This window comes from Bacteroides sp. OF04-15BH (assembly GCF_003477995.1).
In the GTDB taxonomy this organism is placed as follows: domain Bacteria; phylum Bacteroidota; class Bacteroidia; order Bacteroidales; family Bacteroidaceae; genus Paraprevotella.
In genome coordinates, this window is sequence record NZ_QUEM01000018.1 from 1 (window position 1) to 57,671 (window position 57,671).

The following is a 57,671-nucleotide window of genomic DNA, read 5'->3' on the forward strand; positions in this document are numbered from 1 at the left end:
TTTGAGGAGGCCAGACAGGAAATCCGGGACCGCTATCCGGAGCCGTTTTATTGGGCCGGTTTCGTGATGATAGACTGATGTCCGGAACAGGCTTGAAAAATCATCAGGATGAATTTTGAAATTGATGGTAATCTTTTTTCAAGATCATCCTGATGATTTTTTGTGTGTAGCCTGAAGTAGGAATATGCTGTTCCCACAGGCCTGCTTTTTATCCCGGAATCTTTGGAATATTCGTTGAATAACGGCCATTGGCCGAGTGTAGAATATAATTAGACGTTAGTGTTTTTTTTAATAAATTCTTTCCTTGATTTTGTAAAAATATTTATATTTGTCCAACACTTATGTATATAAAAACATCATCAAAAAATGCAAGAAGTCGTAACCAGATAATAACCATATATGGAAATTTGTTTCCAGACGAATGTTCAGTAAGTCTGCAAGTTTTCAAGTATTTGTGTTGAAAGCTTGCAGACTTTTGTTTCAATAATAAAGATTTTTGTAGTATGAAAAAATTAATGTTTTGTGTGGTTATATGCGCCACTGTATTCACTGCCTGCAGTAAACCGGCAGACAAAGGCTATCAGGAATATTTTGAGGAGGAAGAACCTGTCGATTTTTCAGACCTGCTGACTCTGCATCGCGAAGCGGAGGAAGCCGGGAAGGCAGGACAGGATTTTGATTTGACGGAAAAGCTGCTCGGTAATCAGAGAGAAGAGAATGATAGGATATTGCTGGTCAACGACACTTCCTTTGCCGTTTATTTGCCACAGTATAAAAATAGCGCGCATCCGTTTCTGGCTCAGGCCGAAGAGTTCTACAACGCCTGCCAGTTTGCGGTCAATGTCTGGAGTAATTTCGAAATCTGTTTCAGATTATCCAGCGGAATCACTGACTTGAACGAAGAAGATATCTGCGACTCGATAAAAAGCATCAGTACTGCCTGTATCCGGAATCCGGAGATGCGTCAGGCGGCCCAGGTCTTTCAGGACAGCATCCTGCTGGCGATACAATCCTCTGAAGAAGATGGTATGTCGTATGATATCTTTCAGGTTTTTAGCCGTAAGATAGAATCCCACGTCTATCGGTTTTATACCAACCACGAAGCGTTTGTCGATTCATTGCGCACCATGACGCAGGAGCTGACTTCGGTGACGAAAGACGATTTTCTGGAATATCAGAAAACGGATGAAGAGAAAAGAACCGAGTTTATGTTGGAGCGGCTCAACGGTTGTTCTTCTTTCGACGAGCAATGCTCTTTGCTGCTGAACTGGGCAAATTGTCCGGAGTCCATGAGCGAAGACGAGTGGATTGTGGCTGTGGCCGGACGCCTTCTGAGTGCCGGAAAATACAATCCCTGTCTGGACCGTATCTGGATGATCTGGCGATGCCTCTTCCAATGCCAGTATTTCGGTCTGTCGCGCGACTCTTCCATTCCGAACAATCTCTATAATGAAAAACGTAAGGACTGCTATCTGGTATGTCTGAAAAGACTGGAGACACATCCAGAAGATGTGTTTGCCATGAACAGTGCTGCCTTTCTGGGCGGAACGGTCAACCTGAACCGTTTTGGCATGAGCGAGTTCGGCAATGAAGCCATTGCGGAGCAGAGTTATTTCCTGCCGGAAAGATTCAGCACGGATGAGGCCGACGGTGATGAAGATGCAGCGGTTTATTAGACCCGAGAAATATTTTGAAGAAAATAAAACGGAGAATGATAGAAAAGTCCGTTCCGGAAGCTCACTTATTATCAGAAAGACAAAGTAAAAGATTATGTTCCGTAACTTAATCATAAAATATCAGGAATGGCGGGGACGAGCACTGGACATCTGGTCGGCCAAATCCTATCCGGCCAATGTCTTGAGCAACCTTTGCAGCAACGGTTTCCGGTTTGAAGGAGTGGTCTGTGGCAGTATGGAAGGCTTTTTGCAGGCTCTCAAACAGAAAGACCCCGACAAGCAGCGCCGGATTTGCAGTATGAAGGGGCATAAGGCCCGGAAAATGTCTGTCTCAGGATGGCAGACCGACCAGATTGTCTGGTGGAAGGGGCAGCCGTTTGACCGCCAGAGCCGCGCCTATCAGCACCTGTTGCAAAGAGCCTATCAGGCCATGTTCGAACAGAATGAGCGTTTCCGTCAGGCTCTGATGGCTACACGCGGAAAGACACTCTGCCACTCGCGGGGATGTCGGGATCCGTATCGCACGATTCTTACAGAACAGGAATTCTGCGGCATTTTGATGCAGATGCGGCAGCAATATGACCAGAGGGAAAGGGTCGGCACGTTTGGTCGCAAACGGATTCTGGTGGATATGGATTGCCTGTGGGCTGATGCTTCGGAGGTGGGACACACACCGCCTTTGGCCGATGCCGTCCGGGCGCTGCGTTTGCTGGAGCAGAGTTTTGAGGTTTTTCTGGTTGCCAGAGTACCCTGTGCGGAGTCTCCGCCCTGGGCCGAAAGGGCAGAATGGGTGTGCGCATACGATGGGGGAGTGTTCCGGGAGCGTCTGCTGCTTACCACCATGCCTTCTCTTTGTCGGGGAGATTATTTCATAGGCAATCGGGAATCGGCATTTTGTGCGGATACAACCGGAGAGTGGATCGGAATCGGCGATGCTTTGTTCCCGGATTGGGAGCATGTTCTCCGTTACTTGTGGGAGCAGAACGGATGTGCTGCTGATGAAAAAAATAAATAAAACCGGTGTAGGGTGGGTTACTTTTTCCGGTTTGCTGTATTAAGAGATAAATGAGATAGAATTAAAGAAAATGTTGTTTGTAGTGAATTAACTGAGTGGGTCATGAAAAATATTTTTGCATATTTCAAGCGCGGTTCCCGGAAAGGCAAGGGGGCGCTGAGCCCTTCGTTCGAGGTAAAAGGATGCGTTCCGATGTCATTTGGGGTGCTGTTTCGCTGCGTGACGCTGCAGGATGCGTCGTTGCATGCGGGTATGCAGCTGGAACTGAGAAGCGGGACGCGCACGGCATTGGTGCAGTGCCTGAACATCGAAAAGAAGTTTACGGTGACGGTTCAGGAAACTGAATGTAAAATGGGAGACGAGATTTGTATTACGGTTGCCTATACCGAGGCCATCATGCATTTTCCTTTGGAAGGAATGACAATTAGTATTGTGGAATAGCTGGAGTGAGGGACTTTTAATAGTGAGTAGAAGTAAATACGATGAAAAAGATTATTGAGATTTTGAAGCAACAGGGGATAGAGCCGGTTGACGAAGGGGATTTCCTGACTTTCTGCTACCGGAATATCAATTTCCTGTATATGGAAGATGAACGCGACAAGGAGTTCTTCAGCATTTATATTCCGGGAATCATGCAAGTGGAGCGGATGGAAAAGTGTGAGGTGCTTGAGGTGATTAATGAAATAAACAATCAGTTGAAGTCGGTGAAACTGGTGCTCAACGGGGAATATGTCTGGGCCGGACTGGAACAGAAACTGCTTATGGATGCGGAGATGGAGAAAATGGTCCTGTTCTCGATAGATGTGCTGATTCTGGCCTACCACCTGTTTCGCGACAAATGGTGCAGCCTGAAGGAACTGAACTGATAAAGGAAACTCCGGCCTATCCGATGATTTTTCAGAGGATAGGCCGGAGTTCGTTTTGGGATTATTCCGTAAGGGAATTATGGTTTTGCAACCGCTTTCTCTTGAATGAGCTTGATTTCTGTAGTAGCATTGTTGCTGCTGGTCAGCAACAGGGTAGCGCTGCGTGAAGCGTTGCCGGTGTTCTTTTCCAGATACAGGCGCACGGTGTTGCTTCCTTTCTTACCCGAAGGAGTGGCTACACTGATCCAGCGGTTCTGTTCCTCGTCTTTCACTTTCAGTGTCCAGTCGGTGTGTGCCTTGAAGGCGATACTGTCTACCTCGGCTTCGGCAGTATCGGTGAGCAGGAACTCGTAGTTTCTTCTTGCCGGACGGTCGATGTCGTGGAAGTGTACCTGTTCGTAAACTGCACCGAAGTCGGTGTTGTATGCACTCAGTTTAAAAGCAACCGCTCTGATGGTGTCTGTTGTGTTTGGTGTGAACTGAAAACTGATGCTCTTTCTGACATAGTGGTTTGCTTCTACCGTACCGGACAGGTCTGCCGGGTTCAGGGTCAGCATCAGCTTTTGGTTGTTGGGCATGTTGGAATAGAGGGTGTCCAGTTTCCAGTCATCAAAGGTCACAAAGTTCAGAGAATCCTCGGTCTGGTCTGCATACAGCGTTTTGCGACCGGTAGAAGGATACAGGATTTCGGTGTAGTGGTCACCGGTGTTTTCGAAGCATGAGGTCAGGGTCATGCACAATCCCAATGTACAGAGGGCTATCAGATTACCTTTTTTCTTCATATTTGTTGTTTTGAGTGATTCGCGGGTAAAGATACGTAAAATAGCTGGAATAACCTCGTTAAAAAGGCTAAATGACGCTAAATGCTTCAAATTAATATCATTATGAAAGTAAACCCAAAGACTTTATAAGGCTTTGGATGGTTGCTGTGCTAATGAAAACAGTAAGGGAATAATATCCCGATAAAAAGAAAAGAGTCCGGTGCAATACCGAACTCTTTCTATAACTGGACTCTGTTTGCCCATTCGATCTTTGGGGCACTTCCTGTAAGTGCAAGAGTCTCTTCGTCGTTTATTCCGTTTCTCCAAGTTTTTCCAGAGCTGCCCAATCAATCTGAGGAGGCTGTGTGTTGTCATAGGCAGGTAACGGGATTTGCGTGCCTGATTGGATATTCTCGTTGAAAAAACCACCCATTTTCAGGAACAGAGCCTTTCCGTCGTCTGTTTGTCCACCGATATAATCCAGACGTACACCGGCGTGTGCTGTGCCGTCGTTGGTAAAGATAGCGTTTGAAGGACGTACCCAGCGGCCGTCTGTAGTGCGTGCCCATTGGTTCTTGAACTGCACCTTACGTGTCAGATAGCCTTGCTCCGGATTGAAGTTTTCCAGGAAAGAATGGGCATTGGTGTACCACGTGTTGGTCTGTGGACGCAGGAACTCCGCAACCAGACGCCATTTTCCTTCTTCGGTGGCATAGAAGTAGGCCGTATATATCGTGTTGCCCTTTCCGTCGGGGCGTATATGCATCAGGAATGGATAGGTCGTGCCCGCTTTCCAGGAGTAATTCATAAAACTCTGGCCACCTGAACCCTCATTACCGAATTCTCCAATACGCACTCCCTCGCCGTGACGCAGCATACGTACACGTTGGTCTTCGGGAATATTACGCGGGTCTTGTGTGTCGAATGGACTCCATACGGAGAAGAGAACGCGTCGTTCTTTCTCTGAGTTATATTGCATGCCAAAGTATCCTTCGCCAAAGCCAGCCACCATGTAATAACTATGCATCACTTCGCCCTCTTTTGGAACTGTCACCTCGTTATAGAACCATTCATAATCATTTCCCTCTGGCAGAGTATATCCCATGTGCACTGATGGACCGCGTCGTCCCCAATAATTAGAAAAACCATGTACGCAGGTTACCTTGCCTTCTTCGTATGCAACAATGAGGTTGGAAATATTGGCAAACTTCTCACCATCACGCTTCACACCTTTGAGATCCACCCGAACATAACCGGGCTTACTGATTTTGACTTTCAGATTTCCCGCATTGGCCGGTTCATCACTATCGAACTTGACATCCTGTTTTTTGCCGTTACATGTCATACGCATCGTGGCGTGACCTTTGCCTTGAAGGGATAATGTGATGGTCTGCGGCTTGTCGACATGGAAGTAGGCACTGACCGTGGTCTGCGGACTGGTCCAGTTGTTTACACCCTCATCCGAAATATGTGCTCTGTCAGCACGTTGGGTGATATATCCGTTTCCGGCCAGGGATACGGATTGTACTGCTGATTGCGCCAGAGTTGTGATACTGGACAGCGAAAATAATACGGCCATGATAGGACCGAAAGTTAATTTGTGTAGCTTCATGTTACAGTGTATTTAATTATAGGAATTGTTGTCTGGATGAATCTTTTAAATGCTTGTAGATAAAAAGGTTATAAGTGTCTATCTGTATGCTGATGTGCAAATTTATGGCAAAATTCGTAATAATCTCTGGAATCTGCAAGGATTTTTTCTGGAAATCATGGTATGCATTTGGAAGGTTGTTCTCGGAATGCCGCCGGGGCAGTCTGTTTGCCTCGCGAAAATGATCCTTTCCATCGTCTGCATGAAGCATGCAGGAGCAAAACGAGGTTCTTTTAAATGTTAATAGAAAGTAAAATTACGATTTTACTTTAAACCTTATAATATTTGAACTGTCCGCCTAAAAAAACCAAAATAAAAGTAGAATGAATAAGAGAATCAAATGGATCTTGGTTTCTGTGATTGCTGTGGGAGCTATCGGATGGGGGATTTACACCCAGATGCCCAAAAAGAACTCCGAGCTGGCAGATGCCGATCAAGTCATGAAAGACCAAAAGAAAACAAAAAGTAAGTTGAATGTAAATGCCGTTGTTCTGAAGACCGGAACGCTGACTGATGAAATACAGGTTACCGGATTGCTTTTGCCGGACGAGGAAGTAGACCTTTCTTTTGAGACCTCAGGAAAGGTGGTTGCCATTAATTTCAAGGAAGGAGCCCATGTGGCAAAAGGACAGTTGCTGGCAAAGGTGAACGACCGCCAGCTGCAGGCCGAGCTGAAGCGTCTTAAGGCTCAGGAGAAGTTGGCTATGGACCGTGTGTACCGCCAGCGCGCCTTGCTGCAAAAAGATGCGGTGAGCCAGGAGGCTTACGAACAGGTGAAAACAGAATATGCCACCCTGCAGGCTGAGATTGATGCCGTAAAGGCTCAGATCGAGCAGACCGAACTGGTGGCTCCTTTTGACGGAATCATCGGTTTGCGTCAGATCAGTGTGGGTGCCTATGCCTCTCCTTCGACAGTAGTCAGCAAACTGACCCGTATTTCTCCTTTGAAGGTAGAGTTCTCCGTTCCCGAGCGTTACGCACGCGACATCAAGCCGGGATTGCCTTTGGATTTCAATGTCGACGGTCATCTGACTCCTTTTCAAGCTAAAGTCTATGCCAAGGAGTCTTCGATTGATCCCGAAACACATACTTTGGCCGTGCGTGCCCTGTTCCCGAACTCAAAGGGGCAGCTTACTCCCGGCCGCTATGCCAGCATCCGTCTGACCAAGGAGGAAATCAAGAATACCATAGCCATTCCGGCAGAAGCCATTGTGCCGGAGATGGGTAAGGACAAGGTCTTTTTGTATAAGTCCGGACTGGCACAGCCTGTTGAGATCAAGACCGGCATCCGGAACGAATCGCATGTGCAGGTGCTGAAAGGACTGCATGTGGGAGATACTTTGATTGTTTCCGGTACCTTGCAGTTGCGTATGGACTTGCCGGTTATTCTGGATCATGTTAACTAAAGGTTCTAGCGTATGAATATTTCAGAATTAAGTATCAGGCGACCGGTGCTGGCCACAGTGCTCACGATCATCATTCTGCTGTTCGGATGCATCGGTTATATGTATCTGGGTGTACGCGAATACCCTTCGGTGGACAATCCGATCATTTCCGTAACCTGTTCCTATCCCGGAGCCAATGCGGACGTAATCGAGAACCAGATTACCGAGCCGTTGGAGCAGAATATCAACGGTATTCCGGGTATCCGTTCTCTGTCCAGTGTGAGCCAGCAAGGCCAGAGCCGTATCACTGTAGAGTTTGAATTGTCGGTCGATCTGGAGACGGCAGCCAACGATGTGCGCGACAAGGTGTCGCGTGCGCAGCGTTATCTTCCCGATGATTGCGACCCGCCGACAGTGTCCAAGGCTGATGCCGACGCATCGCCTATCCTGATGGTGGCCTTGCAGAGCGAGAAGCGTTCTCTGCTTGAGTTGAGTGAAATTGCCGATCTTACGGTGAAGGAGCAGTTGCAGACAATTCCCGATGTGAGCAGTGTGTCCATTTGGGGAGAGAAAAAGTATTCCATGCGTCTGTGGCTCGATCCTCTGAAAATGGCCGGTCTGGGAGTTACTCCTATGGATATAAAGAGCGCCATTGACAAGGAAAATGTGGAATTGCCTTCCGGTAGTATCGAAGGAAATACCGTGGAACTTTCTATCCGTACGATGGGTCTGATGGATAATGCCCAGATGTTCAACGATCTTATTGTCAAGAAGAATGGCAACCGCATTATCCGTTTCAGCGATGTGGGACGTGCCGAGGTGGGCGCTGCCGACCTGAAGAGTTACATGAAGATGAACGGAGTGCCGATGGTGGGTATCGTCGTGGTGCCGCAGCCGGGGGCCAACCATATCAATATTGCCGACGAGGTATACAAGCGTATGCAGCAGATGAAGAAGGATCTGCCCGAGGATGTGACCTATTCTTACGGATTTGATACCACCAAGTTTATCCGCGCTTCTATCAATGAGGTGAAGCAGACGGTATATGAAGCCTTTGTGCTGGTGATTATCATCATCTTCCTCTTCCTGCGCGACTGGCGTGTGACCCTGGTGCCTTGTATCGTGATTCCCGTGTCGCTCATCGGTTCCTTCTTCGTGATGTATGTGGCGGGATTCTCCATCAATGTGCTCACGATGCTGGCCGTGGTGCTGGCCGTAGGTCTGGTGGTGGACGATGCCATCGTAATGACGGAAAATATTTATATCCGTATTGAGCGGGGAATGAAACCTAAGGAGGCCGGTATCGAAGGTGCCAAGGAAATCTTCTTTGCCGTAATCTCCACAACCGTAACTCTGGTGGCGGTGTTCTTCCCGATTGTGTTTATGGAAGGAACCACCGGACGACTGTTCCGTGAGTTCAGTATGGTGATTTCCGGTTCTATCATTATTTCGTCCATTGCCGCGCTGACCTTTACGCCGATGCTGGCCACAAAGCTGTTGGTGCACAAGGAACAGAAGGGATGGTTCTATCGCAAGACCGAACCTTTCTTTGAGGGAATGAACAATGTGTATGGCCGTTCTTTGGCCTGGGTGCTCCAGCACAGAGTGTGGACCATTCCTTTTATGGTGCTGATGTTCTTCCTCATCTTCTGGTTGTGGAACAAGATTCCGGCAGAGATGGCACCGCTTGAAGACCGTTCGCAGATTACCATCCGAACGATGGGGCCCGAAGGAGCCACCTATGAGTATCTGCGTGATTATACGGAAGACATCAATCAGCTGGTCGATTCCATCATTCCCGATGCAGAGGCTGTTACAGCCCGTGTGTCCAGCGGTAGCGGTAACATTCAGATTACACTGAAGGATATGGCTGACCGTAATTATTCTCAGATGGATGTGGCTGAGAAACTGTCCAAGGCAGTGAAGAAGAAAACAGCAGCCCGTTCGTTTGTGCAGCAGCAGAGTTCTTTCGGAGGACGCCGTTCCGGTATGCCGGTGCAGTATGTGCTTCAGGCTACCAACATCGAGAAACTGGAAGAGGTGCTTCCGAAATTCATGGCTAAGGTCAATGAGAATCCGACCTTCCAGATGGCGGATGTGGACTTGAAGTTCAGTAAACCCGAAGCGCGCGTGGTGATGAACCGCGACAAGGCGAATGTGATGGGTGTTAGTACCAAGGAACTTTCGCAGACACTGCAATACGGATTGAGCGGACAGCGTATGGGCTATTTTTATATGAATGGAAAGCAGTATGAGATTCTGGGTGAGATTAACCGCCAGCAGCGAAACAAGCCTTCTGATCTGCGTTCTATTTATCTGCGCAGTTCCGACGGTAATATGGTGCAGATGGACAACCTGATTGAAATGGAGAACAGCATTTCGCCTCCGAAACTCTATCGCTACAACCGTTTTGTTTCGGCAACGGTTTCGGCCGGTCTGGCAGAGGGCAAGACTTTGGGACAGGGATTGGACGAAATGGACAAGATTGCCAAAGAGGTTCTTGACGATACCTTCCGTACTTCACTTTCCGGAGATTCCAAGGAATATCGCGAGAGTTCTTCCAGTTTGATGTTTGCCTTTATTCTGGCTTTGGCATTGATCTACCTGATTCTGGCGGCTCAGTTCGAGAGTTTCAAGGATCCGTTCATCATTATGCTCACCGTGCCGTTGGCTATCGCCGGAGCTCTGGTCTTTATGTTCTTCAATGATATCACCATGAATATCTTCAGTCAGATTGGTATCATTATGTTGATCGGACTGGTTGCCAAGAACGGTATTCTGATTGTGGAGTTTGCCAATCAGAAACAGGAGGGCGGCGAAGACAAGATGAAGGCCATTCAGGATGCGGCCTTGCAGCGCTTGCGCCCGATTCTGATGACCAGTGCATCAACCATTCTGGGACTGATTCCGCTGGCTTTTGCCAAGGGCGAAGGTTGTAACCAGCGAATCGCTATGGGAGTTGCGGTAGTTGGAGGTATGTTGGTTTCCACCTTCCTTACGATGTATGTGGTACCAGCTATCTACAGCTATATTTCTACTAACCGATTGAAAAAACAGGAGAAAGCATGAAAAAGATAATCATATATCTGGCTGCCTTTTGGGCCGCTTCTACAGCATGGGCTCAGGAAAAACTTCCGGTTTATTCCCTGCGTCAGTGTCTGGAAGTGGGATTGGAACACAACTATTCGGTGCGGTTGGTCAAGGTTGACGAGAAAATCAGTGCCGAGAATGCGACCAAAGGAAATGCCGGACTGCTGCCGACGGTAGACCTGACCGGAAATTATGGAGGGGACTTCGGCAGCTCACGCACCGAAAGCCGGAGTACCGGTGCGATTACCCGTGAATCGAATGCCTATGACCAAAGCGTCAATCTGGGTGTTGATGCCAGTTGGACGGTGTTCGACGGCTTTAATCTGATTACGAACTACAAGCAGTTGCAGTTGCTCAAACGTCAGGGAGAGCTGAATACGCGCATTGCCATGGAAGACTTCATTGCTTCACTGGTGGCCGAGTATTATAACTTTATCCAACAGAAAATCCGTTTGAAGAATTTCCACTACACGATGCAGCTGTCCAAGGAACGTGTCCGACTGGTTGAGGCCCGCTTCAATATCGGTTCCTTTTCCGGATTGGACTATCAGCAGGCCAAGGTGGATTTCAATGCCGACAGTGCGCAGTATATGAAGCAGCAGGAAGCGTTGATCACTTCGAAAATCCGTTTGAATGAGCTGATGGCCAATCAAAATGTAGACCAGTGGTTTGAACTGGAAGATTCGCTGATCAATCTGGATGCACATTTGAGCTACGAAGATTTGTGGCAGGCTACTCTGGCCTCCAACACATCCTTGCTCAAGGCCGCACAGAACACACAGCTTTCCGAAATGGATCTGAAAAAGGCCATGTCGCGTAATTATCCGTATGTCAAACTGAATGCCGGTTACGGCTATACATTTAATAAATATGGATTGTCATCGACCCGCATGCGTGATAATTGGGGTCTGAATGCCGGAATCACGGTCGGTTTCAACCTGTTTGATGGCAGCAAACGCACGCAGCAGCGCAATGCACGGCTCGAACTGGAAGGTCGTAAACTGGAGAAAGAGCAGCTGGAGCTGGCTTTGAAGTCAGATATGAACACGCTCTGGCAAGCTTATCAGAACAATTTGCAGATGTTGCAGTTGGAACGTGAGAATGTGATTGTGGCAAAAGACAACTATGAGATTGCCCATTATCGTTATATGAAAGGAGAGCTTTCCGGTTTTGAGGTGCGTGAGGCACAGAAGAGCTTGCGCGATGCCGAAGAGCGCCTGCTCACGGTAGAGTATGATACGAAAACCTGTGAAATCTCTCTGTTGCAGTTGAGTGGCAATATCTTGTCTTACTTGGATTAATCTTTAGAGATTTCAGAATTTTACAGTCCCGGTTGGTGTATTTCGAATCGCCAGACCGGGACTTTTTTTGTTTTCCGGCTATCGTTTCCGTTTTTTAAACTTTTTGCGGGATTAATAAAAATAAGCACGACACATTGAAAGGCTTTGTTTTTAAAAAATAACAAGATTTTATGCTGTACAGCTTGTTTTAGGGCAAAATGTAGGAGCAAAAATCAAAAAATACAGCGGTTTGTTATTATTTTTAAAATATAAGTTATACTTTTGCAACTGTTTCTTGCAATCGGAGACAAGGATTTAGTATGTTATCGAATAGAAGATTGCTTAATTTTTTTAATTTAATAGATTTATTTTATGAGGGAGGACAAAAAAATGAGTGACACAGTAAGGCGTCCGTTTTTGTTCGCAAGTTGCTTGCTTGCTTGCAGCTCAATTAGCAGTGGCTTCTCCAATGTGGAATGGAGTTGAAATTTCAACTCCTACAGCGCAGATGGCTGCTGCCGATCAACAAGAGCGAAAGCTTACCGGTGTGGTTTACGGATCGGATGGCGAAACATTGCCAGGAGCCCATGTTTATGTTAAAGGTGATTTGAGCCATGCGGTTGTAACAGACTTGGATGGTAAATTTACTCTGAACGTGCCGACCAGCGCTAAAACTTTGGTGGTATCGTTTGTGGGTTTTGAGCCAAAAGAAGTCACTATTACCAAGAAAGCACATTATACAGTAACCTTGCAAAGCAGTTCTGCCATTGACGAAGTGGAGGTAATTGCTACCGGTTACCAGTTGTTCAAGAAAAATTCATTTACAGGTAATGCGACTGTTGTAACAAAAGACCAGCTTTTAAAGACCAACAACAAGAATGCCATTGCCGCCCTTCAGGCCTTTGATCCTTCTTTCCGTTTAAAGGAAGCCAATCTTTGGGGATCAGACCCGAACAGTTTGCCTGAGTTTACTATCCGTGGTGAGAGTAGTATCGGTATGAACCGTGGTTTGGATGTGGAGGCAGCACGCCGTTCACAGCGTACCAACCTGGCCGATAATCCGAACTTGCCAATCTTTATTCTGGATGGTTTTGAGGTCAGCGTACAGAAAATCTACGATATGGATATCAACCGTATCGAGAGCATGACCATTTTGAAGGATGCTGCCGCTACGGCACTTTATGGTTCTCGTGCGGCTAACGGTGTGATCGTGGTTACTACCGTGCCTCCAAAACCAGGTGAATTGCGTATCAATTATAACTTCACAGCCGGTGCTGAATTCCCGGATTTGTCAGACTATAACCTGTGTAATGCCTGGGAAATGCTTCAGGTAGAAAAGATGGCTGGTCTTTATGATGCACCCGCCGACAACCCGGCAGGACAGATTGACAAGGACATTACTTATAACAATCTGTTGAACGAGGTGCGCCGTGGTGTGAAGACAGACTGGTTGGCACAGCCGGTGCAGAATGTGTTCAATCATACTCACAGTATGAACCTCTCCGGTGGTGTGGAGTCTATCCGCTATAGCGTAGACTTGAACTACAGCACACACAACGGTGCCATGAAGGGTTCTTACCGTGATGTTTACGGAACCGGATTGACTTTGGACTACCGTTACAAGAAATGGTTGCAGGTAATGAACCAGACAACTTATACGGTAACCAAGTCCGAGAACTCTCCTTATGGTGATTTCTCAACCTATGCCAAGCTGAAACCATATTATGCGCCTTATGACGACAACGGTGAATTGCTGGAAACCTTGAAGTCATCCAACAATGTAGCCAACCCGCTTTATCAGGAGCGTTATTTGGGAAGCTATTCCGGTCGTTCTACTCTGTATGACCTGACCAATAACTTGAGCATCAACATTGACTTCAATGCAGACTTCCGTTTCAAGGGACAGTTCTCTGTAACCCGTACCGATGTCAGCACCGAGTCATTCGTTGACCCGAAAGATCCTTCTTTCCGCAATGTGCCAAGCAAGGAGAAAGGAACCTTGCAGACCAACAGCGGAAACAGTATCAACTGGAACATGAACGCCTTGTTCTATTATAACAAGACCTTGGGCAAGCACTTTATCAATGCTACTGCCGGTGCCAACGCACAGCAGAATCAGAACAACTCTACCGATATCCTGTATCGTGGATTCCAGCTGAGCAACCTGCACTCTCCGAGCTATGCTGCCGGACAGCCAGACAAGGCTAATGTATCCTTGACCATGGACCGTTTGATCGGTTTCCTGGGAGCGTTGAACTACTCTTATGATGATATCTATCTGGCCGACTTCTCTTTCCGTACCGACGGTTCATCAAAGTTTGGTAAGGAAGACCGTTTCGCACCATTCTGGTCAACCGGTTTGGGCTTGAATATCCATAACTACAAGGCATTGCGCAATAACGAGATGATCAACACGTTGCGTGTGAGAGCTTCTTACGGTGTTACCGGTAATGTGAGCTTCCCTTCTTATGCTGCTGTTTCTACCTATCAGACTTCAGATGACTGGTACTATTCAACCCCGGCCTATATCCTGATGGCTTTGGGTAATCCGGCTCTGACCTGGGAGAAGACAGGAACCTGGGATGTGGGTGTTGCTTTGGAACTCTTCAAGCGTCGTTTCTCTATCGAGGCCAATTTCTACCGTAAGGAAACAGACGGACAGTTGTCTCAGATGAATATCCGTACTTCTTCCGGTTTTACTTCTTACTACACCAATGCCGGAACAATCCTGAACAAGGGTTATGAGTTGAAGGTAAATGTAGTGCCGTTCCAGAACCGTGACTGGATGGTTGCCGTAAATGCCATGGTCAATGGCAACACCAACCGCATCACCAAGTTGGGACAGGATGCTGAGGCCTACAACAAGAACATTCAGGACTTCCACAACGGAAAGGGTGAAAACTCTTCAGAATATGCCGATTTGATGTATGTGCCATTGACACAGTACTATGTCGGTGCTTCAACCACAGCCATTTACGCTGTCCGTTCTTTGGGTATTGACCCGTCAACCGGTAAGGAAATGTTCCTCAAGAGAGACGGAAGTGTGACCTATACTTGGGATGCTGCCGACCAGGTGGTTTGCGGTGATGCCAGTCCAGACGCACAGGGATCTTTCGGTATCAATATCGGTTGGAAGGGATTCTACATCAATGCCAACTTCCTGTATCAGTGGGGAGCACAGCAGTATAACACTACTTTGCTGAACAAGGTAGAACAGGCGGATATTGCCAACAGCAATGTGGACCGTCGTGTGCTGACCGACCGTTGGTATAAGCCGGGTGATGTAGCTGCATTCTACGACCTGAAATCAACTGCCGAAACCCATCCGACATCACGATTGGTTCAGGATGACAATTATTTGTCATTCAGTAGCTTGTCATTCGGATATGATTTCAATCCGAAACTGATCCAGAGATGGCACCTGACTTCTTTGGGCTTGCGCTTCAATGCCAACGAATTGGCCCGCTGGTCAACCATTAAGGACGAACGCGGTACAAGCTATCCGTATGCAAAGAATTATAGCTTCACATTAACCCTTGGCTTATAATAATTCAGAGATTTATGAAAAAAATATCTTTTAAAATACTTTTGTCGGCCGTAGTTCTTTCTTTTACGTCTTGCGCAGACTGGTTGGATATCGAACCGGATGGACAAGCAACAAACGACAAACTTACGGAAACCGGCGATGGCTACCGTTCTATGTTGAGCGGTGTGTATAAGGCTATGACTTCGGCCAGCCTGTATGGTACAGAGCTTCAGTTCGGTATCATTGACTGTATGTCCCGTCAGTACACCTGGGAGTGGTACACAGGAACTGACGGTACCAAGACCATTTATAACGAAGCCCGCAACTTCAACTATACCGATGTGAACCTCCGCAAGAAGATTGACGAGGTATGGTTGAAAGGCTACAATGTAATTGCCAACACCAACAATCTGATCCAGAGTATCGAGGATGAGAATCCGGACAAGTTTGCCGGTGGTGAGGAAGAGAAGAAGATGATTTTGGGTGAGGCTTACGGTTGCCGTGCCTTGATGCATTTCGACTTGTGTCGTCTCTTCGCTCCGGCTCCTATTGAAAAGGAAAAGGGAGAGTATCTGCCTTATGTATCCGAGTATCCGAACATCCAGCCTCAGGCAATTACTGTAGATGATTTCCTGAAGAAGGTTGTAGCAGACTTGCAGAAAGGCCGTCAGCTGACTGCCGCTTTTGATACTACGGCTTTGGGTATGACCGTGAACGCTACTCCGAATGCCCGTTTCTACGATTCTTATGAGGCCAATATGGAAGGAAGCGCCAGTCCGGAGCTGATTGACGATTTCTACAAAGGCCGTGGCTACCGTCTGAACTATTATGCCATGACCGCTCTGTTGGCCCGTGTGTACCAGTATATGGGTGAGGACGAACTGGCATATCAGTATGCCGATTCTGTCATGAACTTCAAGGCATACGGTCTGACTGGAAATGAGTATTCAATGTTTACCAACGAAGACTGGTGGCCGGTTCAGAGCGCCAACGACGACAATGAGCGTCGTGAGGACATCAAGGTAGTTTCTACTCTGGTATTCGCGCTCTATGCAACCGATGCCTATGAAGACTACGGACTGGAGAACTATTTCCAGAAGAAGTCTGAGAATACATTCGGAAACGCACAGTGGATGACTCTGGACCTGGAAGGACAGGAAATCTTCAAGAATCCGATTACTCAGGAAGACGAGTATGAGAACGACTACCGTTCCCGCTATCTGTTGTTTGCTCCGGACTATTATGCATTCCAGGACAACAAGTACCGTCTGTCCGGAAAATGGTATTGCAGTGACGACAAGACTTTGAGAACCAAGAATCTGCAGACTCTGCCGATGATCCGCAGCACCGAGATGCGTTACATCATCGCCGAGCACAAGGCCAAGACCGGTGACTTTGAGGGTGCTTACCAGATTCTGAATGAAATCAGAAGCAACCGCGGTTTGTGGGATCCGATGCCAACTCAAAACACTATGGCCGACTTCCAGAGAGATCTTATCCGTGACGCACAGCGTGAGTGGATATCAGAAGGACAGCTCTTCTATATGTATAAGCGTTTGGGAGCCAAGATTAAGATTGGCAATGAGGTAAGAAAGCTGAACAAGTCTGAGTATATGTTGCCAATTCCGGATGATCAGAATATGTAAAAAGGTAAAACGAACAGATTATGAACAAAATATTTCTTTTATTAGCTGTAATGGGGGGACTCCTCTTTACATCATGTCAGGAAGACAGCATTATGGTCTTTGGTTCTGATCATTATATCTACTTCGACAAGTTCTGGAAGGATGCTTCTTATCCGGGAACAGAAAAGGCAGACTCTACCGAGGTGACCTTCTTCTTTGTGGGAGAAGATGAGAACAGCACGAATGCAGAACTGATCGTTGTTCTTGCCGGCCGTCAGCTGGAGCATGATCTGGACTTCAAGTTGCGTGTAGTGCCTGAACTGACTACCGCACTACCTGAAGAGTACACTTTGAAGGACAAATACACTTTCCATGCCCGTCCGGTTCAGGAAGGTGACACCCGTTTCCAGGACACCATTCAGATTCAGCTGAATAAGAGTGCGCGTCTGGACACCATGAGTGCCGGTTACCGTCTGGTGCTCGAGGTTGTTCCTGACGAGAACGTCAAGCCCGGACAGTATGAGCGTGCCCGCAGCGTGATTCGCATTGTCAAGGATCCGGTTCGTCCGGAGTGGTGGAACAGTGAGGTGGATATCTATCTGTTGGGAGCTTACTCTGCAACCAAGTACAAACTCTTCCTGGAGAATGTGCCGGGAGCAAGCGAACTCGATAAGGAAATGATCGAGCAGCGTCCGGACGAAGCCCGTAAGCTGGTGCTGGAATTCAAGAAGTGGCTGCAGCAGAATCCGTCAGAAGATGAGTTTGGTCCAATTGAAGTTCCGGTTTAATTAACGCTAAATTACTTATTATAGAGCATTATGAAAAAATTGATATATATGATGCTGGCAAGCATGTTGTTGCTGACATCTTGCTTTAAGGATGAGGGTAATTACGATTATGCGGAGATGAATCCCCCTCATTGGCTGATTAATGCAAACAATCCGGTTTCCATTGTGGCCCGTCAGGGACAGGATGCTGTGTTTGATGCAAGCAAGTTCTTTGTATGGGACAAGGATTCTGCCATCCGCTCACAGGAGGTCCGTTATGAATGGATCGTGAACGACAAGGTCATCGGCGAAGGTCTGGTGCTGAGAATCCCGACCGAAGAGCTGATGGAGATTGCCGGTGTGAAGGATTTTAGTAACGAAGCCAGTACATACGGTACTTTCAATGTCGTAGAGAAATCAACCGGTGTGAAGTACATGGGTAAGATTCAGGTTTGGTTCTACTCAAAATTCTCTTCAGACAACTGGATTATCATGACCGATCAGGGTGGACAGGTTGGTCTGTCAGCCATTCGTCAGAAATATTCTTATGTAGACGGTGTGGAGCAGGTAGACTATGAATTGATTAAGGATGCCTACGGCGAAGCCAATCAGGATGCCAAGTTGCAGGGTACTCCGATTAACATGAACTGGGCTTTCGACAAGCACATCAGTTCTCAGGGTTCTATCACGGTTGTGACTGATCGCGGCGGATACGAGCTCCGTGCCAGCGACCTGAGCTTCTACAGCAAGATCGAAGGAGAGCAGTTCCTGGATGGTACTCCGGCCAACTTCAATCTGGTGGCCCGCGCAGACTGCGACGGTTCCAGCTCTGCACAGCCGGCTACTTTCCTGGCTTCAAAGGACGGACAGGTTTACTCTCGTGTCATGTCTCTGAACTATCTGGGTGGTAAATACCTGAGCGAGCCTTATTATGTAGATGAGAAAGGATACCGCATCACCAAATTCGGAAACACACTGTACGGTAACCCGATGATTCCTTGCTACGACGAAAAGAACCGCAGAATCATGATGGCTTCAGTACTGACCGAGCAGAAGACAGATGAAAACGGAGACAAGTTCTTCGTCTCTGTAACCCGTCTGAATCCTCTGACCGATACCGCTACTTATGTTCCGGTAAACAATATGCCGGAGGGAACCAAGGTGCTGTATCTGGGATTGACCAACCACGTTCCGAACAACACACGTGGATGTCTGCACTTCACCATGGCCTATAACCGTCCGAACGAAACACAGACCCGAATCACAGACTTTGCGGTGTATGTAAATACCTCAAACACCAACAAGGGTGACTACTTCTCAAACTCATTCAAGCTTGAGAATGTACCGCAGCTGGATTCCACTTCATGTTTCCTGTCCAGCGGTGCCACTTACCGCTTCGGCTATCCAAGTACCGATGTGGCAGCCCGCACCACTTACTACACTGTAGGCAACAAGATCTACTACGTGCAGCGTATTGCCTACGATATGTGGGGTAAGGAATTCAAGGAGTTTGAATTGCCGAAGGGCGTGACCATCAATTCACGCATCACCTATCTGGCGCTTTCGTTCCTGACTTGCAACGAGTTCATTGTAGGTTGTGAGAATGGTGACCTCTTCATCTTCGACATCACAGCCCTGAATGCTCCTAAGCTTCTGTTCCAGGATAATCTGGGCGGCAAGGTCATGTCAGCCCGTCAGCTGGGACTGAGACGAGCCACAAGCGATAAATTCAACAATTAATATCCTTTTCAATAAGGCGTGCCGGACAAGCACGCCTTATTGAGTTCCAAGAAAATGATGAAAATGAAAAAATTTGTTTTAGGATTATTCCTGTTATTGGGCGCTCACGCAGCTGTAGCGCAGAACACCTACAAGGTGACTTTTGAGAACAAGAGCGGAAACAAGAATCTCGATGTCAAGACCGTTTATCTGTTCTCTATCGAGGACAAGATGGCGATTGACAGCGCACAGTGTGTCAATGGAGTCTACACGATGGAGGGAAATACTACGCTGCCGAAATTGGCTTCCGTTTGTGCCACTGCCAACGGTTATAATGTGATTGCAGCCTTTGTGCTCGACAACGAGCCGATTCAGGTTACTGTGGACAAAGGCATTCAGGTGACTGGTTCAGAAGTGAATGCCCGCATGCAGGCCATCACCAAAGCCATTGAGGAGGGCGGAAGAGCCCAGCGTGAGTTGCAGATGGAGGCAGCCAAGTACAACGGAAACCTTCCGGAAAGTGTGGCCAAGAAACTCGATGCCGAGTGGATGGCTATTGCCGACCGCCAGATGAAAGCCCTGAAGGACGGTATCACCAACAATAAGGACAATCTGATTCCGGCTTACTTCATCTTCAACTATATGGAAGTGCTGGGCGTTGATTTCATCGACAACTTCCTGAAGGACTACAAGTACAAGGACGATGCTTTGCTGACCAATGTCTACAAGATGCTCGAAGGCGAGAAGCGCAAGGCTCAGGGTGCTACCTTTGTTGATTTCGAACTCCCGGACATGGAGGGCAAGATGCACAAGCTGTCAGACTATGCCGGTAAGGGCAACTATGTGCTGGTTGATTTCTGGGCCAGCTGGTGCGGTCCCTGCCGTCAGGAGATGCCGAACGTGAAAGCCGTTTACGACCGTTTCCACAGCAAGGGTTTCGAGATCGTGGGTGTGTCTTTGGACAACAACAAGAAGGCGTGGACAGATGCCGTGGCCAAGATGCAGATGACCTGGCCCCAGCTGTCTGACCTGAAAGCATGGAAGAGCAGTGCCGCACAGCTCTATTACGTAAAGAGCATCCCGGCCACTCTGCTCATCGGTCCCGACGGTAAGATCGTAGCTTCTAACTTGCGCGGTGAGGAGCTGATCAAGAAGATTGAGGAACTGTATCAGTAATCAGAGAAACTAAAGAAAATTCTCGGGCTTCAGGCCTGAAAGCTACCCCAAAAGTCAGATACAAAACTTTTGGGGTATTTTTTATATGTAAAATGCAACGACAAAACCCAGGATTGAGGAGATTTTGCTCCGTGCCTGCGGCGAATGAAAAATTACAGGCTGCTTTTCATTTTTTATCATCCTGATGATAATTGATTATCTACACGGAGATAATTAATTTTCATCCTGATGATTATTTGGAGCCATACGGATACCTTTTTTTGCTTTGGGCATTTCCTCGGTTTTATCGGACGATATTCTGCTTCTCGGTTTGAGACAGATATGGAGCAGTATTAGATTGCGATTTTGGGTTTTCGGGGAAGATTCTCTTTTTAAATAAGAATAACTATAGATTTGTACTAAATATAAATTTAAAATGTTATCTTTGCGTCGTAAATAAGAATAGCTATGGTAGCTCCTGCAATAGAACAATCTACACGGGAAGAGAGACTGGATTTTGTGCTCAGTTCCTGGAAATGCCTGCATAACTGTGAATTGTGCGGCAAATGTTATGTGTTGAAAGGGAAAGATCCTGAGACCCTGTATGCAGACTATATCGAAGGCAGGCGGAGTTACATAGATATTACGTTGGAAATAAGAAATAGAAACTATTAAAATTAAAGGTTATGGAAGCAAAAGAGAAAGTATTGGCAACAATGAAAGAAGCGGGAACTCCCCTGAATGCCGGTAAGATTGCAGAATTGAGCGGTTTGGACCGTAAGGAAGTAGATAAGGCCATGAAGCAGCTGAAAGAAGAAGGAGCAATTGTTTCTCCGGTTCGTTGTAAGTGGGCTCCGGCAGAATAATCATTTTAAGAGACAATAGGCAAAATAGAAAACGGGGTCGGCATCGCGCCGAACCCGTTTTTTTGTTTTATGAAATCTGATCTTGCTTTTTATTGTTCCGGAATCTCATCAATACGAAATCTTGCATCCGATGAAATAGCGGCGCGGCAATCCCGGGCCATAGATATATCCGGCATCACGTGAGACTCCCTTGTCAAAGTCCTTCTGATAAGCATTGAAGATATTCTGCACACCGGCATTCAGTTGCAGGGAAGTGCTCTTGTAAAGCGGGATGTCATAAGCAACCTTCATGTTAATGTCCCAGAAGTCCGGAGTCGTTTCTTCGCGGTCTTCAGGAATGTATCCGGCCAGATGCTGCACCAGCATGCTTCCGGTATAGGTTCCGGTGAGGGCTACCGACAGGCGTTCGATAGGGTTGAGTGTTGCGGTGAAATAGCCATACACATCCGGAGAGCGGAACATCTTCTTCTGAGGGGCGATATTCGGATTGTCGCTCCAGGTTTCCGCTTCCTTGTAACGGCTCTGCTGGTAAGTAGCACCGGCCTGAAGCTGTGCCCATTTATAAGCCACCTTAGCCTCCAGATTGATACCCATCACGCGGGCACCTTTCTTGTTGGTGCGTACAAAGACCAGATTGCCCTGAGCATCCTCACCACGTTCGTCCAGGAAGAACACATCCTTCAGGTCGTTGTAGAAACCTTCAATCAGGAAGTTGGTCTGCACGTCGCCGAAGCGCTTGTAGTAGTCGGCCGAAAGGCTGAGGCTTTGCGAAGTTTCCTTTTTCAGGTTCGGATCTATTTCGATGAGCATGGCACGTGCTCCCACGGCTGCAATATGCAGATCCTCGTCGAAGGCCTGAGGCGCACGGAAGCCGCTGGCATAGGACAGGCGGAAGTTCAGGTTCTCTGTCGGGTTATAACGGATATTGGCGCGCGGGTTGAACACCACATTCTTCAGCAGATTGTGTTTGTCCATACGTCCGCCAATGAGGAAACCCCAATATTTGTTCTTCCATTCGTTTTGCAGAAAGACACTTCCGTTGTGGATGGTTTGCAGAATGGTGCGGCCATATCCCGGCATTTCGTCCTTCAGATCATTGTACTGATATTCCGAGCCGGCTGTCAGTTCGGCCGGCAGCCACAGCTTGTCTGCCCATTTCAAGGTATATTGCGCACCGCCCACTACCGTGATGTCTCTGGTCTGTCCGTAGGCATCCGCATTCTTTTCGGCTCCGTAGTAACTCTTTCGGCTGGTGTGTTGTGAAGAGGCATAAGTCAGAAAACGATGTTTCAGGTTGCGTGAGGAGAGCTCGTAGCGCAGTCCTCCGCCGTTGATGACATGATTCGTCTGTTCGGCGATGTTGGCCAGATGAGGTTGCAGATCCAGGCTGTCACCACCGCGGCGGTATTCGTTGATGTTATGATACTCAAAGGTCAGTTTGGAAAGGTCGGTAGTTTTGATATATGACCGGAAACCCACGGTGCGCGCGTCCAGAATACCCACCTCGGTGAATCCGTCCCCATTGGCGTCGTAGGGGGCACGGTGACGGTACTGTCCGAACACATAGATACCCGCTTTCTGGTCGTCCGTAACCATAGACGCATTGATATCGGTCACATTCTCCGGTTTTTTACCGGTCAGAGTCAGTTTGTGTGACACATGGGCCGAATTGCGCTGCGGTTCTTTGGTGATGATGTTGAGGGTTCCCGCAATGGCCGACGAACCGAACAGGGCAGAACCTCCGCCTCGGATTACCTCCACGCGCTCTATCATGTTGGCCGGAATCTGTTCCAGACCATATACTCCGGTGAGCGAACTGAAGATGGGGCGGCTGTCTACCATGATCTGTGTGTAGGGACCGTCGAGACCGTTGATACGTATCTGCTGGAAACCGCAGTTCTGGCAGTTGGTTTCCAGGCGCGCTCCCGACTGGAAGCTCAGTCCTTCGGCCAGACACGAGGCATTGGTGGTTTCAAACAGTTTGCTGTCCAGAATGTTTACCAGCGAAGGAGCCATACGTTTGGATGTTTCATTACGATTGGCCGAGACCACCACATTGTCAAAGGCAATAAGATCCTCTTCGGCTGTGAAGTTCACTTCGATGGTTTTTCCTTTTTTCACCTCGATGTTTTTGTGTACGGTCTTGAATCCGGCGCTTTCCATCACCAGCACATACTTTCCCTCAGGAAGATTTTTCAGGAAGTAATGTCCGGTGGCATCACTCAGAGTGCCCTGAGTGGTTCCCTCAATATACACTTTGATATAAGGCAGATGCTCTTTGGTCTTGGCGTCGATGATATGCCCCATCACATTGGCATCTGTTTCCTTGCGGTCGTTCAGGGGCAGGGTGGGGTCGTCCTGCCCTTTTTCGGCCAAAATTTTTGAGTAGAGACTGGTTTCTGCCTGTATGCTTCCGCAGAAGCCGGAAAGCAGAAACATAAGCGAAAGAACTTTTTTCATTATAATTGGTAATTTTGTATATCTGCCCTGCCCTTACGGTGCGGAGGCAAAAGGCAGATGGGTTTGGAATTTGGAATCTGTGCGTTGCACCGTATTTGGTTCTTACGCCCGCAAAGTTCTTTCTTTCAGCTTGTTTCTGCAATACCCAAATGTGATGATTTTTTGAAGTGCCTTGATTGCTCAAAGCAGTGATTGCTCCGGTTTCATCATGAAATGTGCCCGATGTCTCACTATTCCATGTTACTGAGTCGTCTGGTTTCCTGACGGGCCTCTTTCCAGCGCGGGAAAAACTGGTCCATGACGGCATAGAACCGGTCGCTGTGATTGGGCACCAGCAGATGTGTCAGCTCGTGTACGACCACATGCTCGATGCACCAGTCGGGCAACAGCAGCAGATAAACGCTGAATGCCAGTTGGTGTGTGCGCGGATGGCAACATCCCCAACGGGATATGGTGGCCTGATAAGTGATGCGTCCCGGCTTTACTTTCATGAGCGGTGCATATTTCTCGATGAGTGGAGGAATGGTGGCTTTCATGCGGAGCAGGGCTTCTTCACGTTGCTCGGGAGTGTCGAGAGGCAGCTGGTTAAAGAACGAGGCTCTTTTCTCCAGTTGTGCCAGAGTGCGGGTTCGTGCTTTCTGTATCCAGTCTTTGTTCTTTTCGATAAAGTCTGTGACGGTTTCCTGAGAGACGCCAATGGGTGCTGATACATGAACATCGCCGTTTTTGGCAATACGCATACTCAGGCGTGACGTGCGGCGATAGGTAATTTTGATGGCCATATTAAAGTAGAAGTTAAGACATGAATTTTTGATGGAACCGATGGAGCACGGCAAGCAGGTCGTAAGGCATTCGCCGGGTACATTCCTGACGGATGGATTCGGGCACCCCTCCGTAAAAAGCTTCGGCGATACTTCCGGCAATGGCTCCCATCGTGTCGGCGTCTCCACCTAGAGATACGGCCAGTCGGACAGCACTTTCAAAGTCCGTACTCTCCAGAAAGGCGATGATGGATTCGGGCACACTGCCTTGACAGGTTACATCAAAATGGTAAGTGGGACGGATTTCTGCGCAGGTGCGGTGCAGATCATAATAAAAAGTTTGTTCTATGTATGTGCGGATATTTGCTTTGCTTTCTCCTTTCCGAGCCAGAAAAATGCAAGCCGCTACAGCCTGTGCTCCTTTGATTCCCTGAGGATGATTGTGGGTGACGGCTGCGCTCGCTTGGGCATAATCCAACGTTTCCTGCAATGTGTCGAATGCCCAGCCTACAGGACTGACGCGCATGGCCGATCCATTACCGAAACTGTGGTAGGGAACAGGGTTGGACGACATGCCCCATTGGAGGAACATGCCTCCGTATCCCGCTCTGGGATAATGACGGACATAATGTTGCAGGGTGGGCGTCAGGGCTTCGGTCCCCAGCAGCCAGTCTGCTACGGCCACGGTCATCACCGTGTCGTCTGTATATCGTGACAGTCCGCTGAACAGCGGAAAATCCGTTCTTTTTACAGAGTAGCGTTCATATACCGATCCGATGATGTCGCCGGCAACGGCTCCCAACAGGAACCCTTCTTTGGGGATATTCAGTGCTTTCAGGGTCAGCTGGTCTTCCCGATTCTGAAAGTAGCGCTCCAATACCTGACGGAATATTACTCCAGGTGCCACTTTGTTAAAGAGCGTCATGCAGGAGCATACCTTCAGGGCATCAATGCCTCCGAGAATACTTTCGGCCGACAGTCCTTCGGGCAGAAGGAGCAGGGCGCGTGTGATTTCACGCAGACGGGCTCCCAGAATGGGGTGGTTCAGATAACGGCGGGCTTCTTCCAGATCGGCAATGCCATAAAAGTTGGCATTGTAGCTATGTCCCAGACCTCTCAGCTGCGGAAAGATGTACCAGATCCAGTGCGTCTGTTTCCTTCCGTTGCGTATTTCTTCCAAAGCTTGCGGGTAACTGCTTTCCTGAGCTTTAAGAAAGCGCTCCAGAGAATTCTGAGGAGCGCTTTCGGGATTTTGTGTATTTGAAAATGTATCCATAAATCGCTGATTTTGTCTTTATATAGATAGAGAGGGTCCATCTCCCGGAAATCTATATCCAAAAATAGCGATTATTTGATGTTTTATCAAAAATGCTTGTGTTTATTTCCTTACTTTTTTATTTCAGGTTGTTGGTTTTCAGAACTATTTCACGGCAATATCCATCTCACCATCCTTTAATCCTTCGCCTGTAACCTTGATATGGATATTTCCTTTTTTCTTTGAGTCTGCCTGAACGATGGCCAGTGCCAGTCCGTTAAAGCTTTCCCTGCAATTGCTCTGGAAAGGAGTAAAAGAGGTCGGGTCGCCATTATCCGTGGCAACCAGTCGGCCGTTTCCGCTTACCTCAATCTTTAACGGGATGCAGGCGGTGGGCACTACATAGCCCGATTCGTCCGTAAGGGATATTTTGATGAAAGCCAACTCTTTCTTTGCGGCATGAATATTCGTTTTGTCCGAAGAAAGAACTATCTTCTGGGCTTTGCCTGTAGTTTTGATTTCGTCTTCGGCCCACTTTTTGCCGTTCTTGTATGCTATCACTTTTACAACGCCCGGAGTATAGACAACATCGTCCCATACCAGCCGGTAGTCCTTACCGGGAGTTTTGGTCTTTTTTCCGTAGCTCTTCCCGTTTACGAACAATTCAGCCTCTGTTCCCGAGGTATAAACATGCACCGGAATCTTTTTCCCGATTCTGTCCGGCCAGTTCCAGTGCGGCAGGATATGCGTCATCGGGTAGTCCGGTCGCCAGACAGACTGATACAGATAATATCTGTCTTTCGGGAATCCGGCCATATCGACAATTCCAAAATAACTGCTTCGGGAAGGGGGCTGACTTTCTTCCAGTTTCTTGAGTTGTTCCATTAATTCTTTTTTCTTGCCCGGGTCTGTTCTGAAGTTCAGCAGATTGGTCTTGTCCGAATTGAAGGGAGTGGGCTCTCCCAGATAGTCAAAACCGGTCCACACGTATTCGCCCAACAGATGCGGATACTGGTGGTTGGTGGCAAACTGAACATCGGGCTTGCATCCCCAAGGCGGTGAGTCCAGGTCGTAAGAGGTTATCTGAAAATCCTTGCGCAGCGTGTCTCCTCCAAAGTAGACACCTCGTGAACTGATGCAGGATGAGGTTTCCGTTCCGATGGTAGGTTTGTCCTTATAACGCTCGTCCTTGTCCCATTTGGCCTGTTCGCCAAAGAAGTAATTCACTCCCATGATGTCCAGTGCCTGACAGGCGCCGGAAGCACGTCCGCCGTTGGGATCATTATAGCCGTTGGTTACCGGACGCGTACTGTCGAGCTGTTTCACGATGTCCACCAGATGTTGGGTCATCGCGACATTCTGCTGTTCCATTACCTCATTGCCGATAGACCAGAATATCACCGAAGGGTGATTCCAGTCGCGGCGCACCATCGCCTCCAGATCTTTCTGATGCCATTCGGGATAGAGCTTGTTATAGTCCCATTCCCGCTTTCCTCTTTCCCATGCGTCAAAAGCTTCATCCATGATCAGAATGCCTTTTTTGTCAGCCAGATACAGTAATTCCGGTGTAGGAGGGTTGTGGGAGGTACGTATGGAGTTGCATCCCATTTCTAGCAGGATGTCCAGTTGTCTTTCCAGAGCACTGGTGTTGACCGCAGCGCCCAAGGCACCTAAATCGTGGTGATTGCACACTCCTTTGATTTCTACTCTTCTTCCGTTCAAGAAGAAACCGTTGCGGGAAACCTTGATGTCGCGTATGCCAAAAGAGGAGTAGTGCCGGTCGGTAACCTTGCCGTCAACGATTATTCGGGTGCAGGCTACATATCTGTTGGGTGATGAGATATCCCAATATTTGAAGTTGGGGAAGTTTTTCTTCAGTTTGATCTTTTGAATACCTCTGGGTTCGATCTGTATCTGATGCTGGTCAAAAGACAATACTTTTTTCCCGATACGGTCATTGTGGTCCAGTTCATAGATTTGGGTCTTGACGATGGCCTGTTTGCTGTCCGGTAATTTGTTTTCTATCTCCAAGGATATATCCAGGTCTACAGACTTTTCTTTAAAGTTGGAAGTTCCTATTTTGCTTCCCCAATGCTTTACGTGGACCTTTCCGGTCTTTATTAACCATACATTTCGGTAAATGCCGGCTCCGGGATACCAGCGGGAATCCCATTTCTCGGTATCTGTCCGCACAGCAATCGTATTTTTACCGTTAAAATTAATATAAGGAGTCAGATCCAGACGGAAAGAGTTGTATCCGTAGGGCCAGGTGCCGACATATTTTCCATTCAGCCATATTTTGGCGTAGGCCATTACTCCGTCGAAATCTATGTAGAAACTTTGGTCGGCATCGGATGGATTGACATAAAAGTCCTTTCGGTACCAGCCTATACCCTGATAGGGCAGTCTGCCGGTGTTGCCTGCCAGGTCCATTCGGAAGGGGCCCGTGATGCCGAAATCGTGTGGAACGTCCAGCTCTTCCCATTGAGTGTCATCAACGGTCAACTGATACAGACTGTCGGGTTCAGGTCTGTAAGTACCGTCGGGTTGATAACCATAACGGATAAACCTCCAGTCTTCATCGAGTGAAATCGGGTTGCCTTGTTCATTTCTCACAAACGTATGGTTCGTGACCTGTGATTTACAGGAATAGATGAAAGGCAGCAACAAGATTAATTTTAGTGCTTTTTTCATCATAATCAGTAGTGTAGTGGGTTATACTTTCTAAACTGCTGCACAAAAGCAGTCCTGTTTTTAATATTTGTATTAGATTTGTTGTTTTTGTTTTTCTAGTCCGGTAAAGGTAAGAATCTTTCCGGATAAAACCAAAGGGTCATGTGGCAAATGTAGTATTTCGGAGGGAGGAGCTTTTATTCCTGCTATTGTCTTCGCTCTTGTTGCACATAGAGAATTTGTAATTATATTTTAGACTTGAACGAGAATACCTCATTGTGCACTACTTGATTCTTTCTTTCGTAATTTTCTTCATTTTGCAAATCTGCAGAAATAAAAAATACGAGAATCTAAATGACATGCACCCCGAAAGTTAGACAAAAAACTTTCGGGGTGCATGTCATTTAGATTCCGTATTTCCATTTACACAAAATATTTTATAGTGCTCTGAGAAACAAAACATTATTTATAAATCTTAGGCATCTTCCGGGTCTTCACTTTATAAGATTTCACATGAATCCCATAATACGATTTGAGTATTCCGTCGTCATTGGAGGGAATCAGGTCAGTAGACATGGGTTGTTCGATGATATTGATTACCTCCACTCTTCTTTTCAGTTTCGGAAAACGGAGCGTGATAAAAATGTATTCTCCCCGATGACCTTTTACAATCAACAGGCGGTCATTGGGCAATCCGCCATCATAACCTCTACTCAAATACTGGTCTCCCGTCTTCACATCCACGAGTTTAAACCCTTTTCCATAATGCAACCACTGACTGTCAAAATAAATGGGTTGCAGGAATGTGACTTTTGTCTCATCCTTATCGCTCTCAATGGAATATAGGCGTGGCTTTGTGTCTGTGCCTCTCTCGTAGGCCAAATGAGCAGGACGAATATCTTTTTCCGTCATTACATAGCCCTCGTCAAACATTTTCAGGTCTTTATCAGTGAAACTTTGTGAAAACGCCAAAGTCGACATGCAGAGAAATGCTGCAATAAAGATACTAAAGGATTTTAAATGTAGCATAGGTTTTGTTTTTATAGGTGATTAAAAAAATCTTCGTGAAAACTGAATTCTTTTCCATGGTCATGTATATGGTTCTTAGATGGTTTGTGGGTATCGAATATTGCAAAAATATGTTTTTTTTCAATATTATGCTCTTTTTAGGAGTATTATTTCTTTCAAAGGTAAGAATTAAAAGGTTTCATAGACGGAATATGTTGAAGAAAGTTTTATTCAGGAATTCATTATCTCCATATTCCATAGTCGTTAAGATCAAGTTTCAGTGTTGTCTAGAGTAGCAGGTCAATGATCAATGTGGTTTACAGCTCATTGAACTTGTAAGACAATATGTTATTATCTGTGTCATCTTTTCCTCTCGTTTTTAATCGGAGTAGGGCAGTATTCAATGCTTCAGCGTGATACATACAAACAAAAAAACTCCCCGCAACTCTACGAGTTACAGGGAGTTATATTCTGATTCAGTATTTTGATTACTTATTCAGAGCAGTAGCAGCGTCAACGGCGCAAGCTACAGTACAACCTACCATTGGGTTGTTACCGATTCCCAGGAATCCCATCATCTCAACGTGAGCAGGAACTGAAGAAGAACCAGCGAACTGAGCGTCTGAGTGCATACGACCCATAGTATCGGTCATACCATAAGAAGCAGGACCAGCAGCCATGTTATCTGGGTGCAGAGTACGACCTGTACCACCACCTGAAGCTACTGAGAAGTATGGCTTACCAGCCAATACACGCTCCTTCTTGTAAGTACCAGCTACTGGGTGCTGGAAACGGGTTGGGTTAGTAGAGTTACCAGTGATTGATACATCTACGCCTTCCTTCCACATGATAGCAACACCTTCGCGAACATCGTCAGCACCGTAGCACTTAACCTTTGCACGAGGACCGTCAGAGTAAGCGATTTCCTGAACGACCTTCAATTCGCCAGTGTAGTAGTCGAACTGAGTCTGAACGTAAGTGAAACCGTTGATACGAGAGATGATCTGAGCAGCATCCTTACCCAAACCGTTCAGGATACAACGCAGAGGCTCTTTACGTACCTTGTCAGCCTTAGCAGCGATCTTGATAGCACCCTCAGCAGCAGCGAATGACTCGTGACCAGCCAAGAAAGCGAAGCACTTAGTCTCCTCGCGCAGCAACATAGCTGCCAAGTTACCGTGACCGATACCTACCTTACGGTCGTCAGCTACTGATCCAGGGATACAGAATGCCTGCAAACCGATACCGATAGCCTCAGCAGCTTCAGCAGCAGTCTTGCAACCCTTCTTCAATGCGATAGCAGTACCTACTACGTAAGCCCACTTAGCGTTCTCGAAGCAGATTGGCTGAGTTTCCTCGCAAGTCTTATAAGGATCAAGTCCGTATGATTCACAAATCTCGTTAGCCTCTTCGATAGAAGAAATACCGTACTCGTTCAATGCAGCAAGAATCTGCTTGATACGACGGTCCTGGCTTTCAAACTTTACTTCTCTAATCATAATTTACTTCCTCCTTATATTATTCGTGACGTGGATCAATATGTTTAACAGCTCCCTGCTCAGCTGTGAAGCGACCGTAAGTACCGGTTACCTTCTTCAAAGCCTCGTTTGCATCAGTTCCCTTCTTGATTTCGTCCATGAACTTACCCATGTGTACGAACTCGTAACCGATGATCTGGTTGTCTTTGTCCAATGCGATAGTCTTGATGTAACCCTCAGCCATTTCCAGGTAACGAGGACCCTTAGCCAAAGTTCCATACAAAGTACCTACCTGTGAACGCAGACCCTTACCCAGGTCTTCCAGACCAGCACCGATCATCAAACCGCCCTCAGAGAAAGCAGACTGAGTACGACCGTAAACGATCTGAAGGAACAATTCACGCATAGCAGTGTTGATGGCGTCACAAACCAAGTCAGTGTTCAAAGCCTCCAGGATAGTCTTTCCCGGCAGGATCTCTGAGGCCATAGCAGCTGAGTGAGTCATACCAGAGCAACCGATAGTCTCAACCAAGCACTCCTGGATAACACCTTCCTTAACGTTCAGAGTCAGCTTACATGCACCCTGCTGAGGAGCACACCAACCGATACCGTGAGTCAAACCTGAGATGTCTTTAATCTCTTTTGCCTTTACCCACTTTCCTTCTTCTGGAATTGGGGCTGGTCCGTGGTTAGGACCTTTGGCAACACAACACATGTTTTCTACTTCGTGTGAATAAACCATAATTACATTAATTTATTATAGGTAATCTAATTGAGATCGTTTTATTGTATCTCGTTTTTATTGATGCAAAAATAACTATTTTTCGGTATATGACCTAATAAAAATACCAACTTTTTTCTTTCGGGTACTTAGAATTGTTGTTTGTCAGGACTTCTGTATTTCCTGATTTACGGTTGACTGTTGCTTTGATGCGGGTCATAAAGGGATTTTACGGCAGACCGAGTTTTTGAAAGGGGAAATCTTTCTCAAAAGGAGTTGAGGCTGGAAACTCTTTCAATGTTAAATAATGTGTTTTCTGAAAAATATTCTTTTCAAAACTTTGCCGGTTAAAAAGAATAACCTACTTTTGCGGTGTACTAGTAAACTAATACACTAGCAATAATCAATAAATCTATAAATAATATGATTCGTATAGAGGATATTTCATTTGCTTACCGCAAGGGGCGGAAGCAGGTATTCCGGCATTTCAATGCCGAGTTGGAACTGGGAGGCATCTACGGTTTGTTGGGAAAGAACGGTGCCGGTAAATCCACTTTGCTGCATCTGATGGCCGGTCTGGTGGCTCCTTCAGAAGGTAAGGTGCTGCTTCATGGAGAGGAGATGAGCAAGCGCTCGGTCACTTCGTTGCAGAGTCTGTTCCTGGTGCCCGAGGAGTTTTCCTTGCCCGCCGTGTCTTTGGACCGCTATGTGCGCTATATGGCACCTTTTTATCCGCGTTTCAGTGCCGAGATTCTGAAGCGTGCGCTGGATTGTTTCGAACTGTCGGGCGATTTGCATCTGGACCGCTTGTCTATGGGGCAGCGCAAAAAGGTGTTTGTCAGCTTTGCGCTGGCAGCCAATACCGAGTGGCTTTTGCTGGACGAGCCGACCAACGGGCTGGACATTCCGGGCAAGCGCCAGTTCCGCAAGATTCTGGTGCAGGAGATGGACGAGGAGCGGGGAGTGGTTATTTCCACCCATCAGGTGCAGGATGTGGAGCATCTGCTGGACCGTCTGCTCATTGTGGATCAGGGACAGGCGTTGTTGCAGAAGACGGTGGCCGAGGTGTGTGAAACCCTCCGCTTTACGCAGACGTCCGATCCGAATCTGCTGCGCCGGGCCATTTATCAGTTGCCGTCTCTTCAGGGGGCATCGGTGTTGCTGCCCAATGAGGATGGGGTGGAGAGCAATCTCGATTTGGAGCTGCTGTTCAATGCCCTGATGGAAAAGCGGGAAGAGGTGACCGCACTTTTTGCCGGTCTGAAGAAGGATCATGTTGCAAGATAAAAACGTAAGCTGTATGATATTTAAAGAAGGAAAACCGATTTACTGGCAGATTGCCGATCGGATTGGAGACGATATCCTGAGTGGAAAGTATCAGGAAGAAGAGCGCATCCCCTCTGTGCGGGAGTTTGCTGCCCAGATGGAAGTGAATGCCAACACCACGATGCGCGCGTATGAGTTCCTGCAAGGCCGGAACATTATTTATATGAAGCGCGGTATCGGATATTTTGTTTCGTCCGGTGCCCGGGAACTGGTGCTGGAGTATCGGAAAAATGCTTTTATCGGCGAAGAGCTGAATGGCTTTTTCCATGAAATCTATACACTGGGCATCCCGATAGAGGAAATCACCTCTTTATATAAGGATTATGTGCAGACCGTGGAGGCTACCAAAAAGTTTTTTGAAGAAAACGGAATGTCTTTTTAAGCGGTCTTGTCTTTTTGATTGTATTATAAGAAAAAACATGGAATTATGAATTTGAATCTATTTCGTATAAAGTCCCTCATGGCAAAGGTATGGGACGAACAGAAAAAGCATTATTTGCTGGTCTGGTTGGTATATTTTGGTGTGATGGCCGTAATCTTTACCTGGTGCTCGCTGATGTATGTGCAGGATGAGATAAGCGACGGATATTATGCGGTGAGTTCTACTCAGGACGAGTTCTGGAGTGGCTCGTCTTTTATCTATCCTTTTTATATAATGCTTCTGTTACTGGCCGTGTCCAGCCGCGGTTCGGACTTTATGTTCGGCGCTACAGACCGGCAGGGATTACAGGCTGATCTGTCGCTTCCGGCTTCTACCGGAGAAAAGTTTCTGGTGCGCTGGTTCTTTATTGTGCCGTTCACATATCTGCTGTTTTATATGGCTTTCCTTGCGGCCGATCTGGTCCGGCTTTTGGTTTGTTCTGCGGTTTTTCCCGATCTTAAGATTTTCCATCTTTTGACTGGAGAAGCGTTGGACGGGGACTTGTTGGTACTGTCGCTGGCCGGTCAGTCCTTGTTTATTCTGGGCAGCACGTTCTGGAAGAAGAACGGATTTGTCAAGACTGCGGCGTGCCTTATTGCCTATGCCATCCTATGGGTTGCCGTTGCCCTTGCGCTGATCAGTCAGTATGAGAATCCCGAAACAGAAGTTCTTTATCCGTTATGGATACGGAATCTGTTGAATTGGGGAATGCCTTTGTTGGTTTGGATTGTGTGTACCGCATTGGCCTATTGGCGCTTTCGGAATGTGCAGCTGGCGTATGCCCGGGTGCGTTGCAGTACCAAGGTAGTCATCGGTTTGGTGGCCGTAGTCTGGCTTTCAAGTATCCTCTGTGTGTTCTTCTTGCAGAAAAATAACCGCGTTCCCGATGCAGAGCCATGCTATGTTCAGGATGAAGTATGGTATCCTTTGCCGGATTTCAAACATCTCGTTCTGGAGGACAGTCTGGAGGTATATTGCGCCGAGTGGGTTTCGGAAGTGAATTCCAAGGATTCTACCGGCACAGGAAGAATACATCGGCAGTCACTTAGCGGAGTACGACTGGATCTGAATCTGTCGGTTTGCCCTGTGTCCGGAGATTCGTCTATGGATGGAAAGAAGCAGGGTATCCTGATCACTCCGGAGTTATATCCCTATCTGAAAACAGAATTGCGTCACGACACGCTGCACTTGTTCTTTGATTATCCGGCGCGTGAGAAGATGCGTCACAAAGGAAAGGAATATCTGAAGGCGATGCGCCTCTACACAAACAGTATTCAGATTTGTACCGGTACGCTGCTTTCTGTGCAGAACCGCATGCACACCGTGGTGGAATTGTCCGGTTGGAAAACGGATTCTTTGGCTTTGGAGGGTACTTCCTTCAGATTGTACGACTGCCGGATGGATGCGCTGAGCATTCAGGCGGATTCTTCCTGGGTTACGGCCCGATACCTCAATGGTGAAGAGGAAAACCGGGAATTGAACTCTCTGATTCTGAGCAATACGGTGATCGGCCGTCTGCATGAATATCAAAATGAGCCGGCTTTCTGGTATCGCGAGGACAATACTTCGCACGTAGGACAAGCTCTGCTGCATGGAACGGCGCAAGGTGCTCCCGTAGTTGCCACCAGACAGTCGGGTGCCAACTCCGATATTACAGATGCTTTCTGGAAGACTGAGTTCGGTTTCTCCGTGACTCCATTCTGGAAAAAGAAATAAAAATCATTTTCGCTGCTTTGTCGGCACATGGATCCGGTGCTTCAGGAAAACCGGCTCTGTGTGCCGTTTTTTTATGGAAAATGGCGAAAAATATACTACTATGTATTGCATAGTACTAAAGTATTGCCTATATTTGCGGCATGAAGGAAAATGTTTGGCCAAAACAATGCTCCCTAAAATGAAAAGCCTATGAATATAGAAAATGCTAAATCGCAGATGCGCAAGGGCATGCTGGAGTACTGTGTGCTGCTCCTGCTCCGTGAGAAAGCGTTCTATGCCTCGGACATCATCAGCCGCCTGAAAGAGGCGGAACTGATCGTGGTGGAAGGCACGCTCTATCCCTTGCTGACCCGTCTCAAGAAGGACGGACTGCTTACGTATGAATGGAAGGAGTCCACACAGGGACCACCCCGAAAGTATTATGAACTGACCGACGAGGGCAGAATCTTCCTCAGCGGTCTGGATGCGGCCTGGAGCGAACTGGTGCACACGGTGACGCATCTGAAAAACAATCAGGAAACCCATAAAACTGAACCGCAATGAAGAAAAACATTACCATAAATCTGTTTGGGGCATTGTATAACATTGATGAAGATGCCTATGACTTGCTCTTCCGTTATCAGGAGGACATGAAGCGTTATTTTGCCGGACGCGAAGGCGGCGAAGAGATTGCCGACGACATCGAGCACCGTGTGGCGGAACTCATGGCGGAGCTGAAAGCTTCGGGTGTGGAGGCCATCACGATAGAGCATATCGAGGCCATTATCCGCCGCATCGGAAGTCCCGAGCAGCTGGACGGTGACGCGGAGGAAGATGATGCCCAGCCGCGGATGGAGAAACCCCGCAAAAAACTGTTCCGCAATCCCGACGACCGGAAACTGGCCGGTGTGCTGTCCGGTATGGCCGCCTATTTCGGGGTAGACCCGATGGCCTTGCGCCTCATTGCCCTGGTGCTGATATTCGTTACCAAGGGAGTCGGTTTGCTGGTGTATCTGATCTGTTGGCTGATTATCCCCGAGGCCAAGACTCCCGAAGACAAGTTGCGCATGCGCGGTGAACCGGTCAATATGGAGAGCCTGCGCGAAGAGATTCTGAACGGGGCCGGCAAGGTAGAGGATTTTGTGCGTTCACCGCAGACCGAGAGCAAGGCACGCGGCTGCCTGTCCACGGTGGTGGATCTGTTTGCCGGTCTTTTCAAACTGCTCCTGTTTGTGTTCTTGGGCGGTCTGGCCGTGCTGTTTGTGTTCGGTCTGCTCCTGGTGATCTGCTGCATCGGCATGGCCCTGTATGCTTCGATAGCCGGATTCGGTTCGCTGTTCTTCCACAATACCGATGCCGTGCTGCTGCAAACTTTGGAACAGTTGCCTCTGACGGCCAATCTGGGTTTCTGGGTATCAGCACTTAGTCTGCTGGTATTGCTGGCCATTCCGGTTTATGTTTTCGTGCATTGGCTGGGCCGTTTCTGGGGCCGTGGAGGTGGGATTGCCCCGAAGGCACGTACCACGCTGATCGTTTCCTGGCTGGCAGCATTGGTGTTGTTTGGTATTTTTACGACGACCACTTCTATTACCGTAGCCCGCAGCTATCAGGAGAATCAGAGAAAGCTCTATTCCATTAACGGTTTCTATGTGCCCGAATGGGAATACAACTACTTGAAACAGAATGACTGGAATGTGTTGGTGCATAAAAACTGTTCGGACGATTATATTGGCTGGGGACATTATTACAGCAAAGACGGGCAGCGCTATTTGCATGGCCGTAATGTGGACGGACAGATGGAATACCAGTTGGAGCGGAAAGAAAAGGTGACTCCGGGGCTGTATCGTCTGGAAGCCGTGGGCCGTACTGACGGTGCGGGAGTTTATATTTACGCCCAGCAGGGAACTTCGGTCTACAAGCAGGAGATTCCGGTTTGCGGAGAAGAGCAGGGAAGCATCTGGCTGGATGCCCAGAAACGCATTGCTGCCGGAGGACTTTCCGTGTCGGACAGCATCCGTTATCATGAAATCTGCGCGCGCCATGACGGTAAGGGACACGGTTGGAGTCGAGTGGTTGTGGACAGCATTGTCGTCACCAAGCCCGGCGAGTTGCGTTATGGTGTTTCCAACGTGCCGGCCTTTACCGGTAAGCCGTGGCGCGGCACCTGGCTGTCGGCAGCCGACTTTACGCTGACCCGCCTGTAAACCGGAAAACAGAGGATAAAACCCTACCGAAAAATTCATCCTGATCAAATGCTGAAACGGTCGAAATGAAAGAATAAAAACATCAGGATGATTTTTTGAGGTGGTCAGGAGGACCTGCTCATTTCGCTCTGCAACAAGCGAAATGAGCAGGTTTTGCTTTAGGATGTATACACTATTAGTTCTGCTGGAGTTTTAGGGTAGTTTACGGAATCACTTAATTCTTTAAAGATTAAATGAAAAGTGAAATTTAATTGCTACCTTTGTATAGATTGGATGCTTTGTTTTAAAAATATGAATGGTCATGAGCAATGAAATACAATTTTTGTTATATAGCCTTCCTGATGAAGAAGGTAGAGGACCGATATTTCTACCATACAAGACGAATTAAGAAGAAATGGTTCTGGTCCTGCTGTAATTGAGACTAATGAAGAAAGAAGCTATTTTTTGATTGAAATTCCTTGTAGAGAAGGTTTTGGGGATAAGGTTTTGATTGGGAATGATTTTATATCCGCAGATGATGATAAGATAAATGATAAGATAAATGATAAGATAAAAAGTGTCCTGTTGAAGATTTCCGAATTTGGAATCGCTAAAAGAAAAGACTTGCATGAGGCTATAAAAATATCAATGCCAACCATTGATAGAATCCTTAAGCAGCTTATTTCGGAAGATCTTAATTTGATAGAATATCAAGGCTCTCGTAAGACAGGCGGTTATGTCTTGACAGAAAAAGGTAAAGCCTTTGTAGAATCATTAAAAAAATAATTATGGCAAAGAAAACTAATAGTAAAAAAGAAGAAGTTATCAACTTGGATGCAATTCTATTCAAGTGTCGCGATATATTAAGACAGGCAAAAAATTCAGGCTCTTTCTTTGAGAAGCGAGATATGATGCTTACTTTGGTTTTTCTTCGTTTTATCGGAGAAAAATATGAAGATGGAGTAGTTCATCTTCGTGCCCAGTTGATAGCAGATGGCTTAGATCCTGATGATGAGAATATTATTTTAGCCTTTTTTGATGATGCGACATTTACAGACGGTACATACAATCTTCCACCTGAAGCTAGATGGAGTACAATTATTAATACGCCCAGGACTTAATGTTGCACTTGATACGGCTTTGCGTAGTATTGCTACTACTACTCCTGACCTTAAAGGATGCTTTGTTGAGGGTACGTTTACTCAGCGTAACTTGGCTGGTAATGATATGAAAAAACTTATTGATGAGGTCAATAAGATTTCTCATAAAGTTTTTGGTGAAGAAAAGGATCTGATAGGCCGTGTTTATGAATATTTTCTGAAGGAATTTGCCGTGAATGCGACAAAAGAGGAAGGTGAATATTACACACCTCATGACATTGTGCAATTGATTGCCAGTATGATAGAACCTTTTGACGGAACCATTTACGACCCTTGTTGTGGTTCTGGAGGTATGTTCATTCAAAGTGCAGAGCTGGTAAAAGCAAAACAGGGTGATATTAGTAGAATTAATGTGTACGGACAAGAAAAGGAAGCGGCCACATATCGTCTGGCAAAGATGAACTTGGCCTTGCGTGGTATAAGTCATAATTTAGGAGCAGAAAGCGACAGCACATTTACTAATGATTTGCATAAAGGACTGTACTTTGATTATATTATGGCAAACCCACCCTTTAATCTTAAAGGATGGTATAATGATAATTTAAAAAATGATTCTCGTTGGAGTGATTATGACACACCACCAGAAAGCAATGCCAATTATGCATGGATTCTACACATACTTAGTCACATGAACCAGCAAAAAGGGGTTGCCGGATTCCTTCTTGCAAACGGAGCATTGGGAGATACTGATGCATTAAATATTCGTCGTAAACTGATTGAGAATGATAAGGTAGAAGCAATCATAGTATTGCCCCGTGAACTTTTTATTACCACAGACATTAGTGTTACCCTTTGGATTTTGAATCAAAATAAAAAGGGGGGAATGTGGCACGGACGCAAACTACGTAACAGAGAAGGGGAAATTCTCTTTATGGATTTGCGTCAGTGGACAGAAAACTCAGTTAAAGGAGAGCAGAAAAAAAAGGTTATACTCAAGGAAGATCAAATCAAGCGGGCATCGGAGATTTATTTTAAATGGCAGGCAGAAGGGACTGATGGTGATAATTATGCCGAACCGGAACTTTACCGCTCTGTTAGATTAGATGAAGCAGATGGAATTGAGGCCAATAATTTCTCTCTAGTACCAAGTAGATACATTGAGTTTGTGGATAGAGATACCAATATAGACTATGATAAGGTTTTAACCGAAACCGCTTCTGTTGTTTCAGATTTACTGAAACAACAGAGAGAGAATGATGAAACTTTGCGTAATGCACTAAAACAGCTAGGATATGAGTGCTAATGATAATGTAAAATGGGTTCGTTTGGGGGATTATATTGAACTTTGCGATGAACGAAATAGTGATGGAAAATATGCTGTTGATGACGTTCGTGGAATAAGTACTGATAAAAAATTTATACCAACGAAGGCAAATATGGATGGGGTATCATTATCTTCATATAAAATCGTAAATAATCGTGAATTTGCTTATGTTGCAGATACTTCACGGAGAGGAGATAAGATTGCATTGGCATTAAATACGACAAGTTCAATACTCATATCATCTATTTACACAACATTTAAGAGTAAAGATAACAAAGAACTCTTACCCGAATATTTATTCTTGCTATTAAGTCGTAGCGAATTTGATAGATATGCTCGATTTAACTCTTGGGGCAGTGCAAGAGAAACTTTCGATTGGAGTGAATTGTGTAGAGTAGAAATACCTTTGCCTGATATAAACATACAAAAAGAATTGGTCGATATTTATAATGGATTAAAAGCACTTGCAGAGCAAAATGAAGCTCTTATAGAGCCATTAAGTAAGGCTTGCGAAGCTTTTATTGTTGATTGCAAGGCTAAATATCCAGAAGTAATTCTGGGCGAGTATATTGAGGAACTTACAGAAAAGAATAAAGACAATTTATATAGTAAGGTATTAGGTTTGAGTACACAAAAAGAATTTCGTGAGCCAAATTCGAGAGTAAATAAAGAGGAACTGACAAATTATAAACTTGTTCCTAATAATTGTTTTGCATATGTACCTACAACCGATACTTGGAAAGTATTTGCCTGTGCATTGAATAAGGAGGAAACAATAGTTGTATCACCAATATATTGTGTTTTTAAAATAAATAATTCTAATTTGCTTTCTGAATATCTCAATGTGCTTTTCAAACCTGCTGAATTTGATAGATATGTTCGCTTTAATTCGTGGGGAAGTGCAAGAGAGAATTTTAATTTTGGTGAGTTGTGCAATGTGAGAATTGCTCTTCCTCCAATTAAAAATCAACAATCGGTTATAAATCTTTATAATTGTCTTGAGGAGGCAAAAAAAATAGCCTCAGAAGCAAGAGACAAACTTAAAGAGCTTTGTCCGGCATTGATACAAAGAGCTGCTAATTCATAAAATAATAACAATGGTAAAGCTAAAGCAATATAGTGATCGCTTCTGCGAATCTGATTTTGAAAATGCATTTATTGCTTTTTTAGAAAAAGAGGGCTGGACGTATTTGTCTGGTGACAAGATTGTGCGTGATAATCAAAGGGAGGTACTTATAGAGAAGGACTTAACAGACTTTTTGACAAGTAACAACACGGATCTTGAAGCAGATGAGATTCAACAGATTGTTGATACAGTCCGTCTTGTAGGAGCAGAAACAGATTTTGCCACTCTCCATAAAGTTTATGGATGGATGGTTTATGGGGTGAACCTTACAGTCAAAGATGGTTCTACAAGAAACATTGCTCTTATTGATTTTAGTAAACCGCAGGAAGGTAAACCATCTAAAAATATATTTCGGGTAGTCAATCAGTTCTCTGTAGAATATGTAAACAATGGTCGTATAAAAAACAGGCGCCCTGATATCATTCTCTATGTGAATGGTATGCCACTCTGCATCATAGAACTGAAAAATCCGGCAGATGAAAATGCTACTATTGAAGATGCGTGGGAACAAATAAATTTACGCTATTGGCGTGACATCCCCCATTTGCTGCATTATTGTCCGTTGGCTTGTATAAGTGATGGGGTGAAAACACGCCTTGGTACGGTACGTACACCTTACGAACATTTTTATGCTTGGCGAAGGGTTAATGATGGTGATAAAGTTTCTACATCACCATTTGATGAGATGCGAACAATGGTTAAGGGAGTATATGAACCGGAACGTTTCCTAGAAATTTTTCGTGATTATATCTATTTTCAGGATAAGGAGTTTGATGATAATGAAAAAGAGATTGTGTGTCGCTATCCTCAGTTTTTTGCTACACGACTCCTTCGTGAAAGTATTGTGAAATCCGTTAAGGAGAAAAGCGGAAAGGGTGGTACCTACTTTGGGGCAACTGGATGTGGGAAGACCTATACAATGGCCTTTCTTGCACGTCAACTTTCTATGCGCTGTACTTCAGAAATTGGTTCTCCAACTATTTTAATGATAGTGGATCGGGATGATTTGCAAAAACAAGGCAGTAAGTTATTTACTAAGAGTAAAGAGTTTTTGGGTTTAGGCGAAGTGTCTGTAGTACCTACACGCAAAAAGCTAAGAGAAGAACTTGCAGCCCGTGAAAGTGGAGGATTTTATATTTGTACCATTCAGAAGTTTTGCGACCGTGAGGATGACCCTATCGGATTAATTAACGAGCGTTCCAACATCATCTGTTTTAGCGATGAGGCTCACCGTACTCAATTGGAAAGTGCCAAACGAATAAAATTCAGCAAACCCAATGATGATGGAAACGAGTTGTTGGATAAAGCCAATGAACAAATGAAGGCGGTGCTGTCAAAACCTTATGCCAAAGTTCTCCGTGAAGCCTTGCCTCATGCTACTTTTGTGGGTTTCACCGGTACGCCTATTGCGGAAACTTATCAGACTTTTGGAGCGGAAATTGACCGTTATACAATGGATCAGGCTGTAGCTGATGGTATTACTGTGCCAATTAAATATCATCCTAGAATAACTAAAGTGCTTTTTGATAAGGAAAAGATCAGAATGGTAGAAGAATATTATAAGGGATGTGCAGAAGAAGGCTCTACATTGGAAGATATTGAGGCAAGTAAGAAAGCAATGAGTTCGCTTCAAGTAATTCTAGGTGAACCGCAAAGATTGGAGCGTCTTGCTGTGGATATACATGACCATTATATAAAGGCATGTAGTGGTGATCCTGACCGTGTACAAAAAGCTATGATCGTTTGTTCTAAACGTGAAATAGCCTATAATTTACTTACCATTTTTCAAGAAAAATATCCGGAATGGTTTGAATTAAGAAAAACGCCGGAAGGTGTTTCTTGTACAGACGAAGAATTGAAAGAACTGTCAGAAATGCCTACTATGGCAATGGTTGCAAGTGTTGGCAAGAATGATCCCAAAGAGATGTATGATTATCTTGGGGGCGTAACAAATGACAAACGTTCTGAGAAACTGGATGCTGCATTTAAACAGGAGAAAAGCAATTTCCGCGTTGTAATCGTGGTGGATATGTGGATTACAGGTTTCGATGTGGAGAGTCTTACGTATCTATATAACGATAAGCCTTTACAAAAACATACTCTTATTCAGACAATTAGTCGTGTAAACAGAAAATATCCACGAAAAGATTTTGGTTTTGTAATTGACTATATCGGCATACGGGATAATATGCGGGAAGCTATGAAAATGTATGGCGGTGGCGGTAATACCTTTGCACCTACTGACGATGATGTGGAACAGGCAACTACTATTTTCAGAGAATATTTGTCTATACTTAAGGATTTGTTTAAGCAAATGGATTTAACTCCTTTCCTTAATCCGGAAACAGATCCTGTCATACGTTATGCATTATTGGCTAAAGTGGCAGAGTATATTTTCAAGTCGAATGAACTGCTTAATTTGGCTTCAGAAGATGGCAAAAAGGTAAAGAGAGTATCATTCAAAACCTATTTTTTGAAAGTTGTAAAACGAATGCGCATAGCATACGATATTTGTCAGCCTTCAGGTAATTTATCTGATGAAGAATCTGCCTTAGCTCAATGTTTTATGGCTATTGCCGGTTTTGTCCGGAAAATGAGTGGAACCGATGCACCTGATACGGAAACTATGAATCGCAAAGTAGCGAAAATGGTAGAGGAGGCTTTGAGATACACCAAAGTAGAAAGTGTGTTGGATATCGGAGAAGAGGAGGACATATTTAGTCCAGAGTATTTTGAGAAATTGTCTGATGTAAAAATGCCTGCCTCAAAATTGGAGTTATTGGTAAAAATGCTGAGGAAACAGATTACAGAATATGGTAGAACTAATCAGGCTGCGGCAAAAAGATTTATGGAAATGTTGGAAGAAACCATCAAACAATATCATGAACGCCGTAAATATTTAAGTGCAGAAAAAGCAGGTGAAACTCAAGAAGCTACATCAGAAGAAATAATAAAAAAGGCCACAGAACAAGCTTTGAGAATCTTGCAAGAAATGCAGCAGGACAGAGAAAGTTTCAGAAAATTGAACCTTACTTTTGAAGAGAAAGCTTTTTACGACATTTTAATTATGTTGCGTGATAAATTTAATTTTGAGTATGGTGAAGATAAGGAAATAGACGGAACAATTATTAACGAAAAATGCAGAGTATTAGCTCGTAAAATAAAGGAGATAATAGACTTGAAATCAAGTGTGGCAGATTGGCTTAATAATCCACAGATGCGTAGCCAATTAAAATATGCTGTAAAGGTATGCTTAGTAAATAATGGTTATCCACCAGAATATTCTCCAGAAGCTTTTCGTCAAGTAATGGAGCAGGTTGAGAATTTCAAGGAAAATGCTATAAAATCAGCAAAAGAGGTATTGGCTAATAGTAAAAACATGGATAAAAAATCAAATACTTTAGCTCGTATCATAGATGCTGCTTCAGTGAATCAACGTTTTGTAACTCATTTGCCTTATTATTCCAGTATAAAGGCTGCTTGTCATGACTTGTCTGAAATTGGAGTACCGTACGAGGATGTGAAGTGGATAGATGTGTCTGATGAATTGTCACACTTGGATAAATCAATGTTTGTGGTTCGTGCTATGGGTAATAGTATGCAGCCTAAAATAAATGATGGTGATTATTGCGTCTTTTCACGTTATACTGGTGGAAGTCGTGAAGGTGAAATTGTTTTGGTAGAAGGGTATAATATCAAAGACTATGATAGTGATAATATAGCTTGCACGATCAAAAAATATCATAGTGAAAAAAGAGTTACCGAAAATGCTTGGGAGCATACTTGCATTGAATTGATACCACTAAACAATGAATATAAGCCATTCAAATTGAGTTCAGAAGATGCATTTCAAGTATTAGGAGTATTGAAGAACGTGATACATAATTAATGGATAATATGTTCACTGGTCAATAAAAATAGTACTGCTCGTTTACAGATTGATTCTGGGAAAGATATATTGTTTTATTCCTAAGGTATAGTAAAATATGCTATAAACAAGTTGCGCTCCAAAGGTCTTATAACAGACTTTTGGAGCGCAATTCATAAAAATGAGACGATTTGTTATTTCTGGGGGAACTTTTTACAAGCTCTGAGTGCCAAGCGTATTGCCGTTCTCGGTGTCGTTCAGGATGCTGCTCTGCGCCAGATAGTTTTCTTCGGGCGCATAGATGAACATCACGCTACCGCCCTTGATGGTGTTGATGATGGGGCGGGTGAGTGACGGCGGGATGGCCGGACAGCCGAAACTGCGGCCCAGACGACCGCTGCGGGCGGTAGACGGGTGGGCATAGGCGGCACCGTGCATCACGATGGCGCGCTGGCGGGCATTGTCGTTCACTCCCTTTTCCAGTCCGTCCAGACGGAGGGAGTAGCCGTTGCTGCCCTGATAAGTTTCGTTGGTGAGATAAAAGCCCAGTGAACTTTTGTTGGAGCCGTTCTGGTTGGAAAAAGAAGTGGCATAGTTGCCGCCGCTGTTCCGTCCATGGGCCACGACAGATGAGTAAAGCAGTTTTCTTGCTTGCATGTCGATAACAGCCAGTCGCTTTTCGGTAGAAGCCTTGGAAAAATCAATTACTGTAAGGATTTCTTTCTTTCGGTCGCTAATCTTGTAGTATCCCACGAAAGCCTGATGAAAGGCGTCCTGACTGATGAGAGAGTCCAGATGCATGGTTTCGTACATGCTTTGCCAAGCCGGTACGACATGCAGGTTGGTAGCATTCAATGTGTAATCACTGTTTTGTCCGGATTCCATTTGAGTAAGCAGAGATGCGCCGGGCAAAAGCAAAAAAAGTACTGAACAAAAAAGACGTATCATTGCACAAAGAATTATATCGGCGGCAAAGATACGTCTTTTCTTTATATCGCTAAATATCAGTAGGTTTAAAAAAGATAAAGAATTGTTATTCAAGTACGATGACCAGCGTGCTCCACGTGGGCGCCCAGTCGTAGATGAACTGTGCGTGCGAGGTGGCGTTGCGCACACACATGTGCGAGCGGGGCGTGGTGCCCAGCGACCAGCTGTATTCAATCTGCTTGGTGGCCGGCTTGTTTACGGGCACTCCGTGAATGTGCGCTCCGTTGGTGAAGCGGCTGGCATAGGGAGCATAGCCTCCGATTTCCCGGGTTCCGTCCTTCCAGAAATACATGTTGCGTTTTTTCTGTTGCAGCACAAAGATGCCCAACGGGGTTTCCTGACCGTAGGGCGGGTTATGCTTGCCCGTGGTGGCGGGATTCATGCTCCGGATTTTCCACTTGCCCCGCTCCACGAATTCCAGCGTGGCGATGTTCTGGTCCTTGCGGTCCACCACAATCACATGGGAGAAGAACACCGAGTCAGCCAGTTCATACAGATAGCGTTTCGGCACCATCCATTCCTTTTCGATGAGCAGCGGCTTTACCCGCACGAAACTGCCCTCTTCGCCCAGATAGGCGGCGATGCTGCCGTCCGGTCCGTACAGCTCCGGCGTGATGGTGTCCTCCGGCGCATAGAGCGGCACGGATTGATAGCGGGATACGCCCAGTGTGTCGGACACCAGACGCGCCTTGTTGTACTTGTATTTCTTGACGAGCGGCGGGTATTGGTTCTGGTTCTTGTAGTTCTGCATCACCACCCAGCGTGTGGGGTTCTGCTGCACATTCTCCACAAAGGCCAGACTGCTGCGGATGGCTTCCCACTTGAAACTGCGGGTGGTATCCTGATAGGGATATACATCCTCCAGCGTGTATTTGTCATAAAGAAACTCTTTGGTGAGCAGAATGTCTTCGGGCAGCAGGGGCGGGATGATCTCTACGACAGATTCTTCTGCTGCTTCGGGAGGGGGCAGGACGATGCTGTCCTGTTCCGGTTTTAGGGAATCTGTTTCTTGCGGGGTGTTCAAGCATCCGGTCACGGAACTGAGCAGGACGCCGGCACCGATGACCGTCTTCAAAGCGTAGCGCATGGTATTCAAGTTTAAGATTTTTATAAAACAATCATTCGTGCCTTCAAATATATCGTTTTTTTCAGAAAAGCCCAACGATACCTTAATAAAAAAGAGAATTCTGCTTTTTTATGCGCCTTCTTTGCATTATCTTTGTATTCTGTTTTAAAGAAAGAGTATGGAGAAAAACGAAATAACGGTGCGCGACGCCGATTTGTGCGCTGCGGCACAGGAAGGAATGGATGAGTTTATCGCCGTCTTCACCAACCGATATCTGGAGGTGCTGGGTGGTGCGCTCACAGGCGAGAACATGCACATGCTGAACGGCGAGCAGATTTCTCTGCTGGCCTACATCATGTTTCGTGACGAGGTGATGGACGGCGGCTTCGTGCAGCTGATCCACAACGGCTACGGCCCTTTCATCTTTGAAAATCCTTTTGCCAAGGCCATGCGCCTGATGGGAGCGCACGATTTTTCCAAATTAGTGTATAAGGGACGCAAACTGTATGAGAAATACCGCGACGAGCTGACCCGCGAATGCTCCGACGAGGAGTTCATGGCGCTGTTTGAGCAATTCAGCGAGTTCGATGAGCTGGACGACGCTTTCGTGGAGATGGAAGAAGAGGTGACTGCGGCATTGGCTCATTATGTGGATGAGCATATCGATCAGTTTGCAACCATTGTGAAAGAATAATTATGGCAGAAAAGAAAGTAAAAGTAAAGACGGTCAATATCAAGAACAAGCGGGCTTCGTTCGACTACCTTCTGCTGGACAAATATACGGCGGGCATTGTGCTCACCGGTACCGAGATCAAGTCGATCCGTGCCGGCAAGGCCAGTCTGGTGGATACCTTTTGCTACATCCACAACGGCGAGGTGTGGGTGAAGAATATGTATGTGGCCGAATATTCCTACGGTTCATACAACAACCACGCGGCCCGTCGCGACCGTAAGCTGCTGCTCAACCGTAAGGAGATCCGCAAATTGCAGCAGGACATGAAGAGTCCGGGCTTTACGCTCGTGCCCACCTTGCTGTTCCTCAACGAGAAGGGCATGGCCAAGCTGGACATCTATCTGTGTCGCGGTAAGAAGGAATACGACAAGCGACAGACGCTGAAGGAGAAGGAAGACCGCCGCGAGATGGACCGCAAGATCAAGAATTATTAAGAATAGTGGTTATAGACAAAAACATGACAATACAGGAAACTATCAGAGAGCGCATCCTGATTCTGGACGGAGCTCTGGGTACGGTGATTCAGGGCTATCATCTGACGGAGGATGATTTCCGTGGAGAGCGGTTCCGCGATCTGCCCGGACAGATGAAAGGCAACAACGACATGCTCTGCATTACCCGTCCGGATCTGATTCAGGAGATTCACGAGGCCTATCTTCAGGCCGGAGCGGACATTATCGAAACGAACACATTCAGTGCCCAGCGCATTTCCATGGCCGACTATCATCTGGAGGACTGTTGCCGCGAAATCAATCTGGAGGCCGCACGCATCGCACGCCGTGCCGCCGACCGCTTTACGGCACTCACCCCCGAAAAGCCCCGTTGGGTGGCCGGTTCGGTGGGACCTACGAACAAGACCTGTTCGATGAGTCCCGACGTGAACAATCCCGGCTATCGGGCGCTGACTTTTGACGAGCTGGCTGCGGCCTATCAGGAACAGATGGAGGCGCTGATTGAGGGAGGCGTGGACTTGCTGCTTATCGAAACGATTTTCGACACGCTGAATGCCAAGGCTGCCATTTATGCGGCCGAGGAAGCGATGGCGGCAGTGGGCCGTCAGGTTCCTCTGATGCTTTCCGTAACGATTACCGACCGCACGGGACGTACCCTGTCCGGTCAGACGCTGGAAGCCTTTTTGGCTTCGGTGCAGCATGCGCCGCTTTTCTCGATTGGTCTGAACTGCTCGTTCGGAGCGCGGGATATGAAGCCGGCCTTGCGCAGTCTGGCTGCCCGTGCACCTTATTATATATCTGTCTATCCGAATGCCGGTCTGCCCAACAGTATGGGAGGATATGACCAGACACCGGAGATGATGGAGGAGGAGATGAAGGAGTTTGTGGATGAGGGACTGGTGAACATCATCGGCGGTTGCTGCGGTACCTCGCCGGAGTTTATCGCTCGCTTTACAAATATTGTTCAGGGAGCCCGTCCGCACCAGCCGGTGCCTGCGCCCGACTGTATGTGGGTGAGCGGTTTGGAACTGCTGGAAGTGAAGCCGGAAATCAATTTCGTGAATGTGGGCGAACGCTGTAATGTGGCCGGATCGCGCAAGTTCTTGCGTCTCATCAACGAAAAGAAATACGAAGAGGCCTTGGGCATCGCCCGCAAACAGGTGGAAGACGGTGCTCTGGTGCTCGACATCAATATGGACGACGGACTGCTCGATGCGCGTGAGGAGATGGTCACTTTCCTGAATCTGCTGGCTTCGGAGCCGGAAATCTCCCGCATCCCCATTATGATCGACTCTTCGAAATGGGATGTGATCGAGGCCGGACTGAAGTGTCTGCAAGGCAAGTGTATCGTCAATTCCATTTCTCTGAAAGAAGGCGAGGAGGTGTTTCTGCACCATGCCTGCCGCATCCGCCGCTTCGGTGCCGCGGTGGTGGTGATGGCATTCGACGAGAAGGGACAGGCTGATACTTATGCCCGCAAGATAGAAGTGTGCGAGCGTGCCTATCGTCTGCTTACAGAAAAGGTGGGCTTCAATCCGCATGACATCATTTTCGACCCGAATGTGCTGGCCATTGCTACGGGAATGGAGGAGCACAACCATTATGCGGTGGACTTTATCGAAGCTACCGGATGGATCCGGCGCAATCTGCCTGGAGCACATGTGAGCGGAGGTGTGAGCAATCTGTCTTTCTCTTTCCGCGGAAACAATTATATCCGTGAGGCCATTCATGCCGTATTCCTTTATTATGCTACCCAGCAGGGCATGGATATGGGTATCGTCAATCCGGCCACTTCGGTGATGTATAGCGATATTCCGGTGGATGTGCTTGAGGCAATCGAAGATCTGGTGCTCGACCGCCGTCCTGACGCATCGGAACGCATGGTGGAGATTGCCGAACGAATGAAGGCCGAGCAGACTGCGGTGACCGGACAAGAGCATCAGAAGAAGGACCTGTGGCGGGAAACAACCGTAGAGGAGCGCTTGCAATATGCTTTGATTAAAGGTATCGGTGACTATCTGCAGGAAGATCTGGATGAGGCTTGCACCCGTTACGAGCATGCGGTGGATATTATCGAAGGACCGCTGATGGCCGGTATGAACACTGTGGGCGACCTGTTCGGTGCCGGAAAGATGTTCCTGCCGCAGGTGGTCAAGACCGCCCGAACGATGAAGAAGGCCGTGAGCATTCTGCAACCGCTCATTGAGGCGGAGAAGGTGGAAGGTTCTTCGGCCGGAAAAGTGCTGATGGCTACTGTGAAAGGTGATGTGCACGACATCGGAAAGAATATTGTGGGCGTGGTGATGGCCTGCAACGGTTTTGAGATTGAAGACTTGGGTGTGATGACACCGGCCGAACTGATTGTGGAGCGTGCCTTGCAGGGACATCCCGATCTGATCGGTCTGAGCGGACTGATTACTCCGAGCCTGGACGAGATGGTTCATGTGGTGAGCGAACTGAAAAAGGCGGGCATCACAACACCGGTGCTGATCGGTGGCGCCACAACCAGTCGCCTGCATACGGCACTGCGCATCGCTCCGGCTTACGACGGACCGGTGATTTGGGTGAAGGATGCCTCACAGAACACCATGATTGCCCACAAATTCCTGAGTGCGGCCACACGCGATCAGGCCTTTGGGGAATTGAAGCAGGAGCAGGAAAAACTGCGTCAGGGTGCTGCGGAAAACAAACCTCAACTCACTTCGCTGGAGGATGCCAAGGCCAACCGGTTGAATCTTTTTGATTAGAATCAGAATAGAATATAGAGACTCCCTTTTCCGGAGAAGTATGGAAGATACCATCCGGGAAAGGGAGTTCCTTTGTTTGTATGGAAGATTTTTCTGCTTTTTTCTTCCTGAAAAATCCTTTCAAAAGTAAAAATCCGAAATTTTGTAAAAACTTATATTTCCTGACTTATAAAGACAAAAATTCCGTTATCGGTAAATTAAAAACGGAATAACGGGCAGGAATACTTTCTTTTTGTTTCTTTATAGGGGCGCAAACCCCGATAAGCCCTACAGAAAAAGTAGCAAAAAAACACCTTTTTCTTTTTGATTATTGCAATTTTTCTTTAAGTTTGCGTTAAAGAAATTTTAGTTAACTAATAAAACCATCATGAAAAATGAGTGAGAAAAGAGTTTATACATTCGGAAATGGAAAAGCAGAAGGTAGAGCTGATATGAGAAACCTTCTCGGTGGTAAAGGTGCCAATCTGGCAGAAATGAATCTGATCGGTGTTCCGGTCCCTCCGGGTTTCACCATTACGACCGATGTGTGCAACGAATATTATGCAGTAGGTAAGGAAAAGGTGGTCGAACTGTTGAAGTCCGACGTGATTGCCTCTGTAAAGCATATAGAAAATCTGATGAACTGTACTTTCGGTGATCCGAAGAATCCGCTTCTGGTTTCGGTTCGTTCCGGTGCCCGTGCCTCTATGCCGGGTATGATGGACACCATCCTGAATCTGGGTCTGAACGATGAGGTGGTGGAAGGTCTGGCTGCCAAGAGCGGCAATCCGAAGTTCGCATACGATTCTTACCGTCGCTTCGTGCAGATGTACGGTGATGTGGTACTGGGTATGAAGCCTGCCAACAAGGATGACATCGATCCGTTTGAGGCTATCATCGAAGAGGTGAAGAAGAAACGCGGAGTGTTGCTGGACAAGGATCTGAATCTGGAAGAACTGAAAGAACTGGTTGTCCGCTTCAAGGCTGCTATCAAGGCTCAGACCGGTGAGGATTTCCCGACCGATCCGATGGAGCAGTTGTGGGGCGCTATCTGTGCCGTATTCGATTCTTGGATGAACGAGCGTGCCATCCTGTATCGTAAGATGGAAGGAATCCCGGCAGAGTGGGGTACAGCCGTGAACGTACAGGCTATGGTCTTCGGTAACCTGGGTGATACTTCAGCTACCGGCGTTTGCTTCAGCCGTGATGCCGCAACCGGTGAGAACCTGTTTAATGGCGAATGGTTAGTCAATGCTCAGGGCGAAGATGTGGTGGCCGGTATCCGTACACCGCAGCAGATCACCAAGATCGGTTCTCAGCGTTGGGCAGCTCTTCAGGGTATTTCTGAAGAAGAGCGCGTGGCCAAGTATCCTTCTATGGAAGAGTCTATGCCGGCCATTTATAAGGAACTGGATGAGTTGCAGAACAAGCTGGAGCAGCATTATCGTGATATGCAGGATATGGAGTTCACCGTGCAGGACGGTAAGTTGTGGTTCCTCCAGACTCGTAACGGAAAGCGTACCGGTACGGCGATGGTGAAGATTGCCATGGATTTGGTGCGTGAGGGTATGATTGATGAAAAGACCGCTCTGTTGCGTTGCGAACCGAATAAACTCGATGAATTGTTGCATCCTATTTTCGATAAGGAAGCTCTGAAGAAAGCCAAGGTGCTGACCCGCGGTTTGCCGGCTTCACCGGGTGCTGCCAGCGGTCAGATTGTATTCTTTGCCGACGATGCCGCTCAGTGGCACGATGACGGTCACCGCGTAATCATGGTCCGCATTGAGACTTCACCAGAGGATTTGGCCGGTATGTCTGCTGCCGAAGGTATCCTGACAGCCCGTGGCGGTATGACATCTCATGCAGCAGTGGTTGCCCGTGGTATGGGTAAGTGCTGTGTTTCCGGTGCCGGAGCTATCTGTATCGACTATAAGGCCAAGACTTTGGAGATTGAAGGACGTGTATTCAAGGAAGGCGATTATATTTCTTTGAACGGTTCAACCGGAGAGGTTTATGCCGGTGAGGTACCGACCAAGGCTGCCGAGTTGAGCGGTGATTTCAAGGCTTTGATGGATCTGTGCGACAAATATACCCGTCTGCAGGTACGTACCAATGCTGATACACCACACGATGCCCAGATGGCACGTAGCTTCGGTGCCAAAGGTATCGGTCTGACCCGTACGGAGCACATGTTCTTCGATGGACAGAAGATTGTGGCTATGCGTGAGATGATTCTGAGCGACACCGTAGAAGGTCGTGAAAAGGCTTTGGCCAAGTTGCTTCCTTATCAGAAGTCTGACTTCAAAGGTATTCTCGAGGCTATGGACGGTTGCCCGGTAAATATCCGTTTGCTCGATCCTCCTTTGCATGAGTTCGTACCACATGATCTGAAAGGTCAGGAGATTATGGCTAAGGAAATGGGTATCAGTGTGGCTGAAATCCAGCGCCGTGTGGAAAGCCTTTGCGAGCACAACCCGATGCTGGGTCACCGTGGTTGCCGTTTGGGAATTACTTTCCCGGAAATCACAGCGATGCAGACTCGCGCTATCCTGAGTGCCGCTTGCGAACTGAAGAAAGAAGGCAAGAATCCGATGCCGGAAATCATGGTGCCGCTTATCGGTATCCTTTATGAGTTCCAGCAGCAGAAGGCCGTGATTATGAAGACTGCCGAGGAAGTGTTTGCCGAAGAAGGTGTCCGCATTGACTTCGAGGTTGGTACGATGATTGAGATTCCGCGTGCTGCTCTTACTGCCGACAAGATCGCTTCTGAGGCCGAGTACTTCTCATTCGGTACCAATGATCTGACTCAGATGACCTTCGGTTACTCTCGTGACGATATCGCCAGCTTCCTGCCGACTTATCTGGACAAGAAGATTCTGAGCGTCGATCCGTTCCAGGTATTGGACGAGAACGGAGTGGGTCAGCTCATCAAGATGGCTGTAGAGAAAGGCCGTGCCGTTCGTCCGGGCATGCGTACCGGTATCTGCGGTGAGCACGGTGGTGAGCCTCAGTCAGTGAAGTTCTGCCACAAGGTGGGTATGGATTACGCTTCATGCTCTCCATTCAGAGTGCCGATCGCCAGACTCGCGGCCGCGCAAGCTGCAGTTGAAGAATAATATGAATTTCATTTTTATATAGGAATAGTTATAAAATAGGAAAAGGGAAGACTGCCGATGATGGTGGTCTTCCCTTTTTCCTGTTTCCGTTTACACAAAATTTTGGACAGTGTCAAAAACTCTTATAATGAGATCTGCACATACTTGTATCATATCGCGATTGATTGATATTGGAACAAGACAATCCTGATCGTTTATCTGTTGAATCTTAAAATCATTTTTTATGTCTTCTGTTATGTAACATTGTCCTAAAATAATATGCCAACCATCTTTTCTACTTATAACACTAAATAAAGGTTCCCAATGAATTTTATCTTTTACTATAGATAATGGACATTTCCCTGAATATTGTTTATATAATGCCATTTTTATCTTAGGATTTATTCGATTAACAATATTCTCTACTGCAACAGCCAAAGGATCTGTGTGATAAGCTGTTCCAGGGTTGGAACTATATGAACCTAAAGCAATCCAGTCTATCTCGTTCAATTTATTCTTTATTGCAAAATGATGCTGAGAACCATTAGCATCTATAAACTCATCATAATTAAGAATATAATATGCAAATCCTTGTGTATAAACTTTCTTTGCTTCGTTTATAATTAAATTGGGTTCGCCTGCAGCAATTATTTTCCGAGTCAAATCAGCAAAACATTCTGACAGCTGTCCGGAATCAGATATAAACAGTACGTCCCATCTGTCTTTACTACCCCAGAAATACCGATTTCTGCCTATGCAATCACTAAGATATGTACCACTATATCCACATGATACCAACAGACGTATTCTTAGGATTTGTGATTCATTGCAGAATATTCTCAACGTATTGAAAACGTTATGAATTCCATATGCATTAATTGCTTTATCAAATACAGCATTATTTCCACGTGTAATAGAACAATCATCTATGATACAATTTTCAATAGAAAGAATAGAATTACCTGCTTTGCTTGTAAGTGTCTTTATGGTTGAATTATATTTGTCAAATTCCGATACGCGTAAGTTCAACTGTATTGTTGTTCTTGTTCTTATGTTTTGAATATCACTTTCAAAGTTGTTTCTTACAGATCTCATGTAAAACTTGAGTGAGTCATCAACTGTTTTTACAGTTTTCTCATTGCAATAATATATTAAGGCATAAAATAATAGTAAATCAGTTAATTCCATTGAGGATCCATTTTCAACACAAAGCTTAAAAAGATTAGTTTGTTTCGTTCTGAAAAGGCGGACTTTTTTATTTTCATTGTTAAAAGGTAATTCTTCAGGACATATATAAAATAGATCATCAAAAAAATTAGAGTGATCTATTCTGCACAGTGCATCCAATGTTCCAAAAAGAGCATCTATAAACTCCTTATTCTGCCAGACTTCACGTTTTGTTACCGCTCCTATTTTGCTATATTCAGACTTTGTAGCTGGATTCTTAACATAATAAAAATACATGCATAAAAAATCAAACAGATTCATAAACATCTTATCTATGCATGGATATTGTTTCGACTGCTGTTCCTCATCTAGTTTCAAATATTCGTCCTTTAAATAAGTCCAGAACAAATCAGTCCATTGATGCTCAATAGAATAACAAAAATAATCTTTGTAAGTGTTGGATTGAGAATTCCTTCCGACTTCAGCTTTCGTATACTCTTCATCTCCGAACGCTTTCTCGAGGTATTTTATAAAATCAGATTTCCAATTCTCAAATGGGGTCAATTGCTTACCACGTGCATTCATTTTGATATACAATGAATCCGTCAAATCGTAATCAGTCATATTAAGTTCATCGAACGAAATTAGGTTCTGGTCACTACATAATTTTTTAAGCATGGAAGATATCTGAGCCTCGTTATAACCATTCAGTTTTTCTTCCATGAAATCTACCATTGATATTATTGCAATGATAGTAGGATCATAGTTCCAGTCTTCGGAGAACCAAGGCTGATTTTTTAGTCTTTGTCCTAAACTCTTTGTTTTATTCTCATCTTGTAATTGTCTTTCAATGATGTTTCTACAAAAAGTTGATGAACTAAGTCTGGTTTCATAGTTAAAACCTTCTATTAAATTCAATGGGTATTCTTGTTGTGCATCATTAGAACTTTTTTGCCATATTACCCAATGAAGAATAAAAAGCGTTGTAAGCCGCTGTTGACCATCCAATGGGATAAATCTGTTTGAAACATTATTTTTTGCTCCGTAAATAAACTCCAGATGGCATGGTTTGGCATTGTCATCTGCAATTGTATTTATAAGTCTGGAAACAAAAGCTTCACGTTTATCCTGTTCTTCTATTGTAAATCCACGACCTTGTACATAGTCTCTTTGTATAGCGGGTATTTCTATCTTTTGCGCTTTTATGAATGATTCGAATGTAATTGAAGCCATAATTATTTTTTAGTATAATGTGAATTAAAATCATTATATACAGATTCTATTGCAGTAAAATAAGCTTCACGATCAGGTCTTGTCCACAGCTTTGGAAGGATATTAGATTCCGTTGCAGCAGAATAATATTTACCGAACGCTTTATATGTAGTTGGTAGTACGTAAATATTTTTACTCTTTTGACGTTCGTTAAGAATTTCCCTTTTGACATCAAGCAGATTGTTGCTTAGAGCAGAGTTAGTATCCTTGTCAACTAAAGACAAATTATATAGAGTGTGCATTTGCCCTTCACTCATATTTGCCAAGTCGTCAAAATCCTTGTCAATTTTATTTATGATACTATGTGCTGCATCTATATTTTCTTTGTACGATTCTTCATTTTTTATATACAGTTTTAATACTGTTATATCGTTTTCGTATTGCTCATACTTTTTAAGCTGCCTTAAACTATTTTCCTTGACTGTAAGCCATGCTTGTATAGTATCAAGTTTTATATTATCCAAAATAAGATTCTGAGGATGAATATGTTCAAGACTGGTTATATTATCATCTCTAAGAAGATGGAATGGGAATCTGGCCGATTCTTTTTGTTGGTTTCGTATATCTTCAACATTGAAAGTCACCAATATCTTGATAATCTGTTCTACATTGTCGTTATAGTTAATATACTTCAGTCCCCATGGTACTATCCCTTTTTTTGTCTTAAGATGTTCTTCAACATGTATCTGTTCAGCAATCCGCTTTTTCAGATAATTCATAAATTCTTCTTTTGTTTTGACTTCATATTGTTCAAATAGACTTTTTAGCAAAGCAAAACGCTTTTCATTGCTGAAGTCTGTGTTTTTATACTCCATAAGCCAAACAAGAAGTCCAATCAGATGATATGTATTGGGATTTTTATACCAGTTATAAAGTGCAGTGTAAGTAGTTTGTATTTTTTTCCATATATACTCTACATTTTCTGCGTAATTTCCATCTTGGTTTGTTCCAAGATAATGATTACAGACCTCATAAATAAAATCTTTCGATTCTTTCTGTATGTTTATTTTGGGATCTTTATTCAGCATTTCCTGATAGAGGTCGTTGCAAACTAAAGAAAGAACAACCATAATATGTGATGTAAAGCTATTATCTGATTTCATAAACATAGACCACATAAATGGATCTTGCAATTGTTTTTCCATTACATCCCATTCATATGAACGTCTAAAAGCAAGTTCACTCATGAAAGCCCTGTTTTCTGTGTATATATCACATTGTAGAAGAAGAGCTTTTACTAAATCGGTAGCAGTCAGAGCAGTTTTACCATAGTTAAGTTGAGAGAATACTTCTATAGAATCAGTATTATCTTTTGCCGCTACCTCATACCAGATAAATCTTACATCATTCTTTTTATCATTTTCAATTTTCGTATTCAACAAATCATCGCCT

General features: G+C 45.8%; 40 protein-coding genes (1 of these 40 running past the window's edge). 27 read left to right on the top strand and 13 right to left on the bottom strand.

What is annotated here, in order from left to right:
- Positions 1-503: 503 nt before the first annotated feature.
- The 4 genes from DXA74_RS09235 (at position 504) to DXA74_RS09250 (ending at position 3,557) form a co-directional block, all read left to right on the top strand.
- The gene (locus DXA74_RS09235) at positions 504-1,676 is read left to right on the top strand and encodes a hypothetical protein (RefSeq protein WP_147401068.1); all 1,173 of its coding nucleotides are present in this window, start codon (positions 504-506) and stop codon (positions 1,674-1,676) included.
- A gap of 94 nt (positions 1,677-1,770) precedes the next feature.
- Positions 1,771-2,691, top strand: a complete 921-nt coding sequence (locus DXA74_RS09240; RefSeq protein ID WP_118526915.1) for a hypothetical protein — start codon at positions 1,771-1,773, stop codon at positions 2,689-2,691.
- 102 nt (positions 2,692-2,793) lie between these two features.
- The gene (locus tag DXA74_RS09245; protein ID WP_118526916.1) at positions 2,794-3,132 is read left to right on the top strand and encodes a hypothetical protein; all 339 of its coding nucleotides are present in this window, start codon (positions 2,794-2,796) and stop codon (positions 3,130-3,132) included.
- A gap of 41 nt (positions 3,133-3,173) precedes the next feature.
- Positions 3,174-3,557 carry a hypothetical protein gene (locus DXA74_RS09250; RefSeq protein WP_118526917.1) on the top strand — a complete coding sequence of 128 codons (384 nt, stop codon included), beginning with the start codon at positions 3,174-3,176 and terminating at the stop codon, positions 3,555-3,557.
- A 77-nt stretch (positions 3,558-3,634) separates the two neighbouring features.
- Here the strand turns inward: DXA74_RS09250 and DXA74_RS09255 are convergent, their stop codons facing one another.
- Together DXA74_RS09255 and DXA74_RS09260 are read right to left on the bottom strand one after the other, a co-directional pair.
- Positions 3,635-4,339: a BACON domain-containing protein gene (locus DXA74_RS09255; protein WP_118526918.1), complete on the bottom strand. Its 705-nt coding sequence runs from the start codon at positions 4,337-4,339 to the stop codon at positions 3,635-3,637.
- Between the two features lie 289 nt (positions 4,340-4,628).
- On the bottom strand, positions 4,629-5,930 hold the full coding sequence (locus DXA74_RS09260) for a DUF3472 domain-containing protein (RefSeq protein WP_118526919.1): 1,302 nt from the start codon (positions 5,928-5,930) through the stop codon (positions 4,629-4,631).
- A 362-nt stretch (positions 5,931-6,292) separates the two neighbouring features.
- On the opposite strand from DXA74_RS09260, the gene DXA74_RS09270 reads away from it, so the two are divergent.
- The 9 genes from DXA74_RS09270 to DXA74_RS09320 all read left to right on the top strand — a co-directional run bounded on the left by DXA74_RS09270 (position 6,293) and on the right by DXA74_RS09320 (position 21,382).
- Complete coding sequence (locus DXA74_RS09270) at positions 6,293-7,375, top strand: efflux RND transporter periplasmic adaptor subunit (RefSeq protein ID WP_118526921.1); 1,083 nt, start codon at positions 6,293-6,295, stop codon at positions 7,373-7,375.
- Between the two features lie 12 nt (positions 7,376-7,387).
- Complete coding sequence (locus DXA74_RS09275) at positions 7,388-10,423, top strand: efflux RND transporter permease subunit (protein ID WP_118526922.1); 3,036 nt, start codon at positions 7,388-7,390, stop codon at positions 10,421-10,423.
- A complete protein-coding gene (locus DXA74_RS09280) occupies positions 10,420-11,745 on the top strand; it encodes a TolC family protein (protein ID WP_118526923.1) in 1,326 nt (441 codons plus the stop codon). Before DXA74_RS09275 ends, DXA74_RS09280 begins: the two co-directional genes overlap by 4 nt.
- A gap of 436 nt (positions 11,746-12,181) precedes the next feature.
- Positions 12,182-15,271: a SusC/RagA family TonB-linked outer membrane protein gene (locus DXA74_RS09290; protein ID WP_233550498.1), complete on the top strand. Its 3,090-nt coding sequence runs from the start codon at positions 12,182-12,184 to the stop codon at positions 15,269-15,271.
- Between the two features lie 14 nt (positions 15,272-15,285).
- Positions 15,286-16,896, top strand: a complete 1,611-nt coding sequence (locus DXA74_RS09295) for a RagB/SusD family nutrient uptake outer membrane protein (RefSeq protein ID WP_233550499.1) — start codon at positions 15,286-15,288, stop codon at positions 16,894-16,896.
- Between the two features lie 20 nt (positions 16,897-16,916).
- On the top strand, positions 16,917-17,663 hold the full coding sequence (locus DXA74_RS09300) for a DUF4843 domain-containing protein (RefSeq protein WP_118526927.1): 747 nt from the start codon (positions 16,917-16,919) through the stop codon (positions 17,661-17,663).
- Positions 17,664-17,693: 30 nt separating this feature from the next.
- On the top strand, positions 17,694-19,382 hold the full coding sequence (locus tag DXA74_RS09305; protein WP_118526929.1) for a PKD-like family lipoprotein: 1,689 nt from the start codon (positions 17,694-17,696) through the stop codon (positions 19,380-19,382).
- 63 nt (positions 19,383-19,445) lie between these two features.
- Complete coding sequence (locus DXA74_RS09310) at positions 19,446-20,537, top strand: TlpA disulfide reductase family protein (protein WP_158576052.1); 1,092 nt, start codon at positions 19,446-19,448, stop codon at positions 20,535-20,537.
- A 665-nt stretch (positions 20,538-21,202) separates the two neighbouring features.
- Positions 21,203-21,382: a transcriptional regulator gene (locus tag DXA74_RS09320; RefSeq protein WP_118526934.1), complete on the top strand. Its 180-nt coding sequence runs from the start codon at positions 21,203-21,205 to the stop codon at positions 21,380-21,382.
- A 108-nt stretch (positions 21,383-21,490) separates the two neighbouring features.
- Here the strand turns inward: DXA74_RS09320 and DXA74_RS09325 are convergent, their stop codons facing one another.
- The 7 genes from DXA74_RS09325 to DXA74_RS09365 form a co-directional block, all read right to left on the bottom strand.
- Positions 21,491-23,842, bottom strand: a complete 2,352-nt coding sequence (locus DXA74_RS09325) for a TonB-dependent receptor domain-containing protein (RefSeq protein ID WP_370448496.1) — start codon at positions 23,840-23,842, stop codon at positions 21,491-21,493.
- Positions 23,843-24,072: 230 nt separating this feature from the next.
- The gene (locus DXA74_RS09335; RefSeq protein WP_118526940.1) at positions 24,073-24,624 is read right to left on the bottom strand and encodes a M48 family metallopeptidase; all 552 of its coding nucleotides are present in this window, start codon (positions 24,622-24,624) and stop codon (positions 24,073-24,075) included.
- Positions 24,625-24,637: 13 nt separating this feature from the next.
- Positions 24,638-25,879 (bottom strand): DUF1810 family protein, encoded by a 1,242-nt coding sequence (locus tag DXA74_RS09340; RefSeq protein ID WP_118526942.1) that lies wholly within the window; start codon positions 25,877-25,879, stop codon positions 24,638-24,640.
- 144 nt (positions 25,880-26,023) lie between these two features.
- Positions 26,024-28,474: a beta-galactosidase GalB gene (gene galB / locus DXA74_RS09345; RefSeq protein ID WP_233550500.1), complete on the bottom strand. Its 2,451-nt coding sequence runs from the start codon at positions 28,472-28,474 to the stop codon at positions 26,024-26,026.
- A 519-nt stretch (positions 28,475-28,993) separates the two neighbouring features.
- A complete protein-coding gene (locus DXA74_RS09350; protein WP_118526946.1) occupies positions 28,994-29,560 on the bottom strand; it encodes a hypothetical protein in 567 nt (188 codons plus the stop codon).
- Positions 29,561-30,027: 467 nt separating this feature from the next.
- Positions 30,028-31,038, bottom strand: a complete 1,011-nt coding sequence (locus DXA74_RS09360) for a GGGtGRT protein (RefSeq protein WP_118526950.1) — start codon at positions 31,036-31,038, stop codon at positions 30,028-30,030.
- Between the two features lie 19 nt (positions 31,039-31,057).
- Positions 31,058-31,759, bottom strand: a complete 702-nt coding sequence (locus DXA74_RS09365; RefSeq protein WP_118526952.1) for an iron-sulfur cluster assembly scaffold protein — start codon at positions 31,757-31,759, stop codon at positions 31,058-31,060.
- 402 nt (positions 31,760-32,161) lie between these two features.
- Here DXA74_RS09365 and DXA74_RS09370 point away from each other — a divergent pair, with 402 nt between their 5' ends.
- The 10 genes from DXA74_RS09370 to DXA74_RS09410 all read left to right on the top strand — a co-directional run bounded on the left by DXA74_RS09370 (position 32,162) and on the right by DXA74_RS09410 (position 44,802).
- Positions 32,162-33,025: an ATP-binding cassette domain-containing protein gene (locus tag DXA74_RS09370; protein WP_118526954.1), complete on the top strand. Its 864-nt coding sequence runs from the start codon at positions 32,162-32,164 to the stop codon at positions 33,023-33,025.
- A 13-nt stretch (positions 33,026-33,038) separates the two neighbouring features.
- Positions 33,039-33,446, top strand: a complete 408-nt coding sequence (locus DXA74_RS09375) for a GntR family transcriptional regulator (protein WP_118527014.1) — start codon at positions 33,039-33,041, stop codon at positions 33,444-33,446.
- A 78-nt stretch (positions 33,447-33,524) separates the two neighbouring features.
- Complete coding sequence (locus tag DXA74_RS09380; RefSeq protein WP_147401069.1) at positions 33,525-35,201, top strand: hypothetical protein; 1,677 nt, start codon at positions 33,525-33,527, stop codon at positions 35,199-35,201.
- A gap of 189 nt (positions 35,202-35,390) precedes the next feature.
- Positions 35,391-35,744 (top strand): PadR family transcriptional regulator, encoded by a 354-nt coding sequence (locus DXA74_RS09385; RefSeq protein ID WP_118526958.1) that lies wholly within the window; start codon positions 35,391-35,393, stop codon positions 35,742-35,744.
- Positions 35,741-37,384 (top strand): PspC domain-containing protein, encoded by a 1,644-nt coding sequence (locus DXA74_RS09390; protein ID WP_118526960.1) that lies wholly within the window; start codon positions 35,741-35,743, stop codon positions 37,382-37,384. The genes DXA74_RS09385 and DXA74_RS09390 overlap by 4 nt, the downstream gene beginning before the upstream one ends.
- Positions 37,385-37,828: 444 nt before the next feature.
- On the top strand, positions 37,829-38,149 hold the full coding sequence (locus DXA74_RS09395; RefSeq protein WP_233550501.1) for a hypothetical protein: 321 nt from the start codon (positions 37,829-37,831) through the stop codon (positions 38,147-38,149).
- A 2-nt stretch (positions 38,150-38,151) separates the two neighbouring features.
- A complete protein-coding gene (locus DXA74_RS16585) occupies positions 38,152-38,484 on the top strand; it encodes a type I restriction-modification system subunit M N-terminal domain-containing protein (RefSeq protein WP_233550502.1) in 333 nt (110 codons plus the stop codon).
- A gap of 106 nt (positions 38,485-38,590) precedes the next feature.
- Complete coding sequence (locus DXA74_RS09400; RefSeq protein ID WP_233550503.1) at positions 38,591-39,766, top strand: N-6 DNA methylase; 1,176 nt, start codon at positions 38,591-38,593, stop codon at positions 39,764-39,766.
- Positions 39,756-40,874 (top strand): restriction endonuclease subunit S, encoded by a 1,119-nt coding sequence (locus DXA74_RS09405; RefSeq protein ID WP_118526962.1) that lies wholly within the window; start codon positions 39,756-39,758, stop codon positions 40,872-40,874. Before DXA74_RS09400 ends, DXA74_RS09405 begins: the two co-directional genes overlap by 11 nt.
- Before the next feature lie 10 nt (positions 40,875-40,884).
- Positions 40,885-44,802: an HsdR family type I site-specific deoxyribonuclease gene (locus DXA74_RS09410; RefSeq protein WP_118526965.1), complete on the top strand. Its 3,918-nt coding sequence runs from the start codon at positions 40,885-40,887 to the stop codon at positions 44,800-44,802.
- Between the two features lie 192 nt (positions 44,803-44,994).
- On the opposite strand, the gene DXA74_RS09415 is transcribed toward DXA74_RS09410, so the two are convergent.
- Complete coding sequence (locus tag DXA74_RS09415; RefSeq protein WP_118526967.1) at positions 44,995-45,729, bottom strand: murein L,D-transpeptidase catalytic domain family protein; 735 nt, start codon at positions 45,727-45,729, stop codon at positions 44,995-44,997.
- An 85-nt stretch (positions 45,730-45,814) separates the two neighbouring features.
- The gene (locus DXA74_RS09420; protein ID WP_118527016.1) at positions 45,815-46,855 is read right to left on the bottom strand and encodes a L,D-transpeptidase; all 1,041 of its coding nucleotides are present in this window, start codon (positions 46,853-46,855) and stop codon (positions 45,815-45,817) included.
- Between the two features lie 157 nt (positions 46,856-47,012).
- Here DXA74_RS09420 and DXA74_RS09425 point away from each other — a divergent pair, with 157 nt between their 5' ends.
- The 4 genes from DXA74_RS09425 to ppdK all read left to right on the top strand — a co-directional run bounded on the left by DXA74_RS09425 (position 47,013) and on the right by ppdK (position 53,861).
- A complete protein-coding gene (locus DXA74_RS09425; RefSeq protein ID WP_118526969.1) occupies positions 47,013-47,528 on the top strand; it encodes a DMP19 family protein in 516 nt (171 codons plus the stop codon).
- Positions 47,529-47,530: 2 nt separating this feature from the next.
- Entirely contained in the window at positions 47,531-48,001 is a 471-nt protein-coding gene (gene smpB, locus DXA74_RS09430) for an SsrA-binding protein (protein ID WP_118526971.1), read from the top strand.
- 23 nt (positions 48,002-48,024) lie between these two features.
- Positions 48,025-50,766 carry a methionine synthase gene (gene metH / locus DXA74_RS09435; protein ID WP_118526973.1) on the top strand — a complete coding sequence of 914 codons (2,742 nt, stop codon included), beginning with the start codon at positions 48,025-48,027 and terminating at the stop codon, positions 50,764-50,766.
- Positions 50,767-51,140: 374 nt separating this feature from the next.
- Positions 51,141-53,861 carry a pyruvate, phosphate dikinase gene (gene ppdK / locus DXA74_RS09440; RefSeq protein ID WP_118526975.1) on the top strand — a complete coding sequence of 907 codons (2,721 nt, stop codon included), beginning with the start codon at positions 51,141-51,143 and terminating at the stop codon, positions 53,859-53,861.
- Positions 53,862-53,951: 90 nt separating this feature from the next.
- Here the strand turns inward: ppdK and DXA74_RS09445 are convergent, their stop codons facing one another.
- A complete protein-coding gene (locus tag DXA74_RS09445) occupies positions 53,952-56,240 on the bottom strand; it encodes a DUF262 domain-containing protein (protein ID WP_118526977.1) in 2,289 nt (762 codons plus the stop codon).
- 2 nt (positions 56,241-56,242) lie between these two features.
- Positions 56,243-57,671: the 3' portion of a DUF262 domain-containing protein gene (locus tag DXA74_RS09450; protein ID WP_118526979.1), read on the bottom strand. The gene runs 566 nt beyond the window's last position; only the last 1,429 of its 1,995 coding nucleotides appear in the window; the start codon falls outside the window, past its right edge — the gene reads right to left on this strand; its stop codon occupies positions 56,243-56,245.

Bases quoted from the DNA above. Each gene is read 5' to 3' on its own strand.
- DXA74_RS09365 (WP_118526952.1), bottom strand. From the start codon at position 31,759: ATGGTTTATTCACACGAAGTAGAAAACATGTGTTGTGTTGCCAAAGGT.
- DXA74_RS09310 (WP_158576052.1), top strand. From the start codon at position 19,446: ATGAAAAAATTTGTTTTAGGATTATTCCTGTTATTGGGCGCTCACGCA.
- smpB (WP_118526971.1), top strand. From the start codon at position 47,531: ATGGCAGAAAAGAAAGTAAAAGTAAAGACGGTCAATATCAAGAACAAG.
- DXA74_RS09235 (WP_147401068.1), top strand. From the start codon at position 504: ATGAAAAAATTAATGTTTTGTGTGGTTATATGCGCCACTGTATTCACT.
- DXA74_RS09400 (WP_233550503.1), top strand. From the start codon at position 38,591: ATGAAAAAACTTATTGATGAGGTCAATAAGATTTCTCATAAAGTTTTT.
- DXA74_RS16585 (WP_233550502.1), top strand. From the start codon at position 38,152: ATGGCAAAGAAAACTAATAGTAAAAAAGAAGAAGTTATCAACTTGGAT.
- DXA74_RS09275 (WP_118526922.1), top strand. From the start codon at position 7,388: ATGAATATTTCAGAATTAAGTATCAGGCGACCGGTGCTGGCCACAGTG.
- DXA74_RS09240 (WP_118526915.1), top strand. From the start codon at position 1,771: ATGTTCCGTAACTTAATCATAAAATATCAGGAATGGCGGGGACGAGCA.
- DXA74_RS09300 (WP_118526927.1), top strand. From the start codon at position 16,917: ATGAACAAAATATTTCTTTTATTAGCTGTAATGGGGGGACTCCTCTTT.
- DXA74_RS09340 (WP_118526942.1), bottom strand. From the start codon at position 25,879: ATGGATACATTTTCAAATACACAAAATCCCGAAAGCGCTCCTCAGAAT.
- DXA74_RS09325 (WP_370448496.1), bottom strand. From the start codon at position 23,842: ATGAAAAAAGTTCTTTCGCTTATGTTTCTGCTTTCCGGCTTCTGCGGA.
- DXA74_RS09250 (WP_118526917.1), top strand. From the start codon at position 3,174: ATGAAAAAGATTATTGAGATTTTGAAGCAACAGGGGATAGAGCCGGTT.
- DXA74_RS09270 (WP_118526921.1), top strand. From the start codon at position 6,293: ATGAATAAGAGAATCAAATGGATCTTGGTTTCTGTGATTGCTGTGGGA.
- DXA74_RS09445 (WP_118526977.1), bottom strand. From the start codon at position 56,240: ATGGCTTCAATTACATTCGAATCATTCATAAAAGCGCAAAAGATAGAA.
- DXA74_RS09280 (WP_118526923.1), top strand. From the start codon at position 10,420: ATGAAAAAGATAATCATATATCTGGCTGCCTTTTGGGCCGCTTCTACA.
- DXA74_RS09295 (WP_233550499.1), top strand. From the start codon at position 15,286: ATGAAAAAAATATCTTTTAAAATACTTTTGTCGGCCGTAGTTCTTTCT.
- DXA74_RS09245 (WP_118526916.1), top strand. From the start codon at position 2,794: ATGAAAAATATTTTTGCATATTTCAAGCGCGGTTCCCGGAAAGGCAAG.
- DXA74_RS09320 (WP_118526934.1), top strand. From the start codon at position 21,203: ATGGAAGCAAAAGAGAAAGTATTGGCAACAATGAAAGAAGCGGGAACT.
- DXA74_RS09425 (WP_118526969.1), top strand. From the start codon at position 47,013: ATGGAGAAAAACGAAATAACGGTGCGCGACGCCGATTTGTGCGCTGCG.
- ppdK (WP_118526975.1), top strand. From the start codon at position 51,141: ATGAGTGAGAAAAGAGTTTATACATTCGGAAATGGAAAAGCAGAAGGT.
- DXA74_RS09380 (WP_147401069.1), top strand. From the start codon at position 33,525: ATGGCAAAGGTATGGGACGAACAGAAAAAGCATTATTTGCTGGTCTGG.
- DXA74_RS09385 (WP_118526958.1), top strand. From the start codon at position 35,391: ATGAATATAGAAAATGCTAAATCGCAGATGCGCAAGGGCATGCTGGAG.
- DXA74_RS09405 (WP_118526962.1), top strand. From the start codon at position 39,756: ATGAGTGCTAATGATAATGTAAAATGGGTTCGTTTGGGGGATTATATT.
- DXA74_RS09350 (WP_118526946.1), bottom strand. From the start codon at position 29,560: ATGCTACATTTAAAATCCTTTAGTATCTTTATTGCAGCATTTCTCTGC.
- DXA74_RS09260 (WP_118526919.1), bottom strand. From the start codon at position 5,930: ATGAAGCTACACAAATTAACTTTCGGTCCTATCATGGCCGTATTATTT.
- DXA74_RS09305 (WP_118526929.1), top strand. From the start codon at position 17,694: ATGAAAAAATTGATATATATGATGCTGGCAAGCATGTTGTTGCTGACA.
- DXA74_RS09390 (WP_118526960.1), top strand. From the start codon at position 35,741: ATGAAGAAAAACATTACCATAAATCTGTTTGGGGCATTGTATAACATT.
- metH (WP_118526973.1), top strand. From the start codon at position 48,025: ATGACAATACAGGAAACTATCAGAGAGCGCATCCTGATTCTGGACGGA.
- DXA74_RS09420 (WP_118527016.1), bottom strand. From the start codon at position 46,855: ATGCGCTACGCTTTGAAGACGGTCATCGGTGCCGGCGTCCTGCTCAGT.
- DXA74_RS09415 (WP_118526967.1), bottom strand. From the start codon at position 45,729: ATGATACGTCTTTTTTGTTCAGTACTTTTTTTGCTTTTGCCCGGCGCA.
- DXA74_RS09375 (WP_118527014.1), top strand. From the start codon at position 33,039: ATGATATTTAAAGAAGGAAAACCGATTTACTGGCAGATTGCCGATCGG.
- DXA74_RS09370 (WP_118526954.1), top strand. From the start codon at position 32,162: ATGATTCGTATAGAGGATATTTCATTTGCTTACCGCAAGGGGCGGAAG.
- DXA74_RS09335 (WP_118526940.1), bottom strand. From the start codon at position 24,624: ATGGCCATCAAAATTACCTATCGCCGCACGTCACGCCTGAGTATGCGT.
- DXA74_RS09255 (WP_118526918.1), bottom strand. From the start codon at position 4,339: ATGAAGAAAAAAGGTAATCTGATAGCCCTCTGTACATTGGGATTGTGC.
- DXA74_RS09410 (WP_118526965.1), top strand. From the start codon at position 40,885: ATGGTAAAGCTAAAGCAATATAGTGATCGCTTCTGCGAATCTGATTTT.
- DXA74_RS09360 (WP_118526950.1), bottom strand. From the start codon at position 31,038: ATGATTAGAGAAGTAAAGTTTGAAAGCCAGGACCGTCGTATCAAGCAG.